We start from the raw sequence: 57,295 nt of genomic DNA, 5'->3' as shown, positions 1-57,295 counted from the left end.
TGCGGCCGTACTGGCTACGTTGACCACCGCGCCCCGGCCGCGCTCGACCATGCCGGGCAGCAGCCGGGCGGTCAGGTCGGTGAGCGTGGCGCAGTTGAGCTGCACCTCCTCGGCCATCCTGGTCGGATCGCTCGTGGCGACGGCGCCGAAGGTCGCGAAGCCCGCGTTGTTGATCAGGACGTCGACCGTCACCTCCAGCTCCTCGACGCGGTCCTGCAGCTCCGCGGCGGCGCCGGGGCGGGCGAGGTCGAGCGGGACGACGTGCACGGTGACGCCGTGCGCCGCCCTCAGCTCCTGCTGGAGGCGGTTCAGCTTGTCCTCGCTGCGGGCGACGACGACGAGGTCCGACCCGCGGGCGGCGAGCTCGCGGGCGAAGGCGGCCCCGATGCCGGTGGACGCTCCCGTGATCAGGGTGGTCTTGCGGGCGAAGTCCATGACTCTCCTCGATGCGACGGGGTTCGGTTGCGGTTGGCGGCTGGCACTCGGCAGTCGGCGGTCAGCGGTCAGCGGTCGGCGAAGACCCGGGTCCGCTCCACGGGCCCCAATGTAGACACCGACAACAATGTTGTCAACGACTACATGCTCGTATGCTGATGCCCATGCGAACGGGCCACTACCACCACGGAGACCTCCGCGCCGCGCTACTGGAACGCGCCGAACAGACCCTGCGCGAGCAGGGCGCCGACGCGCTGTCCCTGCGCGAGCTCGCCCGCTCGCTCGACGTGAGCCACGCCGCGCCCAGCCGCCACTTCAAGGACCGGCGCGCCCTGCTCGACGCCCTCGCGCTCGCCGGCATCCAGCGGCTCACCGCCGCGGCCCGCAGCGGTCTCGCCAGGAGTGGGGACGGCTTCCGCGAGCGGGCCTTCGCCGTCGCCCGCGCGTACGTCGACTTCGCCGCCGACCACGGCGCACTGCTGGAGCTGGCCTTCGCCCGCAAGCACGACCCCGCCGTGACGGACGGACTGGAGCTCGCCTGGCAGCCGCTGAAGGACGACCTCCGCGCGCTCATCGCCCTCGGCCAGGCCCAGGGACTGATCCGGGCCGGCGACGCCGACCGGATCGGCGCCATCCTCTTCACCGCCGTCCACGGCGTGGCCGCCCAGACCGCGAGCGGTCGGCTCTCCGGCCCGGCCCTGGACGAGGTCTTCGACGACCTGCTCACCCACCTGCTCCGCGGCCTGGAGCCGGGCGCTGACGACGAACCGCTGGCCGAGCCCGCCGCCCCGACCTGCTGACCGCCGCCCAGCGGCTGCCACCCCACCGGCCGCCACCCCACCAGCGGCCACCCCGCCGAAAGGCAGCCGACCGCACCCGGCCTGCGCCGGGTGCGGTCGGGCCGGGCCGTCCCCTACCTGAACAGGCGGTCGCCGCTGGTGGCCATGCGGTGGGTGCCGCTGTGGTGGTTCACCCAGTCCCTGACCAGGTTGACGGCGTTGGCGCACTGCCAGCTGTTGTCGTACTCCCGCACGCCGGTGAAGGCGCCGTAGCCGGCGATGATGCCGTCCACCTGCGCGTCGCCCAGCAGCTTGTCGACGTACCAGGGGTCGTTGTAGGTGGTCGTCCAGGAGAGGGTGGCCGCGAGTCGTCCGGCGGCCCGGTCGGCGGCTCCCTTCTTCAGTTCCGCGCATGTGTTGTAGGTGGCCTCCGTGCAGTTGCCGAAGCCCTTGGTGATGTCGCTGTCGCCGTAGTCCATCGCCCGGCGGCCGGCCGGGAATCCGGTGCCGGACTTGGCGAAGGCGCTCTGCACCTGGTCGCGGGTGCCGGTCGTGGTGATGCCCTCCAGCGGGCCGAGCCTGCCCTCCAGACTCTTCCAGCCCCGGCCGCCGACGTCCGGGGTGCTGCCGCCGTGGTACTCGTAGAAGCCGTAGAGCACCTGGATGCCGGCGGCCGTCAGCCGCTGGGCCTTGTCGCGCAGTCCGGCGACGCTGCAGGTGCGGTTGGGCTCCTCGCCGCAGTAGTTGGGGTCCTTGATGTCCAGCCAGACCAGCGACAGCCGGCGCCCCGCGTTGGCGTTGGAGACGATGCGGTCGAGCATGCTGTCGAAGCTGGGGCCGAGCCGGTTCTCGCCGGCCGAGGAACAGTCGTGGTAGGCGCGCCACTCGTTCGGGTTCCACCAGGCGCAGACGTCGATCTCGATGGCGTTGGCGCCGTGGTTGATCGCGGCGTCCACGCCGTCCAGGGTGTCGACCCGGTGCGCGATGGCGTAGATCGGGTGACGCTGGTCGGCGGCGGCCGCCGCCGGGGTGGTGCCGAGCGCGGTGGCACCGACGATCCCGCACAGCGCCGCCGCCAGTGCCGGGAGGGTTCGCGAGCGGGTGCCGCGCCTGGGGTGAGAGGTCAAGGGGGACACTCCTTCTTGTCGGTGTACTGACAGGACGATCCCACCAACTGCGCCCCGGCGTACGGCAAACGGGCCATGAACGACATCCGGGGGGACTCGGCCGGGACACCGGAACGGTCGTCCGTCAGCCGAGCGGCGCCGGCACCCCGTGGGCGTCGGAGGAGTACGCGTCGAGGCCGGGGTGGCGCTTGAGCAGGTCCGCCACGTCGCCGAGGGCCCGGCCGGCCGCCCGCCCGCGCCCGGAAGCCGCGGGCGGGCCCTGAGTCAGCGCCTCGGGCCGACAGCGGCGTACAGCGCGCCGCCGGTCACCAGCAGCACCACCGCGGTCCAGGTGGACGCCTCCGTGCCGGGGGGAAAGGTCATCCAGCCGAAGGCCTTCCCCACGGTGGTGGGCGGCAGCGGCGGGACGAGGACGGCGAACGCCAGCCAGCCGGTCGGCAGGGCCCAGGCCAGGTGCGCCCCGCAGAGCACCGCCCCGAGCGCGGCCAGGCCGACCAGGCCCGCGCTGTCCCGGACGACGACCTCGGTGGGGACGAACGTCGGGCCCACCGCCTGGACCGCCAGCAGCGCCGCACCGGCGACCGCGCCGATCAGCACCGTGTGCGCGGCCCGGCGGGGCGCCCACCGGATCGCGGCCGTCCGGTCCAGTGCGAGGTCCTGTCCGCCGAACCCGACGGAGCCGGCCGCCACGCCCGCGGTGAGCAGGTAGAACGCGGTCGGGTCCATCGCATCCGTCGCGCCCGCACCGTAGCCCCGGGTGAGGGCCCACACCGCCAGCGCCACGAGCACGACCGCGGCGGCCGAGGCGGGCACCTGCCGTGAACGCGCGTACAGCATCAGCCACCTCATCACGACACACCTCCCACCGGCACCTCGCGCAGCCTTGCCGTGCAGGAGAGGGCCGCGGTGCGCAGCTCGGCGATCCGCGAGCGCTGCTCGGCGGGCGCCATCCCCTTCAGCTCCTGCCAGAGGGCGTCGGCGTCCGCCCATGCCCTGCGCGAGAACGCGTCGGTGTCCTGCTCCGCCATCGGTCGGAGGGCGGGGTCACCGAGGGCCCAGCTCACGACGGCGCTCTGGAGGGCGATGTCGTTCTGCGACCCGCCCTCCCGGGAGGTGCGGGCGTGGCAGCTCGGTGCCAGCCCCTGGGCGACCAGCGCGCGGGTCAGGTCGTTGCCGGTCGCGTCGATGAACAGCTGATCGTCGAAGTCGACCAGCACCGCGTCGGCGGGGAGCGAGCGGGGATCGCCGAGCGCGCGCAGCGCGGTGTCCTCCCGTACCGAGGTCGGCGCCTTGTCGCCCAGGGACTCGTGCAGCACGCGCAGCGCCTCCCGGCCGCGCGGCGCGAGCTCGGCCAGGTGCGACCGGCTGGCCTGGGTCACGCACACCGGTCCGTCGCACACCATGGCCGCGGCGGCCTTGTCGACGACGTAGCTGTCGCGCGCGGCGGCCGGCAGGACCAGCAGGGCCACGGCGGCGCCGGCCAGGACGGGGGTCACCGCGAGCAGCCGGGCCCGGCGGGTGGCGGCCGCCAGCAGCGCGAGGCCGGTGGCGAGCAGGCCGAGCAGCCAGACCGTCTGGCCGAGGTGGACGGAGTCGGAGAGGGTCAGCAGCATCTGCCGCGGGTCCGCGGTCACCGGGGACAGCAGGCCGATCCGGTTCGACGTCCTGCTCTCCGGCACCTCGCCTTCGATCCGTATCCGCAGCATGCCCGTCACCGCGAGGCAGGCCACCACCAGGGCCGGCGGGGTGAGGACGGAGGGCAGCGTCCGCGCGACACCCATGGCGAACACGGCGGCCGCGACGAGGCCCAGGATCGCCACCAGCGAGATCGGCAGCCAGCCGACGCCCATGTAGGTGGTCGGGCCGAACGCCACCTGCGCTCCGCCCACGACGACGAGGAGGCCGAAGCCCACCGCCAGCGCGAGCGCGATCGCACCCGCCGGCAGCGCCGCACGGCGCCAGGCGGGCAGCGGCGTGGTCGTCAGCAGTTCGGTCATCCGCGAGCGGGGTTCACGCAGCCCGTACACCGCCCCGATGCCGACCACGAGCGGCAGCCAGAAGGCCAGCAGGGAACGGGTCCACATGGCCATGGTGGTCCACTGGGCCGTCCACCCCGCGGTGCCCCTCGACCAGATTCCGTCGTACAGGAGGAAGACCGCCAGGCTGCCGCCCAGGACGACGGCTCCGGCCCACGGGGCGGCCGAGCGCTTCAGTTCGGTTCGCAGCACACGTCGGTTCACCAGGCGCTCCCCTGCTGTCCGGAGGTGCGGAGCAGCGCCGAGTAGCCGCGCTCCAGGGGGCTGTCGCCGGGGTGCTCGGTGCTGCCCGCGGCGGCCAGTTCGTCCGGCGTGCCCTGGAAGACGAGGCGGCCGTCGGCGAACAGGACCACGTCGGAGCAGGCCGCGGCGACGTCCTCGACGAGGTGGGTGGAGACGACCACGCAGGTGTCGCGGCCCAGGTCGTTCAGCAGCTCGCGGAAGCGCAGCCGCTGTGCCGGGTCGAGGCCGGCCGTCGGCTCGTCCAGCAGCAGCACCGCCGGGGAGTTGACGATGGCCTGGGCGATGCCGGCACGCCGCACCATGCCGCCGGACAGGGTCTTCATCCGGTGGTCGGCGCGGTCGGCCAGGCCGACCCGTTCCACGGCGCGCTGGACGGCCTCGGGGACGTCCTTCTTGGGGACCTCCTTCAACCAGGCCATGTACTCGACGAACTCGCGCACCGTGAAGCGCTTGTAGTAGCCGAAGTCCTGCGGGAGGTAGCCGATGCGGCGGCGCAGGGCCCGGTGGTCGCCCGTCCTGCCCAGGGAGGTGCCGAGCATCTCCAGTTCGCCCTCGGTGGGGCGCAGCACCGTGGCCAGGGTCCGGATCAGGGTGGTCTTCCCCGCCCCGTTGGGCCCCAGGAGGCCGTGGGCTCCGGTGCCCAGGGAGAGGTCGAGGCCGTCGACGGCCATCTTGTTCCGTCCGACGCGGACCTTCAGGCCGTCGGCCCGGATCTCCCAGGCGTAGGTCTTCGGCGCGGTGTCGGCCGCGCTCGTCACGGGTGTCATGCGGTGGTCCCTTTCGATGGTGGGCATTCAAGGGTGGACATGGGTTTCACAGCGTCGAGTACGCGTCCCTGCGGGCGATCACGGCGCCGGCGCCGAGCGCGAGGAGCAGCCCCCACAGGGGCAACCGGTCCGGTTGCAGGGCCAGTTGCAGGACGGAGGGGACGCGGCCGGTGAGCGACGCGGGGGCCAGGACGACGGCGCCCCAGGCGAGCGCCAGCCCGACGGCGGCGCGGGTCACCCCGACCACGCTGCCCAGTGCCAGGGCGGTGGAGGTGAAGGCCAGGGAGGGCAGCAGCCACTGCGCGGCCGTCATGGTCCCGGTCAGCCATCCCCCCAGCAGCAGCGGGGGCAGGACCACCACGAGGACCGCGGTGGTGCGCCTGAGCAGCAGGGGCAGACCGGCCCGGGCGGTCGAGGCGGTCAGTTCGTGTGCCGGGTCCAGGCCGCTGGACCAGGACGCGGCGACGCCGCACAGCGGCAGCACCGGCGCGATCAGCGACACCAGTGAGGAGCCGCCGAAGCGCTCCGCCGGCGCGACCGCGTCCAGCAGCAGCGCCAGCAGGGTGACGACGGCGGTCATGGCCAGCCACGGGGTCATCACCGGCGTCAGCCAGGACGACACCCATCCGGGCCGGTACCGCCGCGGGGCCACTGCGGCCGCCGCGTCCAACTGCGGTTCCAGGCCGGCCCGGACGGTGTCGACGAGCGCGGCGATGCCGGGCACCCCGGTGGCCACGGAGGCCGCCAGCCGGCTCCGGCAGGGCGCGCAGGTCTCCAGGTGGGCCTCCAGTGCCCAGACCGTGTCCGCCGCGATCGTCGTGTCGCCACGTGCGTAGTCGTCGATCAACTGACTGGACGCGTGTTCCCTGCTCATCCGAGCGCCTCCCGCATCGCGATCCGGGCCCGACGGGCACGGGTCTTGACCGTGCCTTCGGGCAGTCTGAGCAGGACCGCGGTCTCGCGGACGGAGAGCCCGTCGAGCACCGTGGCCTGCAGTACCTCGCGGAGTTCCGGCGCCAGCCGTCTCAGGGCGTCGCCGACGTCGCCGCCGACGGTCCCGGCGAGCGCCTCCTCCTCCGCCGCGGGCACCACCGCCCGCGCGGCCGCGGCGACCGGCGGTTCGGCGTGGTGGGCGCGGCGCCGGAACGCGTCGACGAGGCGGCGTGCCGCGATCGTCCACAGCCACCCGACGGCCGTCCCGCCGACCGCGCTCCCGGCGAACGCGCCGGCCGCGCGCCACACCGCGAGGTAGGTCTCCTGCATGACTTCGGCGACGATCTGCTCGTCCGCGCAGCGGCGGCGCAGCCGCACCGCCAGCCATGGCGACGTGCGCCGGTACAGCTCGTCGAACGCCCCGCGGTCTCCCCTGGCCACCAGCCGGAGGAGGCGCTCCTCGTCCAGCTCGTCCAGTGCTCTCCTGCGTGATCTCACACCAGCCAGACGCGCGATCCGGCGCCCGGGTTCTGGATCCGGCGTGACCTGCGTCACATTCCGTGCCAGGGCCGTCGGCTCCGGCTGATCGGTCGGTCAGCCGGAGGGCGGGACCGGCGCCCGCGCCGCCGGTAAGGTGGTCGATCGTGGCCAGTCGTAAAACGTCGATCATGGAAGCAGCGGCGCGGGTGATCGCGCGGCGCGGGGTGCGCGGACTTCGGGTGGAGGAGCTCGCGGCCGAGGCGGGTGTGTCCACCGCGCTGATCTACTACCACTTCAAGGACCGTACGGGGATCCTCCGGCAGACGCTGGAGTTCATCAACGACCGGGCGGAGCGGTACACGACCGAACGTGCCGAGGACGCCCCGCCGCTGACGCCCCGCGAGGAGTTGGAGCAGACGCTGCTGCTGGAGCTCCAGGACACCCCGGAGGTCCGGGAGAACAGCACCGCCTGGGGCGAGCTGCGGGCGAGCGCGGTGTTCGACGAGACGCTGCGCGAGGACCTGGCGCGGGCCACCCGGATCTGGGTGCAGGAGATCGCCGAACTGCTCGGCGACGTGCGGCCGATGGCCTCGGCGGTCGCGCTGGCCGGCGCGGCGGAGCGGCTGACCGCGCTGCTGGAGGGGCTGAGCACGCGCTGGCTCAGCGGCAGCCTGCCGCTGGCGCACGCCCGCACCCTGCTGACCGAGGCGATCGAGGTCGAGGTGGCCCGGCTCGGGTCCTGAGCCGTACGGACCGCGCAGGGCTTGTCACGCTGCGCGGGGATCCCGTCAAGGATGCGTTATGGCGCGCCCATGAGTTTGACTGAACTTTCAGTCAGTGCGAGCCTGAAGCCGCAGGAAGGGTGCTGCCGCCGGCCCGTCCCCGTGGTGCGCCGCCGCGTCGCGGCGCGAAGAGTGGGATCCGGCGGCCCTCGGCGCCCTTCCCGGCACCGTCGCACGATCTGGAGACCCTCATGACCCACTACCCCGACGACCGCTCCACCGGGCCGTACCCCTGGGTGCCGGCGGACGACGTGCCGCACGCGCGGACCTGGATGTCCTGGCCCTCCCGCAGGGGCGTGTGGGGACTGCGCCTGGGCGGCGTCCAGGAGGACATCGCCCTGATCGCCCGCACGATCGCCGAGTTCGAGCCGGTGGTGATGTGCGCCCCCGACGACTGGACCGCCGACAAGGCCCGGTCCCGGTGCGGTTCCGGGGTGGAGGTGATCACCGCCATCCCCACCGACGACCTGTGGATGCGCGACACCGCACCGGTGTTCCGCCGGGACGGGTACGGCGGCCTGGACGCCGTGATCCTCAACTTCAACGGCTGGGGCAACAAGCAGGTGCACCACGACGACGCCCGGGTCGCCGAGCGCCTCGCCGCCCGCCGCGGCCTGCGCCACACGTACGCGGACTTCGTCGGCGAGGGCGGCGCGATCGAGACCGACGGCGACGGCACGGTGATGGCCACCGAGAGCAGCCTGGTCAACAAGAACCGCAACCGCGGCATGAGCCGGGCCGAGATCGAGGAGTCCGTCCTGGAGGCCTACGGCGCGGACACCATGATCTGGCTGCCGGGCATCAGGGGCGAGGACATCACCGACGACCACGTGGACGTCACCTCCCGGTTCGTCCGCCCCGGCGTGGTGATGGTGCAGCTGCCGCCGGCGGACCGCAACGACTCCTGGGCGCGGGACGCCCGCGAGCAGTTCGCGATCCTCTCCGCCGCCACCGACGCCCGGGGCCGCCGCCTGCACGTCATCCCGGTGCACGGCCCGGACACCGTCCGCTCCCGCAGCTCCAAGTTCGTCGACTCCTACCTCAACTTCGTCCTCGTCAACGGGGGCGTCATCACCGCCGAGTTCGGCGACGCGTACAAGGACGCCGCCGCCCGGGAGACGCTCGCCGCGGCCTTCCCCGGCCGCGAGGTGGTGCAGATCGACGTCGACCGCCTGATGGCCGGCGGCGGCGGCATCCACTGCTCGACCATGCACGAACCGCTGCCGTAGCCACCGGGCGGCCCGCGTCGCAGCCGCGGCCGCCGTACCGCACATCCCGTCCACCGCACCGACCACCACAGCCGGAGTGCCCGTATGTCCCCTGCCCTGTCCCGCCGTACCCTGATCCGCCGCCTCGCCGGTGTCGGCGCCGGTGTCGGCGCCCTCACCCTCGGCCTCACCGCCTGCGACCCCAACGCCATCGAGGACGGCGGCGTCGTACCGCCCCCGCAGCCCGGCGGCACCCCCGGTGTGCGCCGCTTCGGCGCCGAGTGGGAGAAGCACCTGCGCACCGTGATGTCCTGGCCGGCCTCCGAGAACATCTGGGGCGAGCAGCTGCCGGACGTCCGCCGGGACGTCGCCGGCCTGGCCCAGGCCATCGCGGCACGCGAACCGGTCGTGCTGATGGCCCGCCCCGAGCAGCTGGAAGCCGCCCGGAAGGCCTGCGGCTCGGCCGTCGAGGTGGTGCCGATCGCCGTCGACGACCTGTGGGCCCGGGACACCCTGCCGGTGTTCGTCGAGGAGGGCGGCACGATCAAGGGCGTCGACTTCAACTTCAACGGCTGGGGCGGCAAGCAGCAGCGCGGCAACGACGCCAAGGTCGCCCGGACGGTGCTGGCCAAGTACGGCGTGGAGCGGGTCGAGACCCGGCTGGTCGCCGAGGGCGGCTCCTTCGAGACCGACGGCCAGGGCACCCTGATGGTGACCGAGAGCTCCGTCGTCAACGACAACCGCAACCCGGGCATGACCCGGGACCAGGTCGAGGCCGAGCTGAAGCGGGTCCTCGGCGTGAGCAAGGTGATCTGGCTGGCGGGCGTCAAGGGCAAGGACATCACCGACGCCCACGTCGACTGCCTGACCCGCTTCGCCGCCCCCGGCGTCGTCCTGCTCGACCAGGCCTTCCCCGGCACCCCGCCGGACGTCTGGTCCCGCTCGGCCGACCAGGCCCGCGCCGTCTTCAAGGACGCCACCGACGCGACGGGCCGCAAGCTCCAGGTGGTGGAGCTCCAGCAGCCGGACCCGGACAAGATCACGGGGCGCGGTGACGCCTTCGTCTCCTCGTACATGAACTTCTACATCGGCACGAAGGGCGTCTACCTGCCGAAGTTCGGCGATGCCAGGGCCGACGACCGGGCCCAGCAGATCATGAAGCAGTACTTCCCGGGCAGGGAGATCGTGCCGGTCAAGATCGACGCGATCGCGGCCGGCGGCGGTGGCATCCACTGCGCCACCCACGACATCCCCGCCCTGGGCTGAGCGGGCGGCGGGCCGGCTCCCCGGGTCGTCCCGGAGGGTCGGCCCGGCGCCCGGGGCCGGGTCCGGTCGGCGGGCCGGACCCGGCCCCACCTCCTCACGCCGCGGGCTGCTGCTGGGTGACGCAGTGGATCCCGCCGCCGCCCGCGCCCAGGCTGTCGATGTTCAGCTGTTCGACGGTGCGGCCGGGGAACATCCGGGCCAGGGCGGCCCGGGCGGCACTGTCGGCCTTGGTGTCGCCGAACTGCGCCGCGATCACCGCGTTGTTGCACAGGTAGTAGTTGGCGTAGGAGCCGACGAAGTTGGGGTCGGTCGAGCGGATCAGGTTGTAGTCGGGCCCCTGGATCTGGCTGACCCCGAACGGGGTTCCCTGGGCGCTGGTGGAGGTGGTCAGGATCCGGTACTGCTGCCGTGCGTCGTTCGACCAGGCGTCGGTGTCGCTCGCCAACGGCATCTGGACCGCGGCCGTCCCCGCGCCGAGGAAGCGGGAGGTGGCGTCCACGTGGTCGTCGGTGATGTCCTGGCCGGCGACACCGTTGAACCAGATCACCTTGGTGGCGCCGTAGGCGGCGCACATCGCGCTCTCGACCGCGGCCTGGGACATGCCGGGGTTGCGGTTGGCGTTGAGGATGCTGCTCCGGGTGGCCATCAGCGTCCCGGCCGCGTCGGTCTCGATGGCGCCGCCCTCGGCGACCAGCCCGGCGGCGGTGAACGGCAGGCCGAGGTAGGCGGCGACGCGCTGGGCGACCAGGGCGTCGTTGCCGTGCGGGTTCTGGTGGTTGCCCCAGCCGTTGAAGTTGAGGCCGATCGTGTCCAGGCCGCCCGCGCCGTCGGTGCGGAAGACCGGGCCGGTGTCGCGCATCCAGCAGTCGTCGACCGGGACGTCCCCGATGACGGTGACGGTCGAGCCGCACATCGACCGCGCCTTGGCCACGCCGGCCGGGTTGGCGCACATGGTGACCGGCTCGTACTTCGCGATGGTTCTGGCGATGAGGGCGATGTTCGACTGGACACCGCCGAGCTTGTTGCGCCAGATGGTGCTGCTGTCCGGCCAGGCCATCCAGGTGCGGGTGTGCCGGACGGTGTCCAGCGGCACCCGGAAGCCCGCGGCGAGGCCGGCGCCGGCACCCATGGCGGTGCGGCGTTGCGCCGCCTGGGCCGGGCCGCCGGTCGCGGCCGTCAGCGCGGTGCCGGCGACGACGATCCCGGCGGCCGTCAGGAACCGGCGGCGGCCGAGCCCCTCCGCGGCCGTCGTCTCGGTTCTGGAGCGGTCGTCCATCACTGCCTCCATGTCAATGTCCGCTGCTTGTGCAGCAGTTGACCGAAAAGGTAAAACTGGCCAAGCGCTCGGTCAATACTTTGCGCAGCCATCGTTCCCGATGCGCCCCTGCGGCACTCCCCCGGTCGTTACAGTGACGGCCATGGCGACACAGGCGACAGGCACGGCCGCACGAACGGCCTCCGCGGCGGGCGGCCCCGGCCGGACCCGCGCTTCCGCCAAGGGCGAGCAGACCCGGGCCCGGCTGATCGCGGCGGCCCGCACCCTGCTCGCGGGCGACGGCGCCGGACGGTTCACCACCCGCAACGTGGCCGCGCTGTGCGGGGTCTCGCACGGGATGTGCCACTACCACTTCGCGGACCGCACCGACCTGATCGTCGCGGTCGTGGCGGACATCCGGCCCGAGTGGATCACGCCGCTGGAGGAGGCGGTCGCCGGCCCCGGCGGCTACGCCGAGCGCTCCGAGCGGGTCCTGACACTGCTCACCCGGCCCGAGAGCCCCGACCTGGCCCGACTGCACGCCGCCCTGCACTGGCTCGCCCTCAACGACGAACGCGTCCGCGCGAGCCTGGAGGCCGAGTACGCGCGCTGGCGGGCCTCCTTCGTGGGGCTGTTCCGCTGCCTGCTGGAGGAACGCGGCGACGGCGGCGACCCGGTCCCCCTCGGGGAGGCCTTCGCCGCCGCCGTGGACGGGCTCGCCGCCATCGGGTCGCTGGACGGGACGGTGGACGCCGAGCGGGTGCTGCGGACCCTGCTGGAATCGCTGTCGTCCACCCCCCGGCCGTCCACCCCCCGGCCGTCCACCCCCCGGCCGTCCGGCGCCTGACGGTCCGCGGAGGGACCGGCCGCCGCCCGGACCCGCGTCACCCGACCGTCCGGAGCCCGACCGTCCGGAGCCCGATCCGCGCGGCCCGCCCCCGCGCCGCCCGACCCTCCGCAGCCCGACCGGTCACGGGGTGGAGCCGGGCGCCACGGGCTGCTGCTGGGTGGCGCAGTGGATGCCCCCGCCGCCCGAGGCGATGTGGTTGATGCCGACCTGGGTGACCTTGCGGCCCGGGTGGAGGTCGCCGAGGATGCCGGCCGCCCGGTCGTCGGTGGCCTGGTCCCCGAAGCGCGGGACGATGACGCCGCCGTTGCAGACGTAGTAGTTGATGTACGTGGCCAGGAAGTCCTTGCCCGCGCCCGGGATCAGGGCGGTGTCGGGCTCGGGGAGGTCGACCACCTTGAGCGTGCGGCCCTGGGCGTCCGTCTCCGTCTGCAGCACCTGCAGCGCCTGCGCGGAGGCGGTGGTCCAGACGTCCGGCGGGGCGTCGGCGGCGGGACGGTGCAGGACCACGATGCCCGGCTCGGCGAAGCGGGCGAGGGCGTCGACGTGGCAGTCGGTGATGTCCTGCCCGGCGACGCCCTGGAACCAGATCACCTTCTCGACGCCGAGCAGGTCCTTGAGGCTCGCCTCGATCTGGTCGCGGGACTTGCCGGGGTTGCGGTTGCCGTTGACCCAGGAGCTCTCGGTGGCCATCAGCGTCCCCTCGCCGTCCACCTCGATGCCGCCGCCCTCGCCGGTGATCGGCGCCTGGATGCGGGTGATGCGGTAGTGGTCGAGGAGGTAGCGGGCGACCAGGCTGTCATTGGCGTGGGTCTGCTTGTCGCCCCAGCCGTTGAAGTTGAAGTCGACCCCGGCCAGCCCCTGCGGGCCGGTGACGAAGGTCGGGCCGGTGTCCCGGGCCCACAGGTCGTCGACCTTCAGTTCGAGCACCTCGACCGAGGATCCGACGGCCTGCCGGGCCTGGGCCGCCTGGTCGGGGCGGGCCAGCAGGACGACCGGTTCGAAGCCGGCGATCGCCTGGGCCAGCCCCGCGATGTCCTGCCGGACCCCGGGCAGCTGGTCGCCCCACACCTCCTCCAGCGCCGGCCAGGCCATGAAGGTGCGGGTGTGCGGGCCGGACTCGGCCGGCATGGCCCACCCCCCGGCCGCCGGGCTCGTGGACGGGGCCGCGCCCGAAGCCGTACCGCTCCGGTCGGACTGCTCCTCCGGTCCGCCGTCGGAGGAGCAGCCGCCGGCCAGGGCCAGCGCGGCGAGCGCGGCCCCGGACCGCAGGACTGAGCGGCGGGACGGCCGGGGGTGAGCCATGGGGCCTCGTTCCGGTTGGTGTCGGGGTTCGGCTCCGCAGGCTACTGACCGGAAGGTCAGATTCCGGCGCGGCACGCACCCGCCGTTCGGGGGAATCCGCTCACGGCCCCTCGGCCCTCTCTTTCGGATCACGTCGGACCAGTGGGCGTCGTTGGAGTGCGTGCATCGGCGGTGCGGAGGAGGGAGTCCATGCGGAGCATCGGCGACCGACGACAAGCCGGCGAGGTGCGTGCTCCGGCGGCGACCGCCTGGCGTGATCCGAAAGAGAGGGCCTAGGCGGCCGCCTCCCGCTCGCGGCGCAGCCGGTGCTCGGTGCGGATGCCGGACCAGGCGGTGCAGGCCAGGCTGGCGGCGATGACGCCCTCGGCCCAGAAGAACGCCACGTAGTCGATCAGTGATCCGATCGGCGGCGACCCGGGGGCCGCGTTGCGCATGCCGATCAGGGCGAACAGGCTCGCCGCCATCCAGCCCAGGGAGGGCCAGACCAGCCCCTCGCGCTTGCGGTACAGCACCTCGGCGGCGCCGAGGACGGCCAGGGCGATGGCCCACATGGCCGCGATCATGAACCAGGAGAGGATGAAGGTGCTGCGGGACCGGGTGATCCGCGCCTCCAGGGTCACGGCACCGGAGCTCGCGGTGGTGACCTGCGGGCGCAGGACGAAGAACGGGTCGGTGTCGGTGAGGACCAGGCCGACCGGCACGGCCGCGCCCCCGCTGGTGGCGGTGAAGCCGGCCTCGGCGCGGTAGCGGTCGAACGGGTAGTCCGTCTTGGTGCCGTCGTACGTCCCCACCTGGACGAGCTGGGACGCCGCGGCCTCCCCCTCGGCCGCCCGGATGGTCACCTTGGGGGTGCCGGTGACGGTGATCTCGACGGGGCGGGCGAAGGTCTGGGAGTCCGGCCCGGCGGCGAACCTGCCGTGCGGGACGGGGGTGACGTAGAGGGTCAGTTGCTGGGCGGTCGGGTCCACGTCCTGGGCGGTGACGTCCAGTTCGATCCAGTCGGGCGTCGAGGGGATCGCCAGTTCCCTGGTCTGTTCGCGGGTGTCGCGCTCGTTGAGGTACAGCCCGATCCCCGACCCGCAGAGGGTGATGACCACCGCCAGGACGGCGGCGAACCGCCAACGGCGGCGGGGGGCTCGGTGCGCGGCCCGGTCGGTCGCGCTGGTGTCGTCGGTGGTGACCTGCACGGTCGTCCTTCCTGCGGCGGTGGCGCCGGGCCGGCGGGTTCTCCGCCGCCCGGCGTCGCCCGCCGGTGTTGCTCGGTCGCCCCGGCCCGGCGGGTCCCACCACCTGCCGGGCCGGGGCCGTCTTACAAGGCGCGGCGCGCGGCGGCGATCCGGTCGGGATCCCAGCCGGGCCGGGGGACGGACTCCAGCAGCAGCCGGGTGTAGGCGTGCTGCGGGGAGTCCAGGACGTGGGCGGTGGGGCCGGATTCGACGATCCGTCCGTGGCGCATGACGACGACCTCGTCGGTCACGCAGCGGACGACGCCGAGGTCGTGGGTGATGAACAGGTAGCCGATGCCGGTCTGTTCGCGGATGTCGGCGAGCAGGTTCAGCACCTGCGCCTGCACGGACACGTCCAGGGCGGCGACCGCCTCGTCCAGCACCAGGACGGCCGGCTGGACGGCCAGCGCCCGGGCGATGGCGACGCGTTGGCGCTGGCCGCCGGAGAGCTGCCGGGGCAGCGCGTCGGCCGCCCGGGTGCCGAGGCCGACCTGGTCGAGGAGCTCCCGGATCCGGGCCTCGTGGTCGGTGCCGGGGAAGTGCAGCCGCAGGGTCTCACGGAGCGCGGCCTCGACGCTGGTGCGCGGGTCCAGGGAGAGGTACGGGTCCTGGAAGACCATCTGGACCTCGCGGGCGCGGGCCAGCCGCTCGGCCCTCCCCCGCACCCGGCCGCCGCGGGCCCGGCCCCGGACGGCGACCCGCCCCTCGTCGGCCTGTTCGAGGCCGACGACGATCCGGGCGGTGGTGGTCTTGCCGGAGCCCGACTCGCCCACGATGCCGAGCGATCCGCCGGCGGCGAGGGTGAAGGAGACGTCGTCCACCGCCCGTACGGTGCCGAAGGTCCGGCACAGTCCGGTGACCTCCAGTGCGGCCTCAGGCATCGGCACGGCTCCCTTCGAGCGGGTGGTGGCAGGCGACCGGGAGTGCCACCGGGGTCTCCTCGCGGCACCGGGAGGTCGCGTACCGGCACCGCGCGGCGAACGCGCATCCGGTCAACTCCTGGCGCAGGTCCGGCGGTTGGCCGTCGATCGCGGCGAGGCGGCGGCTGTCGGACTCCACCCCCGGGGTGGAGTCCAGCAGCGCGGCGGTGTAGGGGTGGCGGGGCCTCTCGAAGAGCTCTCCGGCGGGGCCCGTCTCGGCGATCCGCCCGGCGTACATGACGTAGACGCGGTCGCTGATGGCGGCGGCGAGGCCGAGGTCGTGGGTGACGAACAGCAGGCCGGTGCCGAAGCGTCGGCGCAGCTCCCCGAGGAGTGCGATGACCTCGGCCTGGCTGGTGACGTCGAGCGCGGTGGTGGGCTCGTCGGCGAGCAGCAGGACCGGGTCGCCCATCAGCGCGGCGGCGATCATGACGCGTTGGAGCATGCCGCCGGACAGCTGCCCGGGGTGGCGGTGCAGCAGTTCCGGGCCGAGGCCGACGGCGTCGAGCAGTTCGGCGGCGCGCCGGTCGGCGTCCTCCCGGCCCATGGCGCCGGTGAGGCGGACGCTCTCGGTGAGGAAGTCGCCGACGCGGCGCAGCGGGTTGATGGCCGCCCGGGGGTCCTGGAAGATCATGGCGGCCCGGCCGGTGCGCAGGGCGCGCAGCCGGTCGGGGCCCATGGTCAGGACGTCCTCCCCGTCGACCAGGACGCTGCCCTCGGCGGTGGCGCCGGGCGGCAGCAGGCCGAGGGCGCTGCGGGAGGTGAGGCTCTTGCCGGAGCCGGACTCGCCGACCAGGGCGACGGTCTCCCCCGGGCCCACGGTGAGGTCGACGCCGTCGAGGACGGGTCGGGCGGTGCCGGGCAGGCGGAGCCGCAGGCCCCGGACGTCGAGGGCGTTCACACGCTGCTCCGGTTCGTGGCTGCTGCGGTTCATGGGGTCCTCCGGGCGACGCGGTCGGCCCAGCGCTCGCCGACGACGTTGAAGGCGACGACGGTGAGCACGATGAGGACGCACGGCAGGATCGCGGAGAGCGGGTAGCCGTGCTGGATCGCGGTCTGGCCGTCGAAGACCATCCGCCCCCAGTCGGGGGTGAGCGCGGGGACGCCGAGCCCGAGGAAGGAGAGGCCCGCGAGGTCCATCAGGGCGTAGCCGAAGTTGATCGTGGACTGGGCGAGGACGATCGGGGCGATGTTGGGCAGGACGTGCCGCAGGCAGATCTGCAGGGTGGAGTGGCCCTGGACCTGGTAGGCGCTGACGTAGGGACGGGACCGTTCGGCGAGGACGAGCGAGCGGGTGAGCCGGGAGACGTACGGCAGGTAGGCGACCGCCAGGGCGACGACGGGGGCGAGCAGGCCCTCCCCGTACACCGAGACGATCAGGATGGCGAGCAGCATGCCGGGGAAGGCGAAGACGAGTTCGGTGCTGCGGGAGAGGACGGAGTCGAGCCAGCCGCCCCGCCAGCCCGCGGCCAGGCCGACGGCCACGCCCGCGACGGTGGAGAAGGCGACCACGCCGAGCGGGCCGAGCAGGGAGGTGCGGGCTCCGAGCAGGAGCCGGGAGAGGGTGTCGCGGCCGGCGGTGTCGACGCCGAGCAGGTGGTCGGGCGAGGGGCCGGCCAGGGCGTTGCCGAGGTCGACGGCGTTGGGGTCGTCCGGTGCGATCCAGGGGGCGAGCAGGGCGGCGAGCACCACCAGGGCGACGATGCCCAGGCAGGCCAGGTGGAGCGGGGCGCGGGCGGCCTTGAGGCGGCCGAGACCGGGCCGGCGGGCGAGGGCGACACTCATGCGTCGGACCTCCTCGTGCCGAGGGCGACCCGGGGGTCGACCAGCGGGTGGAGCAGGTCGACGACCAGGTTCACGGTCATGAACAGGGCGACGACGAGCAGGGAGATGGCCTGGACGGTCGGGAAGTCCTTGGTGGTGGTGGACAGTTCGAGGAGCTGGCCGATGCCGCCGACGCTGAAGGCCGACTCCACCAGGATCGTGCAGACCAGCAGGGTGGAGACGATCAGGCCGCCGGTGGTCAGCACGGTGCCCAGCGAGTTGCGGAACACGTGGCGGCGGATCACCTCGCGTTCGGGCACGCCCCGGCTGCGGGCGACGGTGACGTGCTCGCCCTCCAGGGCGTCCAGCATCGCCGAGCGGGTGACCCGGGCGAGCATCCCGATCAGGTACAGCGCGAGGGCGACCGCGGGCAGGGTGAGGTGCCACAGCAGGTCGGCGAAGCCGTCGCCGGTGCCGCTGGTGGGGAACCAGCCCAGCTTGACCGCGAACAGGCCCTGCAGCAGGACGGCCGCGACGAAGGAGGGGGTGCCGACGGCGAGCGTGGTGGAGAGCAGGATCGCCGAGTCGGTCGCGCCGCCGCGCACCGCGCCGATCCAGCCGAGCGCCAGACCGATGACGACGACCACCACCAGGGCCATGGCCACCAGCGTCAGGGTCGCCGGCAGGCGGTCGGCGAGCAGCGTGGAGACGTCGGTGCGGTAGGTGATGGAGCGCCCGAAGTCCCCCTGCAGCACCTGGCCGAGCCAGCGGAAGTACCGGACCAGGAACGGGTCGTCGAGGTGGTACTGGTCGTTGATCGCCTGGAGGGCGGCCGGCGAGGCCGACCGGCCCGACAGGAGGAAACTCGCCGGGTTGCCCGGCGCCAGGTACATCGCGCCGAAGACCACGAAGGAGGCGCCGAGCAGGGTCGCGGCCATCTCCACCAGTCGCCGGGCGGCGAATCTCAGGAAGTTCACCGGGCGGCCCCCACGTCGGCGGCCCACGGGTAGTACATGTACGCGATGGTGGTGGGGGCGCCGGTGATGCGCTTGTTGAGGAAGACGGCGGTCGGCCACTCGGCGACCGGGATCCAGAGCAGCTGCTGGGAGGCGGTCTGCTGGAGCTTCGCCTCGATCGCGCCGCGCCTGGCCGGGTCGTACTCGGCGGTGGCCTGGTCGACGAGGTCGTCGTAGGCCTTGTCGCTGTACCCGGCGAAGTTCTGGTAGGCGCCGGTCCGGAAGTTGACGAGCAGGTCGAGCGGGTCGGTGATGGAGTCGTAGTACGTCTCCGGGAACAGGTCGATGCCCTCGCGCGCCTTGGGGTCGGTGAACAGCGCGGTGAAGGCGTTCGGGGCGATCGTCTTCAGCTGGACGTCCAGCCCGATCCTCGCCCCGGCGGCCTGGACGGCGGTGGCGAGCAGGGAGACGTCCTGGCCGATGGTGCTGGTGGCCATGACGATCGTGCGGCCGCTCGCGCCGGCCTCCTTGACCAGGGCCTTGGCCTTGTCGATGTCCTGCGCCGTGGGGGTGAGGCCGTCGAAGGCCGTCCTGCGGACGTCGTCGGGGGCCGCGCCCCAGGCCGCCCTGGTGGTGAGGGAGCCGGTGACGGTGCCGGCGCCGGAGAGGCCGGTCTTGACGAAGCCGGAGCGGTCGAGGGCCAGGGACAGGGCCTGGCGGACGCGCAGGTCGCCGAGCGGGCCGTGCATGCTGGTGACGTTGACGTTGACGGTGCTCAGGCCCTCGCCGAAGTAGAGCGTGCCCGGGCCGTCCTTCTTCAGCCGGTCGTAGCTCTCGGTGGGGATCAGGTAGCCGCCGTCGACGTCTCCGGTGAGCATCGCGTTGGTGCGGGCGGACGCGTCGGTGAGGAAGCTGAAGACGACCTTCCCGGACTTGGCCCTGGTGCCCCAGTAGCCGTCGAAGCGCTGGAGTTCGATCGACTGGCCCTTGGCCCAACTGCCCAGCTTGAAGGGGCCGGTGCAGTCGAGGCCGCCGCTGGTGCCGTAGTCCTTGCCGGCCGCCTCCACCCCGGCCCTGGCGGCGACCACGCCGGCGGCCGTCGCCATGTACTGGGGGAACTGGGAGTCGGGCTGCTTGAGCTTGACGGTGACCTGGAGCGGGCCGGTCGCGGTGACGGAGTCGACGTTCTGGAACACCTGCGCCCAGGCGGAGGCGTTGTCCGGGTTGGTCTGCCGGCCGAGGCTGTAGACGACGTCGTCGGCGGTCATCACCGTGCCGTCGTGGAAGTGCACGCCGGCCCGCAGGTCGTAGACCCAGGTGGTCGGGTCGGGGCTGGACGCCTTCTCGGCCAGGCCGGGGGCCAGGGTGAGCTGGGGCGTCCAGCGCATCAGGCTCTCGCAGACGTTGGCGAGCACGGTGTTCTGCGGGTAGTCGAAGGCCTGGACGTAGTCCAGGGTGGGCGGTTCGGCGTAGGTGGCCCAGGTGAAGGAGTCGAGCTCACCCTTGGCCGGCGGGGTGTCGGCGGAGAGCTGTACGGCCGACCCGCCGGCGCCGCGGGGCGGGCCGGAGCAGGCGGCGACCAGGGCCGCGGCCGAGAGCAGGGCGGTGGCGAGGACGAGCCGCCGCCGGGCCGCGGTGCGTCTCGCGGGCGCGGTGGGAGTCATGAGGGTTTTCTCCGTTCGCTGGCGAGGGTCAGGCGCGAGCAGCCGCGGACGGCGTGGCGGTGGTCTGCGTGGCATCGGCCTGCGTGGCGGCCGGGATCTGCTGGGTGATGCAGTGGACGCCACCGCCGCCGTAGGCGATCACCCGGGCGCGCACGCCGACGACCTTGCGGTCCGGGTAGGCGGCGGCCAGCACGGCCAGCGCCGCCGCGTCCTCGGGGTGGTCGGCGACCGGCACCACGACGCCGCCGTTGGCGAGGTAGAAGTTCAGGTAGCCGACCTCCACCTCCCGGCCGTCGACCTCGACGAAGGCGGCCTGCGGCAGGTCGACGATCTCGAAGGGCCGGCCCTGGGCGTCCGTGGAGTGCTCCAGCACGGCGCGGTTGGCCCGCATCCGCACGTAGTCCGGGTGGCCGGGATCGGCCGGGAGCTGCACCACGACCTTGCCGGGGGCGACGAAGGCGCAGACGCCGTCGACGTGCCCGTCGGTCTCGGTGTCCAGCGCCCCGCCGTAGGGCAGCCAGACGATCGTGGTGACGCCGAGCCGGGCCTTCAGCTCGGCCTCGATCTCCTGCCGGGTCATCTCCGGGTTGCGGTTGGGGTGGAGCAGGCACTGCTCGGTGGTGATCAGCGTGCCCTCGCCGTCGACGGTGATCGCGCCGCCTTCGAGGATCATCTCGGAGCGGATCGCCGGGGTGCCGAGGTGCTCCAGCAGCAGGCCGCTGATCCGGTCGTCGGCGTCCCAGGGGCTGTGCTTGCGGCCCCAGGCGTTGAAGCGGAAGTCCACGCCGGCCCGGCGGCCGTCGCCGTCGAGGACGAAGATCGGCGCGGAGTCGCGGAACCAGGAGTCGTCGGTGGGGAGTTCGACGACGGTGATGCCGGTGCCCGTGCCGGTGCCGGTGCCGGTGCCCGTGCCGCAGTGGGCGCGCGCCTCGTCGCCGTGGCCGGGCGGGGCCACCATGGTGACCGGTTCGAACTCCGCGATGGCGCGGGCGACCGCCGCGTACTCGCGCTTCACCTCGGCCAGGGTGTCGCCCCACAGGTCCGGGCGGACGGGCCAGGCCATCAGGCAGCCCTCGTGCTCGGTCCACTCCGCGGGCATTCGGTACGTCACGGGAAACCTCTTCTGATCGGTCCCCGGCCGGCCCGGCGCGTTCGGGGCGCGGGCCGGTCGAGGGGAGGGTGGTGGGAGCGGAAGGATCCCCGGCGGCCCGCCTCCGTGGGGTACCGGACGGGCCGCCAGGGGGTCTCAGAGCGCCGGCGGGACGGCCGGCTGGGACTGGGTGGCGCAGTGGATGCCGCCACCGCCGGAGGCGATGGTGTCGATGTTCAGCTGGACGACGTCGCGGCCGGGGAACTCGGCCCGCAGGATTCCGTAGGCCCGGGCGTCGGCGTCGGCGTCGCCGAACTGGGGGACGAACACCGCGCCGTTGGCGACGTAGAAGTTGGTGTAGCTGGACAGGAAGTCCTTGCCGCGGCCGCGGATCCGGGCGCGGTCCGGGCCGGGGAGTTCCACGACGGTCAGCGGGCGGCCCTGGGCGTCGGTCGCGGTCCGCAGGACCTGCTTGGCCTGCTCGTAGACGTCGATCCAGATCCGGTCGGTGCCGGGTCCGGGCTGGTCGAGGAGGACCCGGCCGGGCGCGGTGAAGCGCGCCAGGCAGTCGATGTGGTAGTCCGTGATGTCCTGGCCCGCCAGACCGGCCAGCCAGATCACCTTGTCCATCCCGAGCGACGCCTTCAGGGCCTGCTCGACCTGGTCCTGGGACATCCCGGGGTTGCGGTTGGGGTTCACCAGCGAGCTGACGGTGGCCAGCAGGGTGCCCTGGCCGTCCGTCTCCAGGGCGCCGCCCTCGCCGACGAAGGGGGCCCGGACGCGGTCGACGCCGTACTCGGCGAGGAGGGCGGCCGCGACCGCGGCGTCCTCGGTGTAGCGCTGGTAGTAGGGGGTGCCGGTCTTGCCCCAGCCGTTGAAGTTGGTGTCGACGCCGGCGACGGTGCCCGGTGCGACCACGAAGGTCGGGCCGAAGTCGCGGATCCACAGGTCGTCGTTGGAGATCTCGACCACGGTGATCGCGTGGTAGGCGCCGGGGCCGCAGTAGTAGCGCGCGTCGGCGGCCTGGCCGGGGCGGGCGACCACGACGACGGGCTCGTAGCGGGAGATCTCGTACGCGACGCGGGCGATGTCGTCGCGGACCGCCGAGAGCTGGGTCCGCCAGATCGAGGACAGGGCCGGCCAGGCCATGAAGGTGCGGTCGTGCCGGTCGCTCTCGGCGGGCATCCGCAGCCGCGTGGTGCTGCCCGCCGCGGCCGGGGCGACGGCGTCCGCCGCGGCGGGGGCACCTGGCGGGCCTGCGGTCGCGGCCCGGGCGGTGGCCGGAAGGGCCGTCCCCAGGGCGATCAGGGGTACGGCGGCGGCGCCCAGCCGGAGCAGGCCGCGTCGTGAGGGTGTGGGGGTGTGCATGGCGCTCCCTGGATGACGTGGGAGGTGGGGGGGTTGCCCCGCATCCTCTACCGTACTGAAAATTCAGTCAAGCTTTTGATGCAGGACTCCTCGAAAACCCTGAAACGATCATCAGGCAGCTGGCCCGACCAGCCGAGGAGCACATAGAGTGGGCGCCCATGTCGGACCGTCGGACAGAAATACTCAAGGCCGCCACCAGGGTCATCGCCCGGCGCGGCGTACGCGGACTGCGGGTGGGCGAGCTGGCGAGCGAAGCCGGGGTGTCCACCTCGTTGATCTACTACCACTTCACCGACCGGGCCGGCCTGCTGCGCCGGACGCTCGACTTCATCAGCGACCGCGCCGACCACTACACCGCCGAACCGGACCCGGTGCCCCGGACCGACGACCCCCGCGCCGACCTGGAACAGGTGCTGCTCCTGGAGCTCCAGGACACCGTCGAAGTACGGGAGAACAGCACTGCCTGGGGCGAGTTGAGAGCCACCGCGGTCTTCGACCCGGAGCTTCGCGAGGACCTCGCGCGAACCACCCACACCTGGGTGCACGACGTCGCCGAACTGCTCGCCCGGGCCGATCCGGGCGGTACCGCGCCGGCGCACGCGGCGGCCGCCGAACGGCTGACCGCACTCGTCGAGGGCCTGAGCGTGCGCTGGCTCAGCGGCTCGCTGCCGGTCGAGCACGCCCGCCGCCTGCTGCGCGGGGCGATCGACGCGGAGCTGGGCGACCCCCGCCGAGGCGCCGGGGGCGGCGGGGACGCCGGAGGCAGCGGGGGCCCCGGGCGAGCCGGCGGCGACGGATTCGGCCAATCCTGACGGAACCTCTAAACTCTGCGAGGCCGTGCCCGCCGCACGCCGCTTCCGCGGCCGTCGGGCCCCGCGCGCCCGAGTCCCCGACCGCCGACGTCCCGACCGCCGACGCCACCGCCCGCCGACGTCCCGACCGCCGAGAGAGGCAGCCCGCATGTCCGCTGACCGATCCCCTTTCGCCCTCCAGCCGGTCTTCCAGGAGCTGACCCCGGACGACCCGCGCGAGGTCGGCGGCTACCGGCTGTACGCGCGGCTCGGGGCCGGCGGCATGGGCCGGGTCTACCTCTCGTACACCCCCGGCGGGCGGCCGGTCGCACTCAAGGTGGTGCGGCCCGAACTGGCCGAGGATCCGGAGTTCCGCGCCCGGTTCGCCCAGGAGGTGGCCAGCGCCAGACGCATCCACGGACTGTTCACCGCCCAGCTCGTGGACGCCGGCGTGGAAGCCGCCCCGCCGTGGCTGGCCACCACGTACGTGCCGGGCCCGTCCCTGCAGCAGGTGGTCCGGCGCTTCGGCCCGCTCCCCGAACGGACCGTCCTGCTGCTGATCGCCGGCATCGCCGAGGCGCTGCAGGCGATCCACGCCACCGGGGTGGTGCACCGCGACCTCAAACCGGGCAACGTGCTGATCGCCCCGGACGGCCCCCGGGTGATCGACTTCGGCATCGCCCGGGCCGCCGACGCCACCGCGCTCACCGGCACCGGGCTGCGCATCGGCTCGCCCGCCTACATGGCGCCCGAACAGGCGATGGGCCGGCCCGCGACCCCGGCCACCGACGTGTACGCCCTCGGCGCCCTCGCCGTCCACGTCGCCGGCGGCAACCCGCCCTTCGGCGACGGACCGGACCCGTCGACGCTCTACCGGACCGTCCACGAGGAGCCGGACCTCACCCCGGTCCCGGCGGGCCTGCGCGAGCTGCTGCTGCACTGCCTCGCCAAGCGGCCCGAGGACCGGCCGACCACCGCCGAGGTGATCGCCGCCGCCCGGAGCCACCCGGCGGTCGGCGGACACCTCAGATTCGGCGACGACTGGCTGCCGCACCATCTGACCAGCCAGATGACCCGGCACGCCGAGCTGCCGCAGGTACCGGCCGAGGCCGAGCGGGGTGATGCCGGCGAGCAGGGCAGTTTCGGTGATCAGGGCAGTTTCGGTGATCCGGGCGGTTCCGGTGATCCGGGCGAGCGGACGGACGGGCCGGGCTGGGCCTCGGCCCGTACGGTCCTCGCCCCGGCGGCCGTCCCGACCCCCACCGTCGTCGTGTCCGGGCCGGTGCCGGAGCCCGCCGCGGCCTCCGGGCGGGTGCCGGCGCTCTCGGCGTCCGGCTCCGTCCCGGCGCCCTCGGCCGGGGGCGGCCCGGCGGGACGCGCCCGGGCCGGAGGAGGCCGCAGACGGGCCCTCGGACGAACGGCGCTGACCGCCGCCGTGGCCCTGACCGTAGGCGCCGCGGCGGCGGTGTTCCTGCTCGACGACCCGGACCAGGTGGAGGCCGCCACCGAGGAGGCTCCGGTGTCCGGCACCGCCGCGCCGGTCACCCCGGCCCCGCCCGGCCCGTCGGCCCCCACCGGATCCCCGTCCCCCACCCGGTCGGCCCCGACCGCGCCGACCGCTTCCGCACCGCCGCCCCCCGTCACCGACTACGCCACCGTCTACCGCGGGGTCGAGCTGACCTCGGCGGACTCCTCCTACGAGTTCGACCTCGCCACCGGGACCGTCGTCCCGGTGGACAGCGCGATCTGGTACGTCGGCCGCGGCGACGGCGAGTTCCTCGTCCCGGAGGCCGCCGACACCTTCATCGGCCGGGACGCCGGCCTGGGCGTCGCCGACTGCCTCAAGGGGCTCGGCTCCCGGTCGGCCGGGCGGGTGCCGTTCGGCGCCCTCGGACCGCGCGGCGCCTTCTGCGTCCGGTCCGCGGACGGCCGGGACCTCGCCGTGGTGAGGGTGCTGTCGACCGCCGGCGCGGACGGGCCGGTCAGGGTGTCCCTGGACCAGTACCGCCGCAACGGCTGAGAGCCGCCGCTCCCGCACCGACTGGTGGGGAGCGGCGGCTCTCGGGCGTCCCGGGCGGCGCGCGGCCGGCGGGACGGTCAGGGGTGCCGGGCCGGCTCGGCCGGGCCGCCGCCGGAGGGAGCGGTGCCGGAGGGGGCGGTGCCGGAGGGGACGGTGCCCGACCGGCCGATGCCTGACGGGGTACCGCCGGAGGGGGCGGTGCCGGACGGGCCCTCGCCCGCCGGGGCGCCGCCGGGCGGGGCCGCCTCCTCCCGCAGGGCCGCCGTCTCGGACTTCAGGATCCGCATCGACTTCCCCAGTCCGCGCGCCATGTCGGGCAGCTTCTTGGAGCCGAACAGCAGCACCAGCACGGCCACCGTCACCAGCACGTGCCAGGGTTCCAGACCATTGCGCAGCATCGCCGCCTCACCCGGCCTTTCATCGTCGTGACCGGGCCGTCCGTTCGGTGGCCCGGTCGTCTCGGGGTGGTTTGGGTGGCTTCACCGTAAGGCTTGACTGATTTTTCAGTCAATGCGAGAGTTCAGTCTCGGTGATGCCGGACGACCCCGTCCACCGGGACGACCTCGTCCACCGCCCAACCGGCGCCGCGCGACCGCTCCCCCGGAGCCCGCCCCTCCCGCCGAACCGGAACCACCCCCAGCCCCACCGGAGTCCAGCGTGTCCCAGTCCTCCCTCGCCCGCCGCACGGTACTGCGCTCGCTCGCCGGCGCCGGCGCGATCGCCCTCGGTGCGACCGCCTGCGCCGCCTCCGGCGACGACCCGGCCGACTCCGCGGCCCCGACGGCCTCCGGCACCCCCGGCCAGGCGCCGACGCAAGCTCCCGCACAGCCCCCCGCGTCCACCCCCGCCCCGGCTCCGGCCCGCGGACGCCGGCTCGGCGGCGAGTGGGAGAAGCACGAGCGGACCTTCATGGCCTGGCCCGCCTCCGAGAACGTCTGGGGCGAGCAGCTCGGGGCCGTCCGCCGGGACATCGCCTCGGTGGCCAGGGCCATCGGCGAGCGCGAACCGGTGGTCCTGCTCGTCCGCCCCGGCCAGGAGGCCTCGGCCCGCAACGCCTGCGGCTCGGACGTCGAGCTGCTCTCCGTCCCCGTGGACGACCTGTGGGCCCGCGACACCGTCCCGGTCTTCGTGGAGGAGGGCGGAAAGGTCCAGGGCGTCGACTTCAACTTCAGCGGCTGGGGCGGCAAGCAGGAGCACACCAACGACGGCCGGATCGCCCGCACCGTCCTGGAGAAGTACGGGATCGAGCGGATCGAGACGCCGGTCACCGCCGAGGGCGGCTCCTTCGAGACCGACGGCGAGGGCACGCTGCTGGTCACCGAGAGCTCCGTGGTCAACGAGAACCGCAACCCGGGCCGCACCCGCGACGAGATCGAGGCGGAACTCAAGCGGGTGCTGGGCCTCACCAAGGTGATCTGGCTCGCGGGCGTCAAGGGCAAGGACATCACCGACGCCCACGTCGACTGCCTCGCCCGCTACGCCGCCCCCGGGGTCGTCCTGCTGGACCGGGCCTTCCCCGGCACCCCGCCGGACGTCTGGTCCCGCTCCGCCGACCAGGCCCGCGCCGTCCTCGCCGAGGCCACCGACGCCGCCGGCCGGAAGCTCAAGGTGATCGAGATCGGCCAGCCCGACCCGGACAGGATCACCGGCCGGGGCGACGCCTTCGTCTCCTCGTACATGAACTTCTACATCGGCAACAAGGGCGTCTACCTGCCGAAGTTCGGCGACGCCAAGGCCGACGGCCACGCCCAGGAGGTCTTCAGGGACCAGTTCCCGGGCCGCGAGATCGTGCCCCTGCCGATCGACACCATCGCCGGCGGCGGGGGCGGCATCCACTGCGCCACCCACGACCAGCCTGCCGGCTGACCCCGCCGTCCCGCACCCGTCCCCCGCCGTCCCGCACCGTCCCGCACCGTCCCGCACCGAGGGAGAACGGAACCCCTGTGCAGCTGACCCCCACCGAACGCGACCGGCTGCTGATCTTCACGGCCGCCGAACTCGCCCGCGCCCGCCGCGCCCGCGGCCTGCGGCTCAACGTCCCCGAGGCCGTGGCGCTCATCTCGGACACCGTCTGCGAGGCCGCCCGCGACGGCCTCCGGCTGGCCGAGGCCGTCCGGCGGGGACGCTCCGTCCTCGCCGCCGCCGATGTGCTGCCCGGCGTCCCCGACCTGGTCACCGAGATCCAGGTCGAGGCCGTCTTCGAGGACGGCACCCGGCTCGCCGTCATCGCCGACCCGTTCGGCGGCGGCACCCTCGGCACCGCCGCGCCCGGCGCCGTCCTCCACCACGGTGACCCCGGCGGCGGCACGGGCGGCGACGGCCACCGCGACGGCCGCACCGCGCCCGGGCCGGAGGCCGTGCGCACCCTTGCCGTGCGCAACACCGCGGACGTGCCGATCTCGGTCACCTCGCACTTCCACTTCTTCGAGGTCAACCCGCGGCTGGCCTTCGACCGCGCCGCCGCCTACGGCACCCACCTCGCGGTACCGGCCGGCTCCTCGGTGCGCTTCGACCCCGGCGCCACCGTCGAGGTCGGCCTGGTGCCGATCGGCGGCGAGCGCGTCGCGATCGGTTTCGCGGGGCTCGTGGACGGCCCGCTGGACTCGCCGCGGGCACGGCAGGAGGCCCTGCGCCGGGCGGCCGAACAGGGCTACCTCGGAGCGGTCGAACAGGGCTGCCCCGGAGCCGCCGAACAGTGCCGCCCCGGAGCAGTCGACGACGGGCAGGAGAACCAGCCGTGAGCAGCAGCATCGAAGCGTCCGAGTACACCGCCGTGCACGGCCCGCGCGCCGGGGACCGGGTCCGGCTCGGCGACAGCGGTCTGGTCGTCCGGGTCGAATCCGACTCCCAGCGGCCGGGCGACGAGTTCCTCGTCGGCTTCGGCAAGACCGCCCGCGACGGCCTGCACCTCAAGGCCGCCGCCGTCCGGGACACCTGCGACCTCGTCATCAGCAACGTGCTGGTGATCGACGCGATCCAGGGCATCCGCAAGACCTCGATCGGCATCCGGGAGGGCCGGATCGCCTCCATCGGGCGGGCCGGCAACCCGGACACCCTGGACGGCGTGGACGTGGTCGTCGGCACCGGGACGGCCATCGTCTCCGGCGAGGGCCTGATCGCCACCGCCGGCGCCATCGACACCCACGTCCACCTGATGTCCCCGCGGATCATGGAGGCCTCGCTGGCCTCCGGCGTCACCACCATCATCGGCCAGGAGTTCGGCCCCGCCTGGGGCGTCGGCGTCAACTCGCCCTGGGCGCTGCGCCACGCCTTCAACTCCTTCGACGCCTGGCCCGTCAACATCGGCTTCCTGGGCCGCGGTTCGTCCTCCCACCCCGCCCCGCTCGTCGAAGCCCTCGCCGAGGGCGGGGCCTGCGGCTTCAAGGTGCACGAGGACATGGGCGCGCACACCCGCGCCCTGGACACCGCACTGTCCGTCGCCGAGGCCCATGACGTCCAAGTGGCCCTGCACACCGATGGGTTGAACGAGTGCCTGTCGGTCGAGGACACCCTGAGCGTCCTCGACGGGCGGACCATCCACGCCTTCCACATCGAGGGCTGCGGCGGCGGACACGTCCCCAACGTGCTCAAGATGGCCGGCGTGCCGAACGTCATCGGCTCCTCCACCAACCCCACCCTGCCCTTCGGGCGGGACGCGGTGGCCGAGCACTACGGCATGATCGTCTCCGTCCACGGGCTCAAGACCGACCTGCCCGGCGACGCCGCGATGGCCCGCGACCGCATCCGGGCCGGCACCATGGGCGCCGAGGACGTCCTGCACGACCTCGGGGCCATCGGCATCACCTCCTCCGACGCCCAGGGCATGGGCCGGGCCGGCGAGACGGTGCGCCGCACCTTCGCCGTGGCCGGCAAGATGAAGGCCGAGCGCGGCCCGCTGGAGGGCGACGGCCCGGACGACGACAACGAGCGCGTGCTGCGCTACATCGCCAAGCTCACCGTCAACCCGGCCATCGCCCACGGCCTCTCCCACGAGGTCGGCTCGATCGAGATCGGCAAGCTCGCCGACATCGTGCTGTGGCAGCCGGCCTCCTTCGGCGCCAAGCCGCAGCTGGTCCTCAAGGCGGGCTTTCCCGCCTACGGCGTCACCGGCGACCCCAACGCCGCCACCGACACCTGCCAACCGCTCGTCCTGGGGCCCCTGTTCGGCGCCCACGGCGCCACTCCGGCCGACCTCTCCGTCGCCTTCACCAGCCGCGCCGCCGCCGAGTCCGGCACCCGGGACCGCCCCTACGACACCATGACCACCCGGCGCCGTCGCGTCGCCGTCCGCCACACCCGCGGGATCGGACCGCGCGACATGGTCCGCAACACCCGCCTCGGCGAGGTCCTCGTCGACTCGCGCGAGGGTCTCGTCACCCTCGACGGCACGCCGCTGCGGTCCTCCCCCGCCGAGGAAGTCCCGCTGAACCGGCTCTACTTCCTCTGAGCCGCCCGCATTCCGCCGGCCTCCGCCGGACAGCCGCCCGCCGTCCGAGGAGGGCCCGCACAGCGCCGCCCCGGGCACCGACGTGCCCGGGGCGGCGCTGTGCGCGGTGCCGTCAGTAGGTGACGATGCCCGGGTCGGAGAGACCGGGGGCGCCGGTCTCGACGTGGCCGGCCAGGCGGCGCACGAAGTCGGCGGTCGCGCCCGAAGTGACGGTCACGTCGTACCAGTTGCGGCAGGCGCTCAGGTCGACGGTGCACGTGACGGTCGCGCCCCGGCGGACGGTGAGGGCCTGCGGCGTGCCGCCGTAGGCGTTGGTGAGGGTCAGCACGACGTCCGCGGCGCCCGCGTTGGTGAGGGTGAGGTCGAGGTCGCCGGTGGTCGCGTTGTGGCGGGCGGTGACCTCGGGCCCGGCCGTCTTGCCGGGGTTGCGGAAGCGGCGCAGGAAGCCGTTGGGGCCGAACACGGTGAGGTCCGTGACGCCCTTGGAGTACGTGGTGTTCCAGGCGTCCGCGATCGTCCGGCCCGCCTCCGTGGTGTACGTCCACGGACCGTCGGTGCGGTTGGGCGAGGTCACCAGGAACTGGGCGCCCGCCGCCGCGCCCGCGCTGAAGGTGAGGCGGTACTTGCCCGCGGCGGTGTCGGCCGCCCCGTCCACGTACGGCGCGTACGCCAGCGGGCGGGTGGGCTTCGCGCCCGCCTCCTGCTTCGGCATGGTGCCGGTGGCGGGCGGGGTGGGCACGTAGTCCGGGTGGCGGTTGCGGTCTGCCGGGGCGTAGCCGGCCGTCGAGGGGAGCGCCGCCGCGGCCGTGTTCGACGCGGTGAAGTCGAAGGCGGAGGTCAGGTCGCCGCAGATGGCGCGCCGCCAGGGCGAGATGTTGGGCTCCTGGACGCCGAAGCGGCGCTCCATGAAGCGGATGATCGAGGTGTGGTCGAACGTCTCCGAGCAGCTGTAGCCGCCGGTGCTCCAGGGCGACACGACCAGCATCGGGACCCGCTGGCCGAGCCCGTACGGTCCGGCCGAGTAGCCGATGCCGCCGCCGAAGTAGTCGGCGGTGGTCGCCACCGTCGACAGGCCCTGCGAGGCGGAGGAGGGCGGGAACGGCGGCACGACGTGGTCGAAGAAGCCGTCGTTCTCGTCATAGGTGATGAACAGCGCCGTCCTGGCCCACACCTCGGGGTTGGACGTCAGCGCGTCCAGCACCTGGGAGACGTACCAGGCACCGTAGTTGGCGGGCCAGTTGGGGTGCTCGGTGAAGGCCTCGGGGGCGGCGATCCAGGAGATCTTCGGCAGGGTGCCGGCCTGCACGTCGCGCCGCAGGTGGTCGAACAGGCCGTCGCCGGCCTTGGCGTTGGTGCCGGTGCGGGCCTTGTCGTACAGCGGGTCGCCCGGCTTGGCGTTGCGGTAATTGTTGAAGTAGAGCAGCGAGTTGTCGCCGTAGTTCCCGCGGTAGGCGTCGCCGATCCAGCCCCACGAGCCGGCCGCGTCCAGTCCGTCGCCGACGTCCTGGTAGATCTTCCAGGAGACCCCGGCCTTCTCCAGCCGCTCGGGGTAGGTCGTCCAGCTGTAGCCGGCCTCCTGGTTGCCGAGGACCGGGCCGTTGCCGGCGACCCCGTTGCCGGTGCAGCCCGTCCACATGTAGTAGCGGTTCGGGTCAGTGGAGCCGATGAACGAGCAGTGGTAGGCGTCGCAGATGGTGAACGCGTCGGCGAGCGCGTAGTGGAAGGGGATGTCCTGGCGGGTCAGGTAGGCCATCGTGGTGGCCGTCTTGGCGGGTACCCACTGGTCGTACTTGCCGCTGTTGAAGGCCTTGTGGCCGCCGGCCCAGTCGTGGTTGAGGTCCTGGACGAACTGCATCCCGAGATCGCTGACCTGGGGCCGGAACGGCAGCACCTCCCGCTTGAGGCCGTCCGTCTGGTGCCACACCGAGCTGCCGCTCGGCAGGGTGACCGGGCGGGGGTCGCCGAAGCCCCGGACGCCCTTCAGCGCCCCGAAGTAGTGGTCGAACGAGCGGTTCTCCTGCATCAGCACGACGATGTGCTCGACGTCCTGGAGGGTGCCGGTGCTCCCCTGCGGGGCGATGGACGCGGCGCGCGCGATGCTCTGCGACAGCGACGAGAACGCGACGGTGGCACCGGCGAGTTGGAGGAAGCGACGACGATTCAGCTCTGCCATGGGTGGATTGACCTCAGCATGTCAGGAGGGTGGAGGACGGCGCCCCCAAGGACAGCGCGCGCGGGGTACCAACCGGCGGCCCGTTCATGACCGGCCGCCGTACGGCAGACGAACGCATCAAGTTGTACGGACAAGGCGTGAAGGCGAGGCCATGACCGACCGCCGGCTCCACGACGTCGACGTGGACGACGAGGCCGAAACGCCGGCGGTAGCCCTCGGCCCGTCGAACAGCCTGTCATTCCATCCGTGACGGTACTCTGACAAGTCGTCGAGGAGAAGGTCGGCGAGCCGACCGGAGGTACGAACCGGTGACGGGCGGCGCCGGCCGAAGCGCCGCCGCGTCACGGCGCGCGCTGCCCCGGCCCAGAACCAGCCGCGACGAATCTGAGCCGGGCTCAGAGCCAGCCGCGACGGCTCGCCTGGACGCCGAGCTGGAAGCGGGTCCGCGCACCGAGGAGCTCCTGGAGACGGGTGATGCGGCGGGCCACCGTCCGCTCGCTGACGCCGAGTTCGCGGGCGATCGACTCGTCGGTCAGGCCACCGCTGAGACAGGCGAGGAGCCGCCGGTTCTCGGCGGTGGCAGTCGTCGCGAGATCGTCCCCCGTCTCGGCGGCGGGCAGCGGGACGGCGATCTGCCAGAACGACTCGAAGATGCCGATCAGCGCGTCAAGGAGGTCCGACCGCTGCACGAGGATGTGGTGGCGGCGGTCCCAGTCGCTCGCGGGGGGACACACCAGGGCGAAGCGGTCGTCGCACACGGCCATGTTCAGCGGAACGTCGGGAAAGACCCGTGCTCGCTCGCCGAGTTCCACGGAGGTCCGGACCGCCGCCCTGGCGGCCCGGTCGCGCAGGACATGGGATCCGTAGACGACCGAACACGTGACGCCGCGCGCCAGGGCGTCCCGACTTCCCGGGGCCAGGGTGTTGGACTGCGCCGATCGGCCGGTGTAGCCGATGGTCAGGGCGCGGATCTGCTCGGTGGCCTCGTCGTAGAGCCGCCGGACGAGTGCGCTGCGGGCCGCTGCCGTCCGGGCGATCTCGATGTAGTCGGCTCCTCCGACGTGGTGGTCGCGCCAGAAGCGGGACAGCTCCTCGATGCCACTGCGCAGCGCGGCGAGTTCTCTGCTGCGACTCTCCACCACCGCGTCGAGGGCAGCCCGCGGGGGGCGGGCGACCAGCTGCGGTCCGTCCGGTTCCACCAGGCCGAGCCCGGTCAGTTCGCCGATCGCGGTGCTCATGGCACGCGAGCTCACGCTCAGGGCGCTCGCCAGTTCGGGCATCGCCGCCGGGCCGCGCTCGACGAGGGCGAGGTAGGCATTCTCGGCCGTTTTGCTGATATCTATACCAACAATCGAATGCATATGCCAATTCTCGCACGCACGGTCCCAGCCGGGCGAGTGCCGTCGGACACAGCGCCCCGCGTCCGTTTCAGCACAGTGGGCGCGGTCGTCCGGTGCTCACCGAGGACGTGGTGGCCCGGTGCTCTCCGAGGACGCGTGGGACCTGTCTGCTTCCTGCCATGCCGGATTTCGACACAGCGAACTCTTCAGTAACAGATCTGTTCCTCGCAAACTCTGCATACGGCACGGCCGACCGTTCCCCCCCTTCGCCGGAAACCCCCATGTCGTCTCGCATATCTAGGAGTTCACTCGTGAAGAAGACCCTCGCCTGGGCCGTCACCGTGGTGACCGCGGCGACCTGCACCCTCGGTGCCGCCCTGCCGGCCGTGGCCTCCGACGCCACGACGCCCCCCGCCGCCACGTCAGCCGCCGTCACCTCCGCCGCCCCCGGCTCCACGTTCGACACCTCCCGCCTGTCCCCGGACCTGAAGGCCCTCGCCGACCAGGCCCTGGCCAAGCTGCCCGCCGACTGGCAGCAGCACCGCGATGCCGCCACGGCCGCATTCGGCATCCACGACACCCAGTGGGCCGCCGTCCGCGACAGCGTCATCAACCCCGGTGACTACCAGTGCGAGAGCAACGCGCTGAGGGACTACCAGCGCACCCTGCTCCAGGGCGCCAACTTCGAGCCGCTCTTCTTCCTCTACTTCCTGGGCGTGTTCGACATGCCCACCTACGACGCGCTGTACTTCGGCAGCGAGTCGAAGTCCAACACCTTCGGCGTCAACGGCGAGTACACCAACGAGCTGACGTCCGAGAGCAAGGACCTGAAGAGGTTCTGGGACATCCACTCCGACGACATCCAGCTCGTGCCGATGCACGGCCGCGAGCTCTTCTCCTCCCCGGAGCGGCTGGCCCCCGTGGTGAGCCTGATGTACGGCATCCCGGAGGAGAACCACGAGGTGGCGCTGGGCCTGGCCTCGCTGATCATCCACGTGATCAACCTCGACCCGGTCCTCCAGGGCGGCGACAACCCGTTCTTCACCCTCAACGCGTTCGCCTTCTCCGAGAAGGGCGCCCCGCACCCGGCGGGCATCGGCGACCGCATCGTCATGGGTGACGGCATCCTGGAGGCCATGCGGGCCATCGGTCTGGGCACCACCGCCCCGCGCGCCATCCTCGCCCACGAGTTCGGCCACCACGTGCAGTACGAGGACGACCTGATCGGCGACCGGGTCGGCACGCCGGAGGGCAGCCGCCGCGTCGAGCTGATGGCGGACGCGTACGGCACCTACTTCCTCACCCACTCGCGCGGCGAGGCCCTCAACGCCAAGCGCCTGCTGGACTCCGAGAAGTCCTTCTACCAGGTCGGCGACTGCGCCTTCTCCAGCCCCGGCCACCACGGCACCCCCAACCAGCGCTTCGCGACCGCCTCGTGGGCCGCCGGCGTGGCCAACGACGCCGCCAACCAGGGCCACATCCTGCCCTCGCTGACGTTCGACGCACTGTTCGAGACGAAGCTCCCGGACCTCGTCAAGCCGGACGCGACGAACTGAGCACCCCGAACGACCGGGTACGGCCCGGCCGGCCGCGAGGCCTGCCGGGCCGGGTGGCCGACCGGGGCACTGTTGTCGAACAACGCCTCAACTGCAGCTCCACGCAGGCCGGCTGCCGCTGCGGGCACTTGGGCACTGACATGAAGTCCCGGACCGCGACGACGTGGTGCTCGTGGAAGACCCGCACCCGCTCGACCGGGGACGGAATGCCCGCTCAGGCAACCAGGCCGTGGCGGTAGGCATAGACGACGGCCTGGACCCGGTCACGGAGTTGAAGTTTGGTGAGGATGCGGGAGACGAAGGTCTTGACGGTCTCCTGGCTGATGACGAGGGTCGCGGCGATCTCGCGGTTGGAGAGGCCGTCGGCGATGAGGCGGAGAACTTCCAGTTCGCGAGGAGTGAGCGGGAGGTCTCGGTGGGTCTTCTCGGCGGGGCGGATGCGGGCGGCGTAGCGCCCGACGAGGCGGCGTGTCACGTCGGGGTCGAGGAGGGCCGCTCCGGTGGCCACGGTCCGGATGCCGTGGAGCAGTCGGTCCGGAGGGGCGTCCTTGAGGAGGAAGCCGCTGGCGCCGACGCGCAGTGCCTCGTAGACGTATTCGTCCAGGTTGAACGTGGTCACCACGAGGACTTTGGCCGGGTGGGGCACTCCGACGCCGGCCAGCAGGCGGGTGGCTTCGAGGCCGTCGAGGACCGGCATGCGGATGTCCATCACGACGACGTCGGGTCGTACCTTGCGGGCGAGTTCGACCCCGGTCCGTCCGTCTCCGCACTCGCCCGCCACTTCCATGTCGGGCTGGGCACCGATGATGGTGACCAGGCCGGTGCGGACCAGCATCTGGTCGTCGCAGACCAGGACCCGGATCGGTGCGCTCACGAGGTGCCGTCGGCGGGGATGCGTGCCCGGACGGTGAAGCCGCCGTCCGGGCCGCGGCCGGCGCTGAAGTCGCCGCCCAGAACGTCGACGCGCTCGCGCAGGCCCGCCAGGCCCCGTCCACTGCCGGTGGCGGTGGCGGTGGGTGAGCCGGTTCCGTCCGTGCTGACCTCCACGGTGATCTCCCTCTCGCAGCGCTGCACCTGCACGGAAGTGCGGCTGCCGTGAGCGTACTTGAGGGCGTTGGTCAGTGCTTCCTGCACCACCCGGTAGGCGACGAGGTCGGCGCTGCCGGTCGAGGCCGGCGGTGTGCCCCGCTCGGTGAAGTCCACGGGCTGTCCGGCCCGGCGGGTCTGCTCGACGAGCGTGAGGACCCTGCCGACGGCCGGTGTCCTGGCCTGCGTGGCCTCCGCCGGGCCGACGCCGTGGTCCGTGCCGCGGTCGGTGCCGTGGCCGGGGTTGAGCAGGTCCAGCAGGTGACGCAGGTCGGTGAGGGCGCGGCGGCCGGTGTCGCTGACAGCGGTCAGGGACTGCTCCAGCCGCTCGGGTGCGGCGGTCAGGTAGCGGGCGGCTTCGGCCTGGACGACCATCGCGGTCACGTGGTGGGTCACCACGTCGTGCAACTCGCGGGCGATGCGGCCGCGTTCGGCAGTACGGGTCTCGGCGGCCACACGCTCGCGGCGTGCGGCCTCCGCGGCCCGCGCGGAACGCAGCCACGCCCCGGCTCCCCAGGCCAGGGCGAGCGCCAGGTAGAACGTCACGAACCCCGTCGCCGTCTCGCCGCCCGAACCGAGCCGGGCGAGCGCGATCGCCAGCGGCACGTACGCCACGGACAGCAGGACCACGGTGGTACGCCGGCGCTGCTCCAGATGGAAGCCGGCACTGATCAGCGCGACGGGCAGGGCGGTGCCGGCGGCCGAGTGGTAGCCGCACAACTGGTCGATCGCGAATCCGCACGCCACCAGCGCGAGACAGCCGGCCGGCCACCGCCGGCGCACCACGAGGGAGAGGCATTCGAGCGCGAGGGCCACGACGGCCAGCGCGTCGAAGGGGCGGGTCGGCAGATCCCCGACCTGCGTCCCGTGGCCGCTCAGACCCGGCAGGAACGACGCGACCAGGAACAGTGTCCCGAGAGGGAGGTCGCGGAGGGTGACGTCGAGCCGGCGCCACACCTGACCGGCCCCCTGAAGGCTCATCACCGGGCGAGTGTAGCGAGGGCGTCCACGCGCTCGGCACGCCGGCGGGGAACGATGTGGCCGCGCCGACGGGCCAGCCACAGGAAGACGACTGTGAGCAGCGCGCCGAACAGCGTCGCGTACACGCTGGCCTCCGGGCCGAACTCGCCGCCGGTGATCAGCTTGGCCCCCGACGTCGAGGCGTCCAGTAGTCCGTGCGTGTCGCCGTTGCCCGAGACCTCGGTGCCGAAGATGCCGGACTCCGCGAAGTTCCAGCCGAAGTGCAGGCCGATCGGCAGCCACAGGGAGCGGGTGGCGGCGTACGCGGCGGCGAGCATGCCGCCGGCCTCGATGGCGATGGCGACGCCGCCCAGCAGGGTGGCGTCCTTGTTGAGCAGGTGGGACGCACCGAACACGGTGCCGGACAGGGCCAGCGCGATGTAGGTTCCGAGGCCGCGCTCCACGAGCCGGAAGAGCAGGCCGCGGAACATCAGTTCCTCCGTGACGGCGGCGCCCGCCATGAAGCCGACCAGCCCGATCGCCCCGGTCGGCGAGCCGAAGCCGTGGACCTTGTAGCCCCCGAGGAAGTAGATGTTCGCGATGACGGATCCGAACATCGCGACCCCGATCACCAGGCCCCGCAGGAGCGACCCGGGCGCTCCCTCCCGGGCCAGTTCCGTGACCGGGCGCCGCTCGGTACGGCCCACGGCCCATCGGTAGACGAGCACCGAGAGCACGACCGTCAAGCTGCCCAGGAGGAGCGAGAGCCACGGGTTGTCCTGGACCGCGGTGGCACTTCGACCGCAGACCGCACCGACCAGGACCACGGCCAGGACCTGCCACACCGGTTTCATGACGACTCCTTCTTCGGTTCCGTTTCCGGTTCCCAGTCCGGTCCGCGATCAAGGCGCCGCGGCTGAACTGAACGCTAGGGAAACGGTGATCAGGAATCGTCACCTCACAGGGGACACCTGCACGTAGCTCTCACGGGGGACAGAGCCCCGGTTCCGGCCCGCTACCGCGCCGCGAGCTTCCCCCGGTGGGCGGCGATCAGGTCGCGGTACCAGGCCGAAGCACTGGTGGTAGCCCTCCGCCCGTCCGCGTCGCCCCTCGGCGGCATCCGGCATGTCGATGCCGTACAGCACCGCCGGTGCACGCAGGACGAGGGAGGACAGCCGGGTCCCGTCGTCGAGGGCGTGCGAGTCACCGAGGAGGCGAGCGGCGAGCGGCGAGCACAGGCAGTGGCTCGCCATCGGCCGGGAGTGCGGCCAGGACGGTCAGCGCGGCCCGCGCCGCCCGAGCCGTGGCCGTCTGCCGCGCGGGTTGTGGTCATCACCGGTCCACGGCCGGCGACAGGCCTGCGGTGCGCGCGGCGACGCCCGCCTGGACAGCGAAGAGGCGGTCCCGCGCTTGCTGGTCGAGCGCGTGGAAGTGGCCGTGCGCCTCAAGGGTGACGAAGCCGTGCACGGTGGCCCAGGCCAGCATCAGGGCTTCCGCCGCGTCCGGCACCGGCGGGCTGCCGAGCCGGCCGCGTTCGGCCGTGTCGGCGACGAGTTCGACCATGTGCTCCATCGCCCGCCGGCCGGCCGCCACGGTCGGTCCGTCCGGTGGGGCCGCGTACCCGGGCACGGGGGCGCCGAAGATGAGGGCGAAGCGCTCCGGATTCCGCTGCGCCCAGGTGCGGTAGCCGATGCAGGTGGCCATGAAGCGTCCGTCCAGGTCGTCCGGCGGCACGGTCTCGCGGGTCGCCGTCAACGCGTCCGACAGGCTGTCGTACGAGTCGGCGACCAAGGCGGTGAGCAACTCGTCCCGGTCGGCGAAGTAGCGGTACAGCGCGGGCGGGGTCATCCCCATGCTGCGGGCGATGTCGGTGAAGCGGAGGTTCGCGGCGCCGCGCTCGACGATCAGGCTCAGAGCCGCGCGCTTGATCTCCTCCACCGTGTCGGCGCGCAGGCGCTCACGGCGGCTGCGCCCCCCGCTCCCGTCGGTCGCCCCATCCGTCATCGCCTCTCCATCCGCTCGCCGCGCCAGTCACCGCGTTGACAATCCGTACCCGTCGAGGGAAACGTTACGCCTCGTAAGGCACGTTATGAAGCGTAACGCTTTGCCCGGGGCGGAGCCCCTGACGACGCACGGAGGACCACATGTCCCAGGGACTGCGCGAGGATCGGCGGACAGCCGCCGGGGAGAGCGGGCCGCACAGGCCCGGCCCGCTCGGCCGAATAGCCGGTTGGAGCTTCCGGAACCGGGGCCGCACGGTGCTGCTCTGGCTGCTCGCCGCCGGCGCGGCCTTCGGCCTCTCGGCCGGCCTCGGCGCCAAGTACAGCGCCGACTACACCGCACCCGGCTCGGACTCCAAGCAGGCCCAGCAGCTGCTGGCACGGGACTTCCCCGGGCTGGGCGGTGAATCGATCAGCCTGGTGCTGACCTCGGACGGCAGCGTGACCGACGCCGCCACCCGCGGCCGGGTCGAGGACCTGCTCGCCCGGATGGCCGAGGTGCCGCACGTCAGCGGCATCGACGACCCGTACGGCCCGCGCGGCAAGGTGTCGGCCGACGGCCGCACCGCCCTCGGGCAGATCCACCTGGACGTCGCCGTCGCCCCCGACATGCCCGAGGCGGACACCCAGCGGCTGCTCGACCTCGCCCGCCCCGTCGACGGCGGCCTGCGAGTCCACCTCGGCGGCATGGCGGTCCAGCAGGCCGAGCAGGGCGCGATCGGCTCGGAGGGCATCGGCATCGCGGCCGCCGCCCTGATCCTGGTGATCACCTTCGGCTCGGTCGTGGCCGCCGGCCTGCCGCTGCTCACCGCGCTCGGCGGGCTCGCGGTCAGCAGCGCCCTGCTGCCGGTCCTCGCCGCGATCATGCCGGTCCCGGACTGGTCGACCTCGCTCGCCGCGATGCTGGGCATCGGCGTCGGCATCGACTACGCGCTGCTGCTGGTAACCCGGTTCCGCGAGTGGCGCGCCGAGGGGCTCGAACCCGAGGCCGCCACGGTCGCCGCGCTGGACACCGCGGGCCGCGCGGTCGTGGTCGCCGGAATGACCGTGGTGGTCAGCATGCTCGGACTGTTCGCGATGGGCCTGTCGTTCATGCGCGGCGCCGCGGTCTCGGCGATCCTCTCCGTGTTCGTCGTGATCGCCGCGTCCGCCACGCTCTTCCCCGCCCTGCTCGGCTACCTCGGCCGACACATCGAACGCCTCCGGCTGCCCCTGCCCCAGCGCCGCGCCGCCCGGGGCGAGAGCTCGGTGAGCGCCGGCTGGCTGCGCTGGAGCAGGCTCGTCGAGCGTCACCGCGTCCTCGGTGCCGTCACCGGGGTCCTCGTCCTGCTGGCGCTCGCGGCGCCGTTCCTGGGCGTGCGCTTCGGCTTCCCCGACGCGGGCAACGACCCCGCCGGGCGCTCGAACCGGCTGGCGTACGACGCGGTGGCCGCCGGCTTCGGACCGGGCAGCAACGGACCGCTGGTCCTGGTCGCCGAGTTGGCGCCGGGCACCCCCGCCGAGGCGACGGCCGCGCTGCCCACCGCGCTGAAGGCGGTGCCCGGCGTCACGGCCGTGACCCCTCCGGTGCCCGGCTCCGACGGCCGCTCGCTGCTGCTCACCGTCGTCCCGGACAGCGGTCCGCAGTCCAGCTCCACCAAGACCCTGGTCCGCGACCTCCGCGATCACGTCATCCCGGCTGCGGTCGGCCCCGGCGTCCGGGTGCACGTCGGCGGGGCGACCGCCAGCGCGATCGACAGCACCGACAACATCGCCCGCCGCATCCCGCTGCTGGTCGGCGGCGTGGTCACGGTGTCGATGCTCCTGCTCCTGGTGGCCTTCCGCAGCCTCGCCGTCGCCCTCAAGGCCGCGGTGATGAACCTGCTCTCCGTCGGCGCCGCGTACGGCGTGGTCGCCCTCGTCCTTGAAGGGGGCACCGCCGGCCGGTTGATCGGCATCGACAGCCCCACCCCGCTGCCGGCCTTCGTGCCGGTGCTGACCTTCGCCGTCCTGTTCGGCCTCTCGATGGACTACGAGGTCTTCCTGGTGAGTCGGATGCGGGAGGCCTGGCTTCGCACCGACGACAACGCGGAGTCCATCGTCAGCGGACTGGCGGGCACCGCGCGGGTGATCACCGCGGCGGCGGCCATCATGGTCGCCGTGTTCGCGGCCTTCGTCCCGGCGCCCGACCTGCCGATCAAGGTCATCGGCGTCGGCATGGGGTCGGCCATCCTGATCGACGCCACGCTGGTCCGACTGCTGCTGGTACCGGCCGTGATGCACCTGCTCGGCCGCGGCAACTGGTGGCTGCCGGCCTGGCTCGACCGCCGTCTGCCCCACCTCCACGTCGAAGGACGCACTGAGCTCTACCAGCCGGAGCCCGCCCCCGAGGCCCCCCGCTCCCCGGCGGTGGTCGGCTAGCGGCACCAGCGGACCGTAGCCGCCCCACGACGCCGCGGTCCGCCGGTCACGGCGGAAGGCGGCGACGCAGCGCCCGGATCGGTCCGGCTGACGAGCGGGTCCGTCAGCCGACCTTCCGGGCCCGACGCATGACCGCCGGCTCGGTCCGCCGCAGCAGCCAGTAGACCACCAGGCCGTAGGCCAGGCTGAGCACCAGCAGCATTCCGGTACTCAGCAGCCAGGTCCCCGCGCTGTGCCGGAACAGCGGATCGGCCGCCAGGTTGTTGCCGGGCGAGATGGCGTGCAGATCGACGGTGGCGGCCATCGCCGCCATCGCCCAGCGGGACGGCATCAGCCAGGAGAGCTGTTCGAGTCCCAGCACCCCGTACAGGCGCAGCTGGGTGCCGGTGAAGACGACCTGCACGATGGCCAGCAGCACCAGCAGCGGCATGGTGGCCTCTTCCTTGCCGACCAGCGCCGAGATCAGCAGTCCCAGCATCATTCCGGCGACGGCGAGCAGCGCCATCACGATGACGATCTCGGCGAGCGGCGGCAGGAAGACCCCGCTGCCACCCTCGGGTCTGAGCCGCACTCCCGCCAACGCGACCATGGTGAGCACCACGGCCTGAACCACCGTGACCGTGCCGAGCACCACCACCTTCGAGCAGAGGTACGCCGATCGGGAGAGCCCGACGGCGCGCTCCCGCCGGTAGATCACCCGCTCCTTGACCAGCTCGCGGACCGCGTTGGCGGCACCGGTGAGCACCCCGCCGACGCAGAGGATCAACAGCGCACTGAACACACTGCTGTCGGTGAGCCTGCCGCCGGCCAACGCCCGGGCCAGCACGCCCATCACGAACGGCAGCGCGATCATGATCACCACGAAGGTGCGGTCGGCGGCCAGTGCGGCGGTGTAGCGGCGCACCAGGGTGCCCAACTGGCGGTCCCAGCGCTGCGGCTGAGGGGGCGGCTCGACCGGTACGGGCCAGGCACGGCGTCGCGCGGGCCGCGGGGACCTCGGGCTGCGCTGCCCGGACGGTGCAGAGGGCACACCACTGCGCCCGGCCGCCCCCGATGGCGGCATTCCGTCCGACTCGGCCGGCCCCGACGGCGCGACCGGGGCTCGGGGCCGTTCCACGGGGTCGATGTACCGGCGGTACGCGGGCGAAGCCCGGTACTCGCCCATCCAGTCGCGGTCCTCCTGGGTCTCGAAGTTCTCGAACACTTGCGGCCACTGCGAGCACCCGAAGTACTCCAGAGCGTCGCCGGGCGGCCCGTAGTACGCGGTGCGACCGCCCGGGGCGAGCATCAGCAGACGGTCACAGAGATCGAGGCTCAGCACGCTGTGCGTCACCACGACGACGGTGCGACCGTCGTCCGCCAGGTCCCGGAGCATCTGCATCACCGAGCGGTCCATCCCCGGGTCCAGGCCGGAGGTCGGCTCGTCGAGGAAGAGCAGCGACGGCTTGGTGAGCAGTTCCAGTGCCACACTGACCCGCTTGCGCTGGCCGCCGGAGAGGCTGGCGACCCGCAGGTCGGCCCGCTTCTCCAGGCCCAGTTCGGCGATCACCTCGTCGACCCGGGCGTTCCGCTCGGCCGCCCCGGTGTCGCCGGGGAAGCGCAGTTCGGCGGCGTAGCCGAGCGCGCGCCGGACGGTCAGCTGAGTGTGCAGGATGTCGTCCTGCGGCACCAAGCCGATCCGGTGGCGCAGTTCGGCGTAGTCGCGGTAGAGGTCGCGACCGTCGTAGCGCACCGTGCCACCGTCGGCGGGCCGCAGCCCGGTGAGCGCGTTCAGCAGGGTCGACTTGCCCGAGCCGCTCGGACCGGTGACCGCCAGCAGGCAGTCCAGGCCGACCGGAAAGCTGATCCCGTCGAGCAGCCGGGCGTCGCCGACCGTGACCACCAGATCGGCCACGTCGAGGGTGATGTCGCCGGTGTCGACGAACTCCTGGAGTTCGCCGTCGACCAGGCAGAACTCCGAGTGGCCGATGCCCAGCAGGTCTCCCGGGCCGATCACGGCCTCCACCACCGGTTGACCGTTGAGGTAGGTGCCGTTGTGGCTGTGCAGATCGGTGATCGCGTACCGGCCGTCGGCGGTGGTGTGCAGTTCGGCGTGGTGGCGGGAAACCTCGATGTCGGCCAGGACCAGGTCGTTGTCGGGTGCGCGGCCGATCCGCAGAGTGCGGGCGATCAGCGGATGGATGCCGGTGGGCGGCCGGTACGAGCCGGTGATCGCAGTCAGCGCAGTGGGACGCGGGACGGCGGACTGCTGCGGGGGTGCCAAGGCGAGCTCCAGCTCCGGGCCGTCGCCGGGGCTGCCGAACCGGATGACACTGTCGGTGCCGAGGTCACCGAGATCGAGGCGCGAGATCCGGCGGCCCCCGGACCAGGTGCCGTTGTCGCTGTCCAGATCGTCCAGCATCCAGTGTCCGTCGCCGAGGTGCAGCACCGCGTGGTGCCATGACACCCGGGGGTCACTGAGCGGGATCTCGCTGACCGGGTCGCGGCCAACGTGGTACGAGCGGCTCGGGGTGAGGACCCGCGAGCCGCCGGCAGTCGTCATTACCAGGTCCGGCGCAATGGGTGCGACCTGTCGCTCTCCCATGTATTCGACCATAGCCCCTCCGGCCCGCGGAGGGCTTCCACTGGTCGAGGGGCCCGTCGGGCGCCGGGCAGGCACCGCCCCGGTCGGGCCGGCACCACCGTCGCGGGTACCGCACGGGCCGGCCGTCCGGGCCCCGAACGGTGCCCCACGACGACGTCCTCCGTCGTTCCATGGTCATCACCCGGTCGGCCTTGACAGCGGCGCCGTCGGGACGTAGATCGGAAAGCATGAGTCGGCACGAGCCGGTGGACCCGCCGGCGCCACCCGTCGGGAGCGACGCGGCGCCGTACCCGAACACGGGAGCCACCACGGATTCCGGACGACGCGGACCGGCGGCCAGGGCCGGGGCGGCCGACGGTGCGGCGGCGGACCGCGAAGACGCCCTGGTGACTGCCGTGGTCAGGGCCATCGAGGAGACCGCCGCCCATGCCGGGAGCGTCTTCCTGCGCTCCCGGGACGGCCGTTCGATCGTGCTGGCCGCCACCTGCGGTGCGCCGCCGTCCCTGCTCGGCGGCTGGCGGCTCATCCCGGTCAACAGCCCCATTCCGGTGGCGGTCGCCCACCGGTCGGGCCGGACAGTCCATCTGGCCGGCGCCGACGAGACAATGCGACGTTATCCGCAGCTCGCGGTGGCCCTGCCGTACGCATTCGGCTCGGCGTCGGTGCCGGTGAGGGCCGGGCAGGAGAGTCTGGGAGCACTGGCGGTGGTATGGCCGGCGCCACCCGGGCACGCAGGGCTGTCGAGGGCCCAGCTCCGCCACCTGCGGGCCATCGCCAACCGGCTCGGCGCAGCCCTCGCCGACGTTCGAGCCCGTGGGGTCGCCTTCGCGTACGACGCCACGACGGTGCCCATCGAGGTCCCGGCGCCCACCGCGCCGGCAGTGCGGGTCGGCCTGTTCGACTGGCAGCTCGACACCGGGACCGTGGTCGCCGACGACGAGCTCTGCGCGATCTTCGGTCTCACGCCCGCCGCCTTCGACGGACGGGCCGAGACGCTGGCTTCCCGGCTCCACCCGGGCGACCGGGTCTCGCTCCGGGCCGCGGCCCGGGCGGCCGGCGCGGACGGCAGAGTGGTCGCCCGCCGACTGCGCATCCGCACCGCTGACGGGTACCGCATCGTCGAGCTGTGGGGGCGCGTGCCGGAGGCGCCCGGGAAGGAGGTCCGGACCCACCTGGTCGGCAGCGTGCTCGACGCCGGAGCCGGCGCCGCAGCCGTCACCGCCGTGGAACGGCTCCGGGACGGACTCTTCTCCCTCGATCCGGACGGACGTGTCGCATACGCCAATCGCAGCCTGGAGGTGTTGCTGGGGGCGCCCGGCGGGGAACTGCTCGGCCGCTGCCTGTGGGATGTCCTCCCATGGCTGTCCGATCCCGTCTTCGAGGACCGGCACCGAGCCGCGATGGTCTCCCAGCAGCCCACCGCCTTCCTGGTCCGGCGCCCACCGGACCGCTGGCTCGCCTTCTCCCTCCACCCCGATGCGAACGGCGTGACCGGCAGGGTGACGTTCTCCGGACCGCCCCACGCGTCCGGACCACCGGAGGGATCCTGGGCAGCACGGGGTTCCGGGGCAGCGGAGGGATCCTGGGCAGCGACCACCCCCTCGTCCGCTCCCGGACCCGGGTCCACCGCGCCGAGCCCGCAGCCGGGCCACGCGGAGCCCGCGCGTCTGGGCGCCATCTACCGGGTACTGCAGCTCAGCAGCGCGCTGACCGAAGCGGTGAGCACGATCGAGGTGTGCGACGTCGTCGCCGACCAGCTCCTGCCGACCTTCGACGGACAGCACCTGGCCATCTACGTGATCAACGACGGCCGTCTGCACCTGCTCTTCCACACCGGCCACCATGACCGCTTCCTGCACTGGCTGGAAGGCAAACCGCTCGATACTCCGCTGCCCGGAACGGAGACGCTCGCCTCCGGCGTCCCCCTGTTCCTCGAGTCCCGGCAGGACTTCACCGGTGCCTGTCCAGCTCACACCATGGACGACGTCGGGGCCTGGGTCTACCTACCGCTGATCGCCTCCAACCGCCCAGTCGGCACCTGCATCCTCGGCTTCGACGAGATCCACCGATTCACCGCCAAGGACCAGGGCATCCTGACGGCACTCAGCGGTCTGATCGCCCAAGCACTCGAACGCGCCCGTCTCTACGACGCGAAGTCCGCCCTCGCCCACGGCCTGCAACACGCACTCCTGCCCCACCGCCTGCCCGCCCTGCCGGGCATCCGCACCACCGGCCGTTACCTGCCCGGCACCAGCGGGATGGACATCGGGGGCGACTGGTACGACGTGATCCCCACCGGGAACGCCGTAGCCCTCGTCATCGGAGACGTCGAGGGCCACAGCGTCGCCGCAGCCGGCACCATGGGCCAGATGCGCAGCGCCGTGCGGGCCTTCGCCACGGCCGGTCACTCACCGAGCGCCGTCCTGGCCGGAACCAACCGGCTCCTGGTCGACCTCGGTCCCGACCTGCTCGCCAGCTGCTGCTACATCCGTATCGAGCCCGACAACGACCGCGCCCGCGCCGTCCGCGCCGGGCACTGTCCACCCTTGCTACGCCGTCCCGACGGCAGCACCGAGGTGCTCGAGTTGGAAGGCGGCCCGCTCCTCGGCGTCGACGGTACCAGCAGCTATCCGGAGACGGAGCTGTACCTTCCCCGAGGGTCGGTCCTCGCCCTCTACACCGACGGCCTCGTCGAGGAACGCGACAGGGACATCGATCTGGGCATCGACGACCTGCGCACCTCACTGGCCCACGCCCGCGCCGGAAGCCTCGACGAACTGGCCGATCAACTCCTGCGCAAAGCCCGGCGCTCCCCGCACCGTTCCGACGACATCGCCCTGCTGCTCACCGCCTACCACCCCGGCCGGGCCCTGCAGACCGACTGACGGCCCAACGCACGGGGCTTCGCCGGTCCTGCCCGCCTGATCCCCGCCGATGGGGCTTGCGACGGACACGGCCGCTGCGCAGGGCTCCCGCCAGTTCGCGGCGGAGCTTGCCGCGTCCTTGGACGTAGAGGGCCTGGTAGACCGTCTCGTGGACCGCGTGCATCTCCGGCCGTTCGGGAAAGGTTTCCCGCAGAGCCTGGCAGATCTGCTCCGGACTCCACTTCCGGTCCAGGTGGTTCTGGATGAAGTCCCGCAGCCGCGGGTTCCGGGCGATCTTGCCGGGCTTGGGCCGAGGCCGACGGGAATCGGCGCAGGCCTGCGCGGCATGGGGCCGGTAACTGCGGCTGCCCGGATGGCTGTTGCGTCTGATTTCACGGCTGACCGTGGACGGGCTGCGGCCCAGCTCGCCGGCAATCGCCCGAATCATCGCCTTCTCGCGCAGCCGGTCGGCGATGTGGATCCGCTCGTCCTCGCGCAGGTACCGGGACACGGCGGCGGGCGCCCGCTCGGGTCGAGCGGGCGCCCTGAACCTGATGGCCTCTCGGCCGATGCCGAGGGACCGCACGTCCCGCAGCAGTTGAAGGACCAACTACATTGAGCGACGCGCCCGGTGGGCGGCGATCAGGTCGCGGTACCAGGTGTACGAGGCCTTCGGGGTGCGCCGCTGCGTCGCGAAGTCGACGTGGACGAGGCCGAAGCGCTGGTGGTAGCCCTCGGCCCGTCGAACAGGCTGTCATTCTATTCGTTTCGGTGGTCTGCCAAGTCGTCGAGGAGAAGGTCGGCGACCACCTCCTCGACCACTGCGCTGCGCAGTTCGGCCATGGAATCGACGAGTCTCCGGTCCCACGGTGCGGGCGTCAGACGCCCCGGGTCGGGGCCCCGGGGAACCCGGGACACGGCGGCCCGGTAGTCGTCGGCTGTCATCCGCCAGGGGGCTGCGCCGGTCTTGGCCATGACGTGCGCCGCGATGCGGATGCCCTCGCCGTCGAAGTCGCCGTGGTAGCGCAGGGACGCGCCGTCGTCGGCGAGTCGGCGCAGCAGGTGGATCACGGTGGTGTTGGGCCAGCCGGAGGTGCAGACCAGCGGCGGGCAGTGGGGGCCGAAGCGGCGCAGGCTCAGGGCGAGCACGCTGGGGTTCTCGGTGATGTGCACGGGTCCGGTGGGACCGGTGAATTCGCCGGGTGAGCGCACGTGGGCGAGGGTGAGGCTGACGGGGTGGCCCGCTCCGGCGCAGATCCGGGAGATCTCGGCCACCGGGCCCTCTCCCCCGGGACGGAGACCGACGGCGAGCACGGTGGCCGACAGCTCGTCGTCGGCCACGCCGGCTCGACTCCACAGTGCGCGCCGCCCTTCGGCCGTTTCGGGCATGTCAGTGCCGTACAGCACCGCCAGTGCCCGCAGGACGAGCGAGGACAGCCGGGTCCCGTCGTCGAGGGCGTGGGAGTCGCCGTCGAGGAGACGGGCGGCGAGGACCGGTAGTGGCTCACCGTCGGCTGGGAGTGCGTGAAGGACGGTCAGCGCGGCGGTCAGCAGGCCTCGGGTCCGGTCGGGTGAGCCGTCTACGAGGCCGCTGGCCCGCAGGTGGCCGACCCACTCCAGCAGAACGGGCTGGGCGGTGACCACCTCGTGGTCGGCCAACCACCCCCACAGGGCGTCGCGTTGGCCGGTCTTCCGTACGCGCTCGGCAGCCCGGTCGTGGATCGGGCCGAGGATCGCGGTCACCACGTCCCGGACGGGTCGGCCGCAGGCGTCCAGCACGGCACTGTCGAGCCCGGCGAGGGGGATCGTCGGTTCGGCGCCGGGGAGCCGGTCGAGCCCGAGGAGGTCGGCCAGTGCCTCCCGGCCCGCCTCGTCGAGTGGTCCGGACCGTACCCGGCTGACGGGGCGACCGGTCGAGAGACGGCCGTGAACGGCCGACCACAGGGGTCGGAGCTCGGGGAGGTCGAGGGGGTGGCGGTCCGTCATGCCGGTTCTTCCGTGTCGGCTTCGTCGGGCAGCAGGTCGGTGCCCGTCCAGGTGAAACGGGCACTGGTGACGGCGTCGTCGCCGTCACCTCCGGTGATCAACTGGTGGACGGCGATGCCGGAGAGCTCCCGGTAGGTGCACCATTCGTGGTCCGAGGTGAGCACCAGGTCAAGGTCGAGTGCCGCGAGGAGGCCGAAGACCTGCCCGCGGTTGACGGTGTCGACGCCGACGAAGACCTCGTCGAGCAGGATCAGCCGCGGAGACTCCGGCACCGCCTCGTAATGGGCGGCCACGGCGGCGAACAGCGGCAGGTGGAGGGCGATGGCCTTCTCGCCACCCGAGAGCGCGCCGTGGAGCTTCTTGGTGAGCAGCTGCCACCCGGAGCCGTTGGCGCGGTCCAGTTTGACGACGAACTGGTGCCAGGCCGTGTAGTCGAGGACCTCGGCGAGCTGCTCCTCCCAGGTCGCCGCCGTGTTGCGGGTCTTCGCTTCCTCGATACGGCCCCGGAAGAAGGCGTGGAGGGCCTCGCGGTCGGCTTCGGTGATCCGCGCCGGGTCCTTGAGCAGCAGCTCACGGGCCGTCCGGGTACCGGCTGGCAGGTCGGGGTGGATCTGCCACACCAGTCGGACGGCCACCCGTGAGGCAGTGCGGATCCCTTCGAGGTGGCCGTTCATCCGCTCGACGAGTTCACCGGCCTGACGGATCCGGGAGGCGAGGTGGCGGCGCGTGTCGCCGGTGAGGGTCCGGTCGAAGAGGTCGCGTTCGGCTGCGGTGATGTCGTCCTGACCGCGGTCACGCTCACCGGTGAGGATGACGAGGAGGCCGGTCGCGCCGACCCGGATGCCGTCGACGGTGGCGGTGAGGACCTGGACGTCCTCCTCCGCTTCGAGCTCGAGGTCGGCGCGGCTGCTGAGGCTCTGGCGGGCTCGGTGGACGGCCTCGGAGAGACGGTTCAGGGAGTCACCGAGGTTCCTGGTGCCGTGCGGCAGGTTGGGCCACGCGGCAGCGGTCTCGCGCGCCGCTTCGAGGGTGGCGCGGGTGCCGTCCGCAGAGGTGAGGACGAGCCCGAGGCCCGCGTCCTCGGGGAATCCGAGGACGCACAGGCGCCGGAAGCCATGGGCGGCCTCGTTCCGGGCCTCGACGGCCCTGTCGTGCAGGGCCTCGTCCTGGGCCGCGGTGGCGCCGAGCGCGCCGATGCGGCCTTCGAGCGCGAGAAGTGCCTGGGTGCCGGATTCGAGGTCGCGGCGAACGCGGTCGAGGGACTTCCGGAAGTCACTGATGCGGGCGGCCACTTCGCGGTAGTCCTCACCGACGGTGCTCTCGACCGCCCGGAGCGTGGAGCGGAGCCCACGGGCGGCGGCCTCGGCGGTCTCGGCCTCCGCCAGGCCCTCGGTCGCAGCCCCCCTCGATGCCTCGGCATGGCCGCGCGCGGAGTGCCAGGCCTGGTCGGCGGCTGTCCAGGCGAGATGGGCGTCGAGCCAGACGTCGGCCTGTTCGCGCAGCGCTTCGACGGCCGCGGCGGTCTTGTCCAGGGCGGCATGTTCGGTCGGCAGGGCATGCTCGGCGGAGGCGACGGCGAGAACGCGCAGCGCGTCCGCGACCGCCTTCTCCTGCCGCGCGAGCTGTTCGACGGCCTCCCGCACGGCGTCCTCCCGAGCGCCCACCTCGGACTCGGCCCGGTCCCAGACGCCCTTGGCCTCCTCCACGTCCCGGTGGTGCGGCCGGGAGCGGAGGTCGGCTTCGAGGCGCGTCCGGCGGTCGGTGAGGGCATGCAGCCGCGTCTCGTAGCCGACGACGGCGGTGTCGGCCTCGGCCAGTTCGGTGGTGAGTTCCGCGATCCGCCGCTGCCTGGCGCGTTCCCGGGCCGCGGCGCCGATGTGGCTGGACTCCTCCTTGGCCCAGGAGCCGACCGCCATCGCCAGCCGCCAGCTTCCGTCGGCGCCCACGACGGCCGGGTGGTCCGTCGTCAGTGCGGGGCCGTAGGCGACACCGGCAAGCAGCCGCCGCACCCGGGCGGGCGGCACCGGGCCGCCGGGTTCCGGAGCCAGGACGTCGAGCAGCGAGGGGCCGGGTGCGGGCGCGGCCGCTGCCGGATCGGCCAGGACATCGTGCCCGGCGACGACGAGACCGCCGTCGGGGGTCATCCAGGCGTCGAGCAGGCCGGCCGCTTCGAGGGCCGCTTCGACGCCGGCCTGATCGGCGGGCGGAACGTCCGGCTGGAAGGCCAGCAGACGCCACAGTGGCGCCCCCGGCAGGACCGACCGGTCGGCCGTGCGAGTCCGTGGTGGAACCGGCGGGAGATCGGCCGCGGCCGCGATGCGTTCCAGTTCCCGGAGGACCCGGTCACGCCCGACGCGGGCGTCGTCCCGGCCGGCGCGGGCGGTCGTCTCGTCGGCGGTGATGGAGCTCTCCGCCGCCCGGGCCGCGGCTTCGACCAGCACGAGGACATCAGTCTCGACGGCGGCACGGGACGCGAGTTCCTCGGCGTCGTCGATCGAGAGTTCCGCGCAGTCCTCCCTCGCCCAACGACGCAACAGGGCGGCGTGGGCATCGACGGCGGCCTGGTAGGCGCGGGCGTTCCCCTCGCGCTTCGCGGTCGCCCCGGTCAGCCGTTCGCGCGCCGAATCGAGGTGCTGCTCCGCCGTCGTCCGGCCCGCGAGGAACCGCTCGTGGCGCTCGACGGCGGCTCGGACGTCGGCGATCTGGTGGTGCCGCGAGACGACCGCACCGCGCAGCAGACGGCGCGCCGTACGCCCCTGCTCCTCGTTCTCCCCCGACGGACCCGGTGCGGTGCCGAGCACCGTCTGCACCTCGGCGCAGACGGACTCCATGGCTGCTCGCCGCGCCGCGCCACGTGCCTCCTCGCGAGCGGCCCGGGTGTGTTCGGCCCGCTGTTCGGAACGCAGCCGCGCATCGTCGGCACGCCCCGCGTCCTCGTCGGCCGCCCGAACCTTCCGGTCGGCGGCGGTACGGGCCCGGGCGGCGGTCTGGTCGGCCTGCTCGCTCCTACGACGGAGCTGGTCGAGCTCCTGCCCCTGCCGGTAGACCTCGGAGTCGAGCAGCCCCTCGATGGCGCCCTCGATCTCCTGCCGCCCGTGTTCGAGTTCCTGTTGCGTCCGGTTGCTCTCGTCGCGCTCACGCACGGCTCCCGCGTGCGCCTCCCCGCTCTCCCTCGCGATGCGGGCGAGGCTGTCCATCTCGGTCGTCGCGGAGATGAGACCGGCTGCTCCGGCACGCAGGACGCGCTGGGCGTAGCCGCGTTGCTGGTTCGCGACGGCGGTGGCCGCGGCCACCTCGTCGTCCAGTGTCTTCAGGTGCTCGCGCTGGCGGTCGAGGCGCTCGAAACCCTCGGCCAGTTCGGTGATCTCGCCCTGGCCGAGCGGGGGCAGCGCCCGCGAGAGCAGCGAGGACAGCAGCGACGGATCCAGGCGCTCCGAGAGCTTGGGGGTGCGGAGCTGGAGCAGCGCGGTGATCAGGGCGTCGAAGCGCTGCTCACTCAGCCCGGGGAAGAGCGTGCTGCGGACCGTGTTGCGGTAGTCGGTGGGTGACCCGTGCAACTCGCCCCGGCCGTGCAGCGCTTCGGCCAGGGCGGCGCGGGTGAGCGGCTGGCCCGCGTCGTTGACCAGGGAGAGACCGCCTGGGCGGTCGATCCGCGCGCCGGTGGTGAAGTAGTCGACGGTGACACCGGGGGTGTGCACGCTGGCCTGGAGTCTGGCGCCGCAGGTGAACCACCCGGGATCGCCGTCACCGCGGACGAACTCCAGCCACACGTATCCGACGCGGGTCTTGCCCGTGGTGCCCTCCCCCATCAGGTTCCAGTGCATGGTGCGCTCGGAGCCGCCGAAGGTGGACAGCCGGTTGGGTCGCAGGCTCGCGTCGAACAGGAACGGCAGGAGCACCTCCAGCGCCTTCGACTTGCCGGTGCCGTTCTGCCCCCGCAGGAGCAGCCGGCCCTTGTGGAAGGTGAAGGTCTCGTCGTAGTAGCGCCAGACGTTGAGGATGCCGGCCCTGGCGGGCCGCCATCGCACGGCTGCGGCCGCCGGCGGGGGCACGGGGCTCTGCGGTGGCTGTGTCACGGTCATCGGAGGTCTTCCCTGGTCAGGTTGCGGGACCGTCGGTCACGGTGGTGCGGTACCGGAACGCCGCGGGCCGGGGAACGGTGCGGTCGCCGATCCGGCGGGCCAGGCCGAAGTCGTCGAGGACACGAAGGGCATCGGCGGTGAGCCGCTGGGCGCCGTCCTCGGACTGGTAGCCCTTCGCCCACCGCGGGAAGCGCCGCAGCAGCGTGTTCGCCTCGGCCTCGAGCTGTTCCGGTGTCAGCCCGTCCGGGGCGGCCGTCAGCGGTTCCAGCAGGAGCAGGGCGGCGACGCGGGCCGTCGCGGAGTCGTCCGGGAAGCGGCTGTCGGTGGCGATGGCCTCCGGGTCCACGAGCAGCAGACCGTCGGCCCGCTCCTCCAGCACGAAGCCGCCCTGCTCGGCGGCGCGCTTGACGATCTGGCGCCCCGTCGGCGAGGCCAGGTAGGCCAGTTCGTCGGCGCCGAGTTCGTCGTGGTGCAGGACGGGATCGTCGAGGAGCCGCCGGAGCACCGAGTGCCGGAGCCGGAGGTTGCGCTGCGCGTCGGAGGCGTCGGCCCCGCCGTACCGGCTCTCGCGCACCGTGCCCCGCAGGAGTTCCTCGAAGCGCAGCGGCACGTCCTGCGCCGGAACGGCCAGCCGGGACGGGCCGACGGGCGCGGCGAGCAGGCGCATCAGGACGGTGGCGTCCACTCGGTAGAGGACCTTGGCCTTCGCCGAGTCGACGAAGCTCTCCGTGACGCCGTCCACGGTGAGGAGCGCGCCGTAGGCCTCCAACAGCTTGAGCACGTCCACGAACGCCATGCGCTCGGACTTGCTCGCCGTGTCGAAGGGCGGCAGTGCCTCGTCGGTGGCACAGGCGTGGACGACCCGGTCGGCGAGCAGGCCGACCGTCGTGACCGGGACCGGAAGCAGCTCGGCCGCGACGACGCACAGCAGCGTGTAACGGCGGCGGTCGAACGGGGCCTTGCCGGAGCGCAGCCGACGGGCGGGGCGCGAGGCGTCGGGCACGGTCCGGATCTTGAGCAGACGCGCATACCCCAGGCGCGGCTCCACCACCAGCTGCCAGCCGCAGTTGTAGTCGAACCACTTCGTCAGCGGATCCTGACGGCGGCGGATCAGCTCGAAGGCGGGCGGGTCACCGCGCTCGGTGATCAGCGGCAGGCCGAGGAGCAGTCTGATGCCTCGGGCTATGTCCTGCCGCTCGGCCAGGACCAGCTGGTTGGCGAGGGTGCTCATGTACCGCTCCTGGTGGTGTTCATCCGCTGTCCTCCCGGACGACCGCCCGCAGTGCGCTCGGGCTCCGGATCTCCACCAGGTAGTCGGGCCCTTCGAACCGGCCGTGGGAGGTCCGCAGGACGGCCCGTCCGCCCTCGGGAGAAGGCCGGAGCACGATCTCCACGCGGCCGTCCGAGGTGACCGCCCGACGTGCCCCGCCGGCGTCCGGTCGTACGGCCAACGCCCGGCCGAGGAGGTCGAGCAGCCGCTCGAAGACGGTGTGGTCCAGCACGCGGAGGTCGGAGAGCCGCACCGGGCCGTCGGTTCCCAGAACGTCCCAGGCCGCTTCGAGTTCGGCCCGCTCCTTCCGGGCCCGCTCGGCCCGGGCCGCCTTGATCCCGCCGATGTCGCGCACCTTCCCGGTGCGGGTGAACCGCTCGGTGCGGCCGCTGGTGCGCAGCAGCGCCGAGACCTCCACCGGCGGGGTCTCGGCCCAGCTGCCCGAGGAGGGAACCAACTCCGGGTCGGGGTGGGCGAGATGGGCGTGACGGGCCGACCCCAGACCGAAGGCGGCCGACCACAGGCGGTGCAGGTCGTCCTCGGTGGGCGCTGCGGCGAACCAGCGGGCCAGCTCCCGGAAGTCCTGGACGGCGCTGGAGGAGCGGCGCCGTGACTCGGTGATCCGGTCGAGAACCTGGAGGAGCGTCACGATCGCCCGCCGCGCCACGTCGTGCAGCTGCTCCACGCGGGGCCGTGCCCCGTCGGCCGGCCGGAACCAGGACCGGAGCCCCTCCCAGCGCGCCCGGCGCCGCTCCAGCCAGGCCGGCGCGGGATCGCCGTCGGAGACCGGCGGCAGCTCGGCACCCCGCAGCGCCCGCGCGTGCAGCAGGCTCACCCCGCGCCGCTCCACACGCTCGACGGCGGAGGCGACCGCCTCTCCCCGCTGGTCGAGGTTGACGAGGAACTCCTGGAGATAGGCCACCGTCGCGGCCTTGACCTCCCGGAAGGTCGCCAGGTCCGCACCTTCGGCGCGCAGCAGGCGCTGCAACTCGCCGTTGAACGCCTTGGTGTTGGCCAGCAGCGCCTCCAGGTGGCCCTCCAGCTCCTGCAGCGTGGTGAAGACCCGACGGTCCGAGGACGTGGAGTCCCCCAGCAGGACGTACAGCTCGTCGAGCCGGTCCGCGATCGCCTCCAGCACCGCCGTCTGGAGCGCACCGGTCGAGGCGAGGACGGACAGGGCGTGCTCGACCCCGGCGAACGCGGCCTCACCGCGCCGGGTCAGCGAGTACTGGAGGTTGCGGCGCTCGTACTCCTCGGCGGTGCGGTAGTTCTCCGCGTGGTTCTGGACGACGTCCAGCAGCTGCCACTCCCTGAGCTTGCGCAGCGCCTCCTGGAGGTCGTCGTCATGGATCGCGTCGAGCCAGCCCACCGTCCGCAGCCGGGTGCGGACCTCGTCCAGCCCGAGCGCGGTCTCCAACCTCTCGTTGGCCGCGCCGAAGGCCTGAAGGATCGCACCGTAGAGTTCGGCCTTCTCCCCCGTCGTGAACCGGAACATCTCCGGCGGCACCCTGCGCAACGGCTCTCCCCTCCTCCCCGTCGGGCGTCACAGTACGTGGACGCACACTGCTTCTCAACGCGGCCCGGACCGGTGCTCAGCGCGTTCCAGGTGCGTCATGACCACCTGGTGGGCGCGCCAGCCATCCGGGAACTTGGGTGGGACGTCCAGGTGGATCGGGCTGCTTCGGGGGTGCCGGTCGAGGAGGTCGGTGATGCCGGCGCGGGCCACCACGATGCAGGCGAACCGGTGCCGGGAGAGCAGGACGCACAGTCGGCCGGTCTCCATGTGGAAGGCGGAGGCGTCCGGGCGGCCGGAGAGCGGGTGCCAGACCAGGGTCACGTCGAACTCCCGGCCCTGGAGCCGGTTGGCGGTGTCCACGGTGATCTCGGTGAGGCCCCGTTCCGCCAGCCTTGCCCGCACCGCGTCCACCTGGACGGTCCGCGCCGCGCCGATCGCGATCCGGGCCTGCGCCAACGGTTCGCCGTTGACCAGCGCGCCCCGTTCGAGCAGCCGGGATGCGGTCGAGGCGAGCGCCTCGGCCATCTGGGGGTCGTGGTCGAGGGTGTGACGTCCCGGGAGTTCGAGGTAGCCCCAGCCGGAGTCGGCGGCCCGGGCCAGCACCGGGTCCTCCGCGACCGGCCGATGGGGCAGGCTCCCGTAGGTCAGCACGCGGTCGCTCGCCGTGGTGCCGGACTCGAAGGGGTAGTACGGATAGAAGGCCTCCGCCACCAGGGGCGCGGCCATCTCGGGCAGCCGCCAGGAGATCGGCAGTTGGTGCCGGAGCAGGTCGGGTTCGTGGGCGAGCGTGACGTCGACGGCGTTGCGCAGCGGATCCCAGCTGAGGCCCTGCCACCGGTCGGTGTCCACGGTCGCGAACGGGTCGAGCTGGCCGGGGTCCCCCACGAACAGCACCTGGGAGTCGGGCGCGTCGAACAGCGGCGCCGCCGCGAGCAGGGCGTCCGAACGCATCTGGTAGGCCTCGTCGATGATCGCCCACCGCCAGGTGCCGGACTTCTCCGCGTCCACGTGCCGCCACTTGGCGGCCGTCGACACCACGACCGGCAGGTGACGCAGGGCGTCGATCCCGGTGTCGCCGGAGACGTTGAGGTGCCGGGTCACGCGCTCCGGCAGGGCGAAGCCCGTCGCGTGCAGGCGGCCCACCGGCAGTTCCGGGTACTCCCTCGCGATGTTGTCCACCAGGTCGTCGACCTGCTCGTTGGTCTGCGCGACGATCATCACCTGGTGGTCGGCGCCGGTGAGGTGCCCGGCGGCGCGCTTCACCAGGGTGGACTTGCCGGCGCCGGGCGGGGAGTCCACCACCACGCCCCGCCCGGTGGGCCGGTCGAGGTCGGCCAGGATCCCGGCCACCGCACGGTCGGCCCGGCCCCCCGGCCCCCCCGGGCCCACCGCCTCATCGGCGGGGGTACGCGCGGCCGGGATCGCTGCCGCCACCGTCGTGGTGTCGTTCACGCCCATTCCTCCTCGGCGTCCTCGTCGGTCGGTTCGTAGGGCACCGGCGGGCCTCCGTGGGTCCACGGGGTGTTCTCCTCGGCGGGCAGTTTCGCCGGCCGCGAGTCGACGCCGAGCGTCGTGTAGGTCACCGTCTCGCCGATCCCGGCGAGGGTGCCTTCCGGTGCGGGTGGCCTGCGCTTGTTCGCGAAGCCGCCGGAGAGTTCGAGGGTCACCAGGTGGACCCCCTCGTGCGGGGTGACGTCGATGATCTCGGCCGGCTGCTTCAGGCGGCCGGGCGACTTCACCTTGATTCCGACGGTGAGCCGTACCGGGCG

General features: G+C 73.0%; 46 protein-coding genes and 2 pseudogenes (2 of these 48 running past the window's edge). 13 read left to right on the top strand and 35 right to left on the bottom strand.

Annotated features, from left to right (window positions below):
• Window positions 1–435 carry the 5' portion of an SDR family NAD(P)-dependent oxidoreductase gene (locus ACFVVA_RS16635; RefSeq protein WP_387690096.1) on the bottom strand. 351 nt of this gene lie to the left of the window's left edge, so 435 of the gene's 786 nt are visible here — the first part of the coding sequence; it begins with the start codon at window positions 433–435; its stop codon lies off the left edge, out of view.
• Window positions 436–599: 164 nt separating this feature from the next.
• On the opposite strand from ACFVVA_RS16635, the gene ACFVVA_RS16630 reads away from it, so the two are divergent.
• Window positions 600–1,235: a TetR/AcrR family transcriptional regulator gene (locus tag ACFVVA_RS16630; RefSeq protein WP_387690094.1), complete on the top strand. Its 636-nt coding sequence runs from the start codon at window positions 600–602 to the stop codon at window positions 1,233–1,235.
• A gap of 113 nt (window positions 1,236–1,348) precedes the next feature.
• On the opposite strand, the gene ACFVVA_RS16625 is transcribed toward ACFVVA_RS16630, so the two are convergent.
• From ACFVVA_RS16625 to ACFVVA_RS16600, 6 genes are all read right to left on the bottom strand, one after another.
• Window positions 1,349–2,350 carry a phospholipase gene (locus tag ACFVVA_RS16625; RefSeq protein WP_387690092.1) on the bottom strand — a complete coding sequence of 334 codons (1,002 nt, stop codon included), beginning with the start codon at window positions 2,348–2,350 and terminating at the stop codon, window positions 1,349–1,351.
• A 255-nt stretch (window positions 2,351–2,605) separates the two neighbouring features.
• The gene (locus ACFVVA_RS16620) at window positions 2,606–3,190 is read right to left on the bottom strand and encodes a hypothetical protein (protein WP_387690090.1); all 585 of its coding nucleotides are present in this window, start codon (window positions 3,188–3,190) and stop codon (window positions 2,606–2,608) included.
• Entirely contained in the window at window positions 3,190–4,581 is a 1,392-nt protein-coding gene (locus ACFVVA_RS16615) for a hypothetical protein (RefSeq protein ID WP_387690088.1), read from the bottom strand. The genes ACFVVA_RS16620 and ACFVVA_RS16615 overlap by 1 nt, the downstream gene beginning before the upstream one ends.
• On the bottom strand, window positions 4,578–5,387 hold the full coding sequence (locus ACFVVA_RS16610) for an ABC transporter ATP-binding protein (RefSeq protein WP_387690087.1): 810 nt from the start codon (window positions 5,385–5,387) through the stop codon (window positions 4,578–4,580). The genes ACFVVA_RS16615 and ACFVVA_RS16610 overlap by 4 nt, the downstream gene beginning before the upstream one ends.
• Window positions 5,388–5,433: 46 nt before the next feature.
• The gene (locus ACFVVA_RS16605; protein WP_387690085.1) at window positions 5,434–6,261 is read right to left on the bottom strand and encodes a zf-HC2 domain-containing protein; all 828 of its coding nucleotides are present in this window, start codon (window positions 6,259–6,261) and stop codon (window positions 5,434–5,436) included.
• Window positions 6,258–6,818 carry an RNA polymerase sigma factor gene (locus ACFVVA_RS16600; RefSeq protein ID WP_387690083.1) on the bottom strand — a complete coding sequence of 187 codons (561 nt, stop codon included), beginning with the start codon at window positions 6,816–6,818 and terminating at the stop codon, window positions 6,258–6,260. The genes ACFVVA_RS16605 and ACFVVA_RS16600 overlap by 4 nt, the downstream gene beginning before the upstream one ends.
• 170 nt (window positions 6,819–6,988) lie before the next feature.
• On the opposite strand from ACFVVA_RS16600, the gene ACFVVA_RS16595 reads away from it, so the two are divergent.
• The 3 genes from ACFVVA_RS16595 (at window position 6,989) to ACFVVA_RS16585 (ending at window position 10,056) form a co-directional block, all read left to right on the top strand.
• Window positions 6,989–7,543 (top strand): TetR/AcrR family transcriptional regulator, encoded by a 555-nt coding sequence (locus ACFVVA_RS16595; protein WP_387690081.1) that lies wholly within the window; start codon window positions 6,989–6,991, stop codon window positions 7,541–7,543.
• A gap of 230 nt (window positions 7,544–7,773) precedes the next feature.
• On the top strand, window positions 7,774–8,811 hold the full coding sequence (locus ACFVVA_RS16590) for an agmatine/peptidylarginine deiminase (protein WP_387690079.1): 1,038 nt from the start codon (window positions 7,774–7,776) through the stop codon (window positions 8,809–8,811).
• Between the two features lie 84 nt (window positions 8,812–8,895).
• A complete protein-coding gene (locus ACFVVA_RS16585; protein WP_387690077.1) occupies window positions 8,896–10,056 on the top strand; it encodes an agmatine/peptidylarginine deiminase in 1,161 nt (386 codons plus the stop codon).
• Window positions 10,057–10,150: 94 nt separating this feature from the next.
• Here the strand turns inward: ACFVVA_RS16585 and ACFVVA_RS16580 are convergent, their stop codons facing one another.
• Window positions 10,151–11,332: an agmatine/peptidylarginine deiminase gene (locus tag ACFVVA_RS16580; protein WP_387690076.1), complete on the bottom strand. Its 1,182-nt coding sequence runs from the start codon at window positions 11,330–11,332 to the stop codon at window positions 10,151–10,153.
• Between the two features lie 142 nt (window positions 11,333–11,474).
• Between ACFVVA_RS16580 and ACFVVA_RS16575 the strand changes: the two genes are divergently transcribed.
• Window positions 11,475–12,158 carry a TetR/AcrR family transcriptional regulator gene (locus ACFVVA_RS16575; RefSeq protein WP_387690074.1) on the top strand — a complete coding sequence of 228 codons (684 nt, stop codon included), beginning with the start codon at window positions 11,475–11,477 and terminating at the stop codon, window positions 12,156–12,158.
• A 123-nt stretch (window positions 12,159–12,281) separates the two neighbouring features.
• On the opposite strand, the gene ACFVVA_RS16570 is transcribed toward ACFVVA_RS16575, so the two are convergent.
• From ACFVVA_RS16570 to ACFVVA_RS16530, 9 genes are all read right to left on the bottom strand, one after another.
• Entirely contained in the window at window positions 12,282–13,463 is a 1,182-nt protein-coding gene (locus tag ACFVVA_RS16570; RefSeq protein ID WP_387690072.1) for an agmatine deiminase family protein, read from the bottom strand.
• A gap of 272 nt (window positions 13,464–13,735) precedes the next feature.
• On the bottom strand, window positions 13,736–14,650 hold the full coding sequence (locus ACFVVA_RS16565) for a DUF4436 family protein (protein ID WP_387690070.1): 915 nt from the start codon (window positions 14,648–14,650) through the stop codon (window positions 13,736–13,738).
• 122 nt (window positions 14,651–14,772) lie between these two features.
• The gene (locus tag ACFVVA_RS16560; protein ID WP_387690068.1) at window positions 14,773–15,570 is read right to left on the bottom strand and encodes an ABC transporter ATP-binding protein; all 798 of its coding nucleotides are present in this window, start codon (window positions 15,568–15,570) and stop codon (window positions 14,773–14,775) included.
• Window positions 15,563–16,543: an ABC transporter ATP-binding protein gene (locus ACFVVA_RS16555; RefSeq protein ID WP_387690066.1), complete on the bottom strand. Its 981-nt coding sequence runs from the start codon at window positions 16,541–16,543 to the stop codon at window positions 15,563–15,565. The genes ACFVVA_RS16560 and ACFVVA_RS16555 overlap by 8 nt, the downstream gene beginning before the upstream one ends.
• The gene (locus ACFVVA_RS16550; RefSeq protein WP_359898980.1) at window positions 16,540–17,394 is read right to left on the bottom strand and encodes an ABC transporter permease; all 855 of its coding nucleotides are present in this window, start codon (window positions 17,392–17,394) and stop codon (window positions 16,540–16,542) included. Before ACFVVA_RS16550 ends, ACFVVA_RS16555 begins: the two co-directional genes overlap by 4 nt.
• Window positions 17,391–18,350: an ABC transporter permease gene (locus ACFVVA_RS16545; RefSeq protein ID WP_387690064.1), complete on the bottom strand. Its 960-nt coding sequence runs from the start codon at window positions 18,348–18,350 to the stop codon at window positions 17,391–17,393. The genes ACFVVA_RS16550 and ACFVVA_RS16545 overlap by 4 nt, the downstream gene beginning before the upstream one ends.
• The gene (locus ACFVVA_RS16540; RefSeq protein WP_387690062.1) at window positions 18,347–19,993 is read right to left on the bottom strand and encodes an ABC transporter substrate-binding protein; all 1,647 of its coding nucleotides are present in this window, start codon (window positions 19,991–19,993) and stop codon (window positions 18,347–18,349) included. The genes ACFVVA_RS16545 and ACFVVA_RS16540 overlap by 4 nt, the downstream gene beginning before the upstream one ends.
• 28 nt (window positions 19,994–20,021) lie before the next feature.
• Window positions 20,022–21,104, bottom strand: a complete 1,083-nt coding sequence (locus ACFVVA_RS16535; RefSeq protein WP_387690061.1) for an agmatine/peptidylarginine deiminase — start codon at window positions 21,102–21,104, stop codon at window positions 20,022–20,024.
• Between the two features lie 135 nt (window positions 21,105–21,239).
• A complete protein-coding gene (locus ACFVVA_RS16530) occupies window positions 21,240–22,451 on the bottom strand; it encodes an agmatine deiminase family protein (RefSeq protein ID WP_387690059.1) in 1,212 nt (403 codons plus the stop codon).
• 158 nt (window positions 22,452–22,609) lie between these two features.
• Between ACFVVA_RS16530 and ACFVVA_RS16525 the strand changes: the two genes are divergently transcribed.
• Window positions 22,610–23,263: a TetR/AcrR family transcriptional regulator gene (locus ACFVVA_RS16525; protein WP_387690057.1), complete on the top strand. Its 654-nt coding sequence runs from the start codon at window positions 22,610–22,612 to the stop codon at window positions 23,261–23,263.
• Between the two features lie 148 nt (window positions 23,264–23,411).
• Window positions 23,412–25,262 (top strand): protein kinase, encoded by a 1,851-nt coding sequence (locus ACFVVA_RS16520; RefSeq protein WP_387690056.1) that lies wholly within the window; start codon window positions 23,412–23,414, stop codon window positions 25,260–25,262.
• Between the two features lie 77 nt (window positions 25,263–25,339).
• On the opposite strand, the gene tatA is transcribed toward ACFVVA_RS16520, so the two are convergent.
• On the bottom strand, window positions 25,340–25,660 hold the full coding sequence (tatA, locus tag ACFVVA_RS16515) for a Sec-independent protein translocase subunit TatA (protein ID WP_387690054.1): 321 nt from the start codon (window positions 25,658–25,660) through the stop codon (window positions 25,340–25,342).
• 259 nt (window positions 25,661–25,919) lie between these two features.
• Between tatA and ACFVVA_RS16510 the strand changes: the two genes are divergently transcribed.
• The 3 genes from ACFVVA_RS16510 to ACFVVA_RS16500 all read left to right on the top strand — a co-directional run bounded on the left by ACFVVA_RS16510 (window position 25,920) and on the right by ACFVVA_RS16500 (window position 29,709).
• Window positions 25,920–27,128, top strand: a complete 1,209-nt coding sequence (locus ACFVVA_RS16510) for an agmatine/peptidylarginine deiminase (RefSeq protein WP_387690052.1) — start codon at window positions 25,920–25,922, stop codon at window positions 27,126–27,128.
• Window positions 27,129–27,205: 77 nt separating this feature from the next.
• The gene (gene ureA, locus ACFVVA_RS16505; protein ID WP_387690051.1) at window positions 27,206–28,003 is read left to right on the top strand and encodes an urease subunit gamma; all 798 of its coding nucleotides are present in this window, start codon (window positions 27,206–27,208) and stop codon (window positions 28,001–28,003) included.
• Entirely contained in the window at window positions 28,000–29,709 is a 1,710-nt protein-coding gene (locus ACFVVA_RS16500; protein WP_387690049.1) for an urease subunit alpha, read from the top strand. The genes ureA and ACFVVA_RS16500 overlap by 4 nt, the downstream gene beginning before the upstream one ends.
• Before the next feature lie 112 nt (window positions 29,710–29,821).
• Here the strand turns inward: ACFVVA_RS16500 and ACFVVA_RS16495 are convergent, their stop codons facing one another.
• Complete coding sequence (locus tag ACFVVA_RS16495) at window positions 29,822–31,882, bottom strand: phosphocholine-specific phospholipase C (RefSeq protein WP_387690047.1); 2,061 nt, start codon at window positions 31,880–31,882, stop codon at window positions 29,822–29,824.
• A gap of 395 nt (window positions 31,883–32,277) precedes the next feature.
• Window positions 32,278–33,243, bottom strand: a complete 966-nt coding sequence (locus ACFVVA_RS16490) for a LuxR C-terminal-related transcriptional regulator (protein ID WP_387690045.1) — start codon at window positions 33,241–33,243, stop codon at window positions 32,278–32,280.
• Window positions 33,244–33,533: 290 nt separating this feature from the next.
• Here ACFVVA_RS16490 and ACFVVA_RS16485 point away from each other — a divergent pair, with 290 nt between their 5' ends.
• Window positions 33,534–34,778, top strand: a complete 1,245-nt coding sequence (locus ACFVVA_RS16485) for a hypothetical protein (RefSeq protein WP_387690043.1) — start codon at window positions 33,534–33,536, stop codon at window positions 34,776–34,778.
• Here ACFVVA_RS16485 and ACFVVA_RS16480 read toward each other — a convergent pair.
• The 6 genes from ACFVVA_RS16480 to ACFVVA_RS16455 form a co-directional block, all read right to left on the bottom strand.
• On the bottom strand, window positions 34,756–34,965 hold the full coding sequence (locus tag ACFVVA_RS16480) for a DUF3050 domain-containing protein (protein ID WP_387690041.1): 210 nt from the start codon (window positions 34,963–34,965) through the stop codon (window positions 34,756–34,758). The two genes, ACFVVA_RS16485 and ACFVVA_RS16480, sit on opposite strands and share 23 nt — an antisense overlap.
• A gap of 27 nt (window positions 34,966–34,992) precedes the next feature.
• The gene (locus ACFVVA_RS16475; RefSeq protein ID WP_387690039.1) at window positions 34,993–35,652 is read right to left on the bottom strand and encodes a response regulator; all 660 of its coding nucleotides are present in this window, start codon (window positions 35,650–35,652) and stop codon (window positions 34,993–34,995) included.
• Window positions 35,649–36,845 carry a sensor histidine kinase gene (locus tag ACFVVA_RS16470; RefSeq protein ID WP_387690109.1) on the bottom strand — a complete coding sequence of 399 codons (1,197 nt, stop codon included), beginning with the start codon at window positions 36,843–36,845 and terminating at the stop codon, window positions 35,649–35,651. The genes ACFVVA_RS16475 and ACFVVA_RS16470 overlap by 4 nt, the downstream gene beginning before the upstream one ends.
• Entirely contained in the window at window positions 36,845–37,678 is an 834-nt protein-coding gene (locus ACFVVA_RS16465; RefSeq protein WP_387690037.1) for a CPBP family intramembrane glutamic endopeptidase, read from the bottom strand. Before ACFVVA_RS16465 ends, ACFVVA_RS16470 begins: the two co-directional genes overlap by 1 nt.
• A 99-nt stretch (window positions 37,679–37,777) precedes the next feature.
• A complete protein-coding gene (locus tag ACFVVA_RS16460; RefSeq protein WP_387690035.1) occupies window positions 37,778–38,077 on the bottom strand; it encodes a TIGR02679 domain-containing protein in 300 nt (99 codons plus the stop codon).
• A 79-nt stretch (window positions 38,078–38,156) separates the two neighbouring features.
• Window positions 38,157–38,828: a TetR/AcrR family transcriptional regulator gene (locus ACFVVA_RS16455; protein ID WP_387690034.1), complete on the bottom strand. Its 672-nt coding sequence runs from the start codon at window positions 38,826–38,828 to the stop codon at window positions 38,157–38,159.
• 140 nt (window positions 38,829–38,968) lie between these two features.
• Here ACFVVA_RS16455 and ACFVVA_RS16450 point away from each other — a divergent pair, with 140 nt between their 5' ends.
• Window positions 38,969–41,224, top strand: coding sequence for an MMPL family transporter (locus ACFVVA_RS16450; RefSeq protein WP_387690032.1), 2,256 nt, complete (start codon window positions 38,969–38,971; stop codon window positions 41,222–41,224).
• A gap of 103 nt (window positions 41,225–41,327) precedes the next feature.
• On the opposite strand, the gene ACFVVA_RS16445 is transcribed toward ACFVVA_RS16450, so the two are convergent.
• A complete protein-coding gene (locus ACFVVA_RS16445) occupies window positions 41,328–43,808 on the bottom strand; it encodes an FHA domain-containing protein (protein WP_387690030.1) in 2,481 nt (826 codons plus the stop codon).
• Window positions 43,809–44,194: 386 nt separating this feature from the next.
• Here ACFVVA_RS16445 and ACFVVA_RS16440 point away from each other — a divergent pair, with 386 nt between their 5' ends.
• The gene (locus ACFVVA_RS16440; RefSeq protein ID WP_387690028.1) at window positions 44,195–46,693 is read left to right on the top strand and encodes a SpoIIE family protein phosphatase; all 2,499 of its coding nucleotides are present in this window, start codon (window positions 44,195–44,197) and stop codon (window positions 46,691–46,693) included.
• Between the two features lie 22 nt (window positions 46,694–46,715).
• Here ACFVVA_RS16440 and ACFVVA_RS16435 read toward each other — a convergent pair.
• The 8 genes and pseudogenes from ACFVVA_RS16435 to ACFVVA_RS16400 all read right to left on the bottom strand — a co-directional run.
• Window positions 46,716–47,225: pseudogene (locus tag ACFVVA_RS16435) on the bottom strand (transposase); the annotation flags it as partial.
• A gap of 57 nt (window positions 47,226–47,282) precedes the next feature.
• Window positions 47,283–47,411, bottom strand: a pseudogene (locus ACFVVA_RS16430) (family 1 glycosylhydrolase); the annotation flags it as partial.
• A gap of 20 nt (window positions 47,412–47,431) precedes the next feature.
• On the bottom strand, window positions 47,432–48,658 hold the full coding sequence (locus tag ACFVVA_RS16425; protein ID WP_387690026.1) for a TIGR02679 family protein: 1,227 nt from the start codon (window positions 48,656–48,658) through the stop codon (window positions 47,432–47,434).
• Window positions 48,655–52,740, bottom strand: coding sequence for a TIGR02680 family protein (locus ACFVVA_RS16420; protein ID WP_387690024.1), 4,086 nt, complete (start codon window positions 52,738–52,740; stop codon window positions 48,655–48,657). The genes ACFVVA_RS16425 and ACFVVA_RS16420 overlap by 4 nt, the downstream gene beginning before the upstream one ends.
• Window positions 52,741–52,756: 16 nt before the next feature.
• The gene (locus ACFVVA_RS16415) at window positions 52,757–53,971 is read right to left on the bottom strand and encodes a TIGR02678 family protein (protein ID WP_387690022.1); all 1,215 of its coding nucleotides are present in this window, start codon (window positions 53,969–53,971) and stop codon (window positions 52,757–52,759) included.
• A gap of 19 nt (window positions 53,972–53,990) precedes the next feature.
• Window positions 53,991–55,505: a TIGR02677 family protein gene (locus ACFVVA_RS16410; protein ID WP_387690107.1), complete on the bottom strand. Its 1,515-nt coding sequence runs from the start codon at window positions 55,503–55,505 to the stop codon at window positions 53,991–53,993.
• A gap of 75 nt (window positions 55,506–55,580) precedes the next feature.
• Window positions 55,581–56,915, bottom strand: coding sequence for an AAA family ATPase (locus ACFVVA_RS16405; protein WP_387690105.1), 1,335 nt, complete (start codon window positions 56,913–56,915; stop codon window positions 55,581–55,583).
• Window positions 56,916–56,974: 59 nt separating this feature from the next.
• A protein-coding gene (locus ACFVVA_RS16400; RefSeq protein ID WP_387690020.1) for a hypothetical protein crosses the window boundary here: on the bottom strand, window positions 56,975–57,295 show its 3' end. It continues 1,179 nt past the right edge of the window; 321 of the gene's 1,500 nt are visible here — the last part of the coding sequence; the start codon falls outside the window, past its right edge — the gene reads right to left on this strand; the stop codon is at window positions 56,975–56,977.

Source organism: Kitasatospora sp. NPDC058048, from assembly GCF_042885555.1.
In the GTDB taxonomy this organism is placed as follows: Bacteria; Actinomycetota; Actinomycetes; order Streptomycetales; family Streptomycetaceae; genus Kitasatospora; species Kitasatospora lactacystinica.
The sequence above is the reverse complement of the archived record's forward strand: the minus strand, read 5'-3'. Positions and strand labels throughout refer to the sequence as shown.

Bases quoted from the DNA above. Each gene is read 5' to 3' on its own strand.
- ACFVVA_RS16460 (WP_387690035.1), bottom strand. From the start codon at position 38,077: ATGGCGAGCCACTGCCTGTGCTCGCCGCTCGCCGCTCGCCTCCTCGGT.
- ACFVVA_RS16630 (WP_387690094.1), top strand. From the start codon at position 600: ATGCGAACGGGCCACTACCACCACGGAGACCTCCGCGCCGCGCTACTG.
- ACFVVA_RS16560 (WP_387690068.1), bottom strand. From the start codon at position 15,570: ATGCCTGAGGCCGCACTGGAGGTCACCGGACTGTGCCGGACCTTCGGC.
- ACFVVA_RS16525 (WP_387690057.1), top strand. From the start codon at position 22,610: ATGTCGGACCGTCGGACAGAAATACTCAAGGCCGCCACCAGGGTCATC.
- ACFVVA_RS16425 (WP_387690026.1), bottom strand. From the start codon at position 48,658: ATGACGGACCGCCACCCCCTCGACCTCCCCGAGCTCCGACCCCTGTGG.
- ACFVVA_RS16520 (WP_387690056.1), top strand. From the start codon at position 23,412: ATGTCCGCTGACCGATCCCCTTTCGCCCTCCAGCCGGTCTTCCAGGAG.
- ACFVVA_RS16605 (WP_387690085.1), bottom strand. From the start codon at position 6,261: ATGAGCAGGGAACACGCGTCCAGTCAGTTGATCGACGACTACGCACGT.
- ACFVVA_RS16555 (WP_387690066.1), bottom strand. From the start codon at position 16,543: ATGAACCGCAGCAGCCACGAACCGGAGCAGCGTGTGAACGCCCTCGAC.
- ACFVVA_RS16610 (WP_387690087.1), bottom strand. From the start codon at position 5,387: ATGACACCCGTGACGAGCGCGGCCGACACCGCGCCGAAGACCTACGCC.
- ACFVVA_RS16550 (WP_359898980.1), bottom strand. From the start codon at position 17,394: ATGAGTGTCGCCCTCGCCCGCCGGCCCGGTCTCGGCCGCCTCAAGGCC.
- tatA (WP_387690054.1), bottom strand. From the start codon at position 25,660: ATGCTGCGCAATGGTCTGGAACCCTGGCACGTGCTGGTGACGGTGGCC.
- ACFVVA_RS16415 (WP_387690022.1), bottom strand. From the start codon at position 53,971: ATGAGCACCCTCGCCAACCAGCTGGTCCTGGCCGAGCGGCAGGACATA.
- ACFVVA_RS16455 (WP_387690034.1), bottom strand. From the start codon at position 38,828: ATGACGGATGGGGCGACCGACGGGAGCGGGGGGCGCAGCCGCCGTGAG.
- ACFVVA_RS16585 (WP_387690077.1), top strand. From the start codon at position 8,896: ATGTCCCCTGCCCTGTCCCGCCGTACCCTGATCCGCCGCCTCGCCGGT.
- ACFVVA_RS16450 (WP_387690032.1), top strand. From the start codon at position 38,969: ATGTCCCAGGGACTGCGCGAGGATCGGCGGACAGCCGCCGGGGAGAGC.
- ACFVVA_RS16445 (WP_387690030.1), bottom strand. From the start codon at position 43,808: ATGGGAGAGCGACAGGTCGCACCCATTGCGCCGGACCTGGTAATGACG.
- ACFVVA_RS16575 (WP_387690074.1), top strand. From the start codon at position 11,475: ATGGCGACACAGGCGACAGGCACGGCCGCACGAACGGCCTCCGCGGCG.
- ACFVVA_RS16590 (WP_387690079.1), top strand. From the start codon at position 7,774: ATGACCCACTACCCCGACGACCGCTCCACCGGGCCGTACCCCTGGGTG.
- ACFVVA_RS16470 (WP_387690109.1), bottom strand. From the start codon at position 36,845: ATGAGCCTTCAGGGGGCCGGTCAGGTGTGGCGCCGGCTCGACGTCACC.
- ACFVVA_RS16410 (WP_387690107.1), bottom strand. From the start codon at position 55,505: ATGTTCCGGTTCACGACGGGGGAGAAGGCCGAACTCTACGGTGCGATC.
- ACFVVA_RS16570 (WP_387690072.1), bottom strand. From the start codon at position 13,463: ATGGCTCACCCCCGGCCGTCCCGCCGCTCAGTCCTGCGGTCCGGGGCC.
- ACFVVA_RS16540 (WP_387690062.1), bottom strand. From the start codon at position 19,993: ATGACTCCCACCGCGCCCGCGAGACGCACCGCGGCCCGGCGGCGGCTC.
- ACFVVA_RS16490 (WP_387690045.1), bottom strand. From the start codon at position 33,243: ATGCATTCGATTGTTGGTATAGATATCAGCAAAACGGCCGAGAATGCC.
- ACFVVA_RS16620 (WP_387690090.1), bottom strand. From the start codon at position 3,190: ATGAGGTGGCTGATGCTGTACGCGCGTTCACGGCAGGTGCCCGCCTCG.
- ACFVVA_RS16595 (WP_387690081.1), top strand. From the start codon at position 6,989: ATGGAAGCAGCGGCGCGGGTGATCGCGCGGCGCGGGGTGCGCGGACTT.
- ACFVVA_RS16580 (WP_387690076.1), bottom strand. From the start codon at position 11,332: ATGGACGACCGCTCCAGAACCGAGACGACGGCCGCGGAGGGGCTCGGC.
- ACFVVA_RS16420 (WP_387690024.1), bottom strand. From the start codon at position 52,740: ATGACCGTGACACAGCCACCGCAGAGCCCCGTGCCCCCGCCGGCGGCC.
- ACFVVA_RS16465 (WP_387690037.1), bottom strand. From the start codon at position 37,678: ATGAAACCGGTGTGGCAGGTCCTGGCCGTGGTCCTGGTCGGTGCGGTC.
- ACFVVA_RS16495 (WP_387690047.1), bottom strand. From the start codon at position 31,882: ATGGCAGAGCTGAATCGTCGTCGCTTCCTCCAACTCGCCGGTGCCACC.
- ACFVVA_RS16530 (WP_387690059.1), bottom strand. From the start codon at position 22,451: ATGCACACCCCCACACCCTCACGACGCGGCCTGCTCCGGCTGGGCGCC.